The organism is Mitsuokella sp. AF33-22, assembly GCF_003475755.1.
Taxonomy (GTDB): Bacteria; Bacillota; Negativicutes; order Selenomonadales; family Selenomonadaceae; genus Mitsuokella.
On sequence record NZ_QRQA01000005.1, the window covers coordinates 93958 to 149934 of the forward strand.

Genomic DNA, 55977 nt, shown 5'->3' on the forward strand with positions numbered 1-55977 from the left:
CTCGACACCCTTGCGGATTGCTTCCGGAACCTCAGCAGCCTTGCCGAGGCCAACGCCTACTTTACCTTTCTTGTTGCCAACGACAACAAGGGCGCTGAACGAGAAGCGGCGGCCGCCCTTGACGACTTTCGCTACTCGATTGATATATACAACTTTCTCCTCGAACTCAGGAGTCTCGTTGTCCATATTTCTAGCCATTCATTTACCTCCTTCAGACGTTATCTTAGAATTTCAGACCAGCTTCACGAGCTGCTTCTGCGAGAGCTGCAACACGGCCATGATAAACATAGCCGCCACGGTCGAATACGACTTCCGTGATGCCCTTCTCAAGAGCACGCTTGGCGACTTCAGCACCAACAGCCTTAGCTGCTTCGATGTTGCCGCCGTAGTTCTCAAAACCCTTGTCCTGGGAGCTTGCGGAGACGAGCGTTACGCCCTTCTCATCATCGATAACCTGCGCATAGATGTTTGCGAGGCTGCGATATACGTTGAGGCGCGGACGAGCCGCCGTGCCTGCGATATGGTTGCGGACACGCAGATGACGTTTCTGACGTGCCTTGTTCTTATCTGCTTTAAGAAGCACAGAGATTCACTCCTTTCCCGAATGCGTTCCTTATTTCTTACCCTTAGCGCCGGCTTTACCTTCCTTGCGGCGGATATGCTCACCAGCGTATTTGATGCCCTTGCCTTTGTACGGCTCCGGCTCACGGAAGCCGCGGATCTCAGCTGCGATCTGACCGACAACTTCCTTATCGATGCCCTTTACCGTGATGGCATTGGCGGACGGTACGTCGAACTCAATGCCCTGCGGCGGCTCGACAACAACCGGATGGGAGAAACCAAGGGACAGGTTGAGGTTCTTGCCCTGCTTCTGGGCACGGTAACCGACACCATTGATTTCGAGATTCTTGGAGAAACCTTCCGTTACGCCGACAACCATGTTGTGGATCAGCGTACGGGACAGACCGTGGAGGGATCTGTGCGTTTTATCGTCGGACGGACGCGTTACCGTGATAACGTTGCCTTCGACGGTTACTTTCATTTCCGGATGAATGTGGCGGGAAAGTTCACCTTTCGGGCCCTTTACTTTCACCAGATTGTCCTCGCCGAGCGTAACCGTTACGCCAGCCGGGATTTCAATCGGTGCTCTACCAATTCTTGACATCTGTACACCTCCTGACTACTATCAATTACCAAACGTAAGCGATGACTTCGCCGCCGAGACCAGCCTTGCGGGCCTGCTTGTCGCTCATGATGCCCTTGGACGTGGAAATGATGGCGATGCCGAGGCCGCCGAGAACACGCGGAAGCTCATCGTGCTTTGCGTACTGGCGAAGGCCCGGCTTCGAAATGCGTTTGATACCGGAGATGACCTTCTCGCGCTGAGGGCCATACTTGAGGGCGATCGTGATGACACCCTGCTTGTTGTCCTCCGTGAACGTGTAGTCTTTGATGAAACCCTCTTCCTTCAGGACCTCTGCAATAGCGGTCTTGATCTTGGAACCCGGGATTTCCACCTTCTCGTGGAATACAGAGTTTGCATTGCGCAAACGAGTCAGCATATCTGCAATAGGATCAGTCATTACCATTGAATCGATATCCTCCTTTCAAATGTCAATAATTACCAGCTGGCTTTGGTTACGCCAGGAATAGCGCCTTTGTAGCTCTGCTCGCGGAAGCAGATACGGCACATGTCGAACTTGCGCATGTAGCCATGCGGACGGCCGCAGATCTTGCAGCGGTTGTACTTGCGCGTGGAGAACTTCGGTTCTTTGCTCCACTTCTCAACCATAGACTTCTTAGCCAAGTTTCCTTACCTCCTTATGCTTTGAACGGCATACCCATGAGTTTCAGGAGCTCTCTGGCTTCTTCATCCGTCTGTGCCGTCGTAACAATTACAATGTTCATGCCACGGATCTTATCGATTTTATCATACTCGATTTCCGGGAAGATGAGCTGCTCTTTGAGGCCGACTGCGTAGTTGCCGCGGCCGTCGAAAGCCTTATCCGATACACCACGGAAGTCACGGACGCGCGGGAGAGCAACGTTCATGAACTTATCGAGGAACTGGTACATACGCGTGCCGCGCAGCGTTACTTTGCAGCCGATTGGCATGCCCTCACGCAACTTCCAGGCTGCGAGGGACTTCTTTGCACGAGTCAGAAGCGGCTTCTGGCCAGCGATGATCGTCAGATCGCTCACTGCTGCATCGAGGGCCTTCGGGTTGCCGACAGCCTCGCCAACACCCATGTTGATGATGACCTTCTCGATTTTCGGGAGCTGCATCACGTTCTTGTAGCCAAACTTCTCCGTCATGGCTTTGCAGACTTCGTTCTGGTATTTTTCCTGTAATCTATCCACTTATGTTCCTCCTTTCTCGCTTATTTCGTCTGGTCGATGACTTCGCCGCACTTCTTGCAGGCACGGACCATCTTGCCATTGACTTCCTTGTGGGCAACGCGCGTTGCCTTCTTGCAAGCCGGGCAGACGACCATGACTTTGCAGGCATGCATCGGAGCTTCCTTCACGAGGATGCCGCCCTGCGGAGCCTTCTGGTTCGGCTTCGTGTGACGCTTTACTTTGTTGACGCCCTCGACGATAACCTTGCCCTTCTTCGGCATAGCCGTGATGACTTTGCCCTGTTTGCCTTTATCCTTACCGGACAGCACGACGACCGTGTCGCCCTTCTTAACGTTCAGTTTTACGAGTGACAAAATAGCACCTCCCCACAATTAAAGTACTTCAGGAGCCAGGGAAACGATCTTCATGAAGTCTTTATCGCGAAGCTCTCTGGCTACTGGTCCAAAAATACGCGTGCCCTTCGGCGTCTTGTCGTCCTTGATGATGACAGCGGCATTCTCGTCGAAGCGGATGTACGAGCCATCTGCACGACGCAGGCCCTTGACGCTGCGGACTACGACTGCCTTCACGACATCGCCCTTCTTGACCGTGCCGCCAGGAGCAGCAGACTTAACTGCAGCTACGATAATATCACCAATGTTAGCGTACTTGCGATAGGAACCGCCGAGCACGCGGATGCACATGATCTCTTTTGCACCCGTGTTGTCACCAACATTCAGGATGGTTTGCTGTTGGATCATTGTTTGACCTCCTTCTTCGATAATTTTGGATTATTTTGCACGCTCGATGACTTCAACAACTCTCCAGCGCTTCGTCTTGGAAAGCGGGCGGGTTTCCATGAGGGATACCTTGTCGCCTACATGTGCGTCGTTCTTCTCATCATGTGCATGGAACTTTACCGTTCTCTTGACCGGCTTTTTGTAAAGCTTGTGCTGCTCGAGTTCCTCGACTGCAACCACAACGGTCTTGTCCATCTTATCGGAGATGACTTTACCAATTTTCGTCTTACGTACGTTTCTTTCGCTCATCAGGGAGCCTCCTTCCTTTTGCATATCAGTTTCCGTGATTAAGCCTTGAGCTCGTTCTCACGCTGGATCGTCTTGATGCGGGCGATCGTCTTCTTTACTTCTTTGATACGCATCGGGTTCTCAAGCTGGCCGGTGGCAAGCTGGAAACGGAGGTTGAACAGCTCCTCTTTGAGCGAAGCAAGTTTCTGGTTGAGTTCCTCAGCATTCATCTCGCGAATCTCATTAACCTTCATTTACTTCACCGCCCTCTGCTTTATTGTCTTCCTTCATAACGAACTTCGTCTTGATTGGGAGCTTGTGACCAGCGAGACGCATAGCTTCCATTGCGATCTCCTTGGAAACGCCGTCCATCTCGAAGAGGACGCGGCCCGGCTTAACAACAGCTACCCAGTACTCCGGCGAACCTTTACCGGAACCCATGCGGGTCTCGGCCGGTTTAGCCGTTACCGGCTTATCCGGGAAAATCTTGATCCAGACCTGGCCGCCACGCTTGATGTAACGCGTCATGGCGATACGAGCTGCCTCGATCTGACGGTTCGTGATCCAAGCCGGCTCGAGGGCTACGAGGCCATACTGGCCATGGCTGACCGTATTGCCGCGATGAGCCTTGCCCTTCATACGGCCACGGAACTGCTTGCGATATTTGACTCTCTTTGGTAATAACATTAAGCTTCGCTCCCTTCAGCTGCAGCCTTCTGCTGCTTTCTTTCCGGAAGAACTTCGCCCTTGAAGATCCAGACCTTTACGCCGATGCGGCCATAAGTCGTGTGAGCTTCTGCCGTACCATAATCGATATCAGCACGGAGCGTATGAAGTGGGATACTTCCTTCACGATACGATTCCTTACGTGCGATCTCTGCACCGCCGAGGCGACCGCTGCAAGCGATCTTGATGCCCTTGGCGCCGAGGCGCATCGTGCGGCCAACTGCCTGCTTCATCGCGCGGCGGAAAGCGATGCGGCGTTCGAGCTGCTGAGCGATGTTCTCAGCAACGAGCGTTGCGTCCATATCCGGCTGTTTGATTTCTGCAATGTTGATGTCCACGCGCTTCGTCGTGTAATTCTTCAGACCCTCTTTGATCTGCTCGATGCCCGAACCGCCACGGCCGATGACCATGCCCGGCTTAGCCGTGTGGATCGTGATCTTCAGGCGGTTCTTGCTGCGCTCCATCTCAATTCTGGAAACACCAGCTGCCTGAAGGCTCTGCTTCAGATAATCACGGATCTTGATATCTTCATGCAGGTTTGCTGCAAAATCTTTATCTGCATACCACTTAGCATCCCAATCCTTGACAATGCCAAGACGAATACCATGCGGATTTACTTTCTGACCCAAACCGTTTCCCTCCTTACTCAGTTCTTCTCGTCAACGACGATGGTTACATGGGACGTACGCTTCAAAATCTTGAAGGCCTGTCCACGGGAACGCGGATGGATGCGCTTGAGCGTCGGGCCCTGGTCGACGAATGCCGTCTTGACGAAGAGCTTCTCGACGTCCATATCAAAGTTGTTCTCAGCGTTTGCAACAGCAGAACGCAGAACCTTCTCAACTACTTCAGCGCCAGCCTTCGGCGTGAATTTCAGAATCGCGAACGCTTCAGCGACGTTCTTGCCACGGATGAGATCCATGACCACACGAACTTTGCGCGGAGCGATGCGAACATATTTAGCTACTGCTTTCGATTCCACAAGGATTCTCCTTTCGCAAAATTATTTCAGAGCGGTCTTTCTCTCTTCGCCGGCATGGCCCTTGAAAGTACGCGTCGGAGCGAACTCACCGAGCTTGTGGCCAACCATGTCTTCCGTGATGTAAACGGGGACATGCTTGCGGCCGTCATGAACAGCAATCGTATGACCAACGAACTCCGGGAAAATCGTGGAGCTTCTCGACCAGGTCTTAACAACTTTCTTATCGTTAGCCTCGTTCAGGGCCGTGATCTTCTTCATCAGGCTCTCTGCAACGTAAGGTCCTTTTTTAATAGATCTTGACAAAGTGTCTCCTCCTTTCGTCAGGCGGCACTAGGCTGCCTGTCGATTTCTATTATTTCGTGCGTCCTTTGACGATGAGCTTGTCGGAAGCCTTCTTGCGACGGGTCTTGGCACCCATTGCGCATTTGCCCCACTTCGTAACAGGGTGCTTGCGGCCAACAGGAGAACGGCCCTCGCCGCCGCCATGCGGATGATCGTTCGGGTTCATGGCAACGCCGCGGTTCTCCGGGCGAATGCCGAGCCAGCGGGAACGGCCAGCCTTGCCGAGCGTGATGTTCTCGTGCTCGAGGTTGCCGACTTCGCCGATCGTTGCACGGCAGTTGATGTGGACTTTGCGGAGCTCGCCGGACGGCATGCGGAGGAGTGCATAATCGCCTTCCTTAGCCATGAGCTGAGCGGACGTACCAGCACTGCGAACGAGCTGTGCGCCCTTGCCGATCTTCAGCTCAACGTTGTGTACCGTAGTACCAACCGGAATGTTCTTGAGCGGAAGTGCGTTGCCGACCTTGATATCAGCGTCCGGGCCAGAAACGACCTGATCGCCGACCTTGAGGCCGTTCGGTGCGAGGATGTAGCGCTTCTCGCCGTCTACGTAGTTGAGCAGAGCGATGCGAGCGCTGCGGTTCGGATCGTACTCAATCGTAGCGACGCGAGCCGGGATACCGTCTTTCGTGCGCTTGAAGTCAATGACACGATAGAGACGCTTGTGGCCGCCGCCCTGATGACGGACGGTCAGACAGCCCTGCTGATTACGGCCGCCCGTTTTCTTGAGGCGTTCCGTCAGGGACTTCTCAGGCTTGCTTGCCGTGATCTCATCAAACGATGCGACCGTCATGAAGCGTCTGCCTGCAGAATATGGTTTAAAACTCTTTACTGCCACTTAAGTGTACCTCCTTTTCTCGATTATGCTTCGAAGAACTCGATGCTTTCGCCAGCAGCGAGCTTCACGATAGCTTTTTTATAGTCAGGGCGCTTGCCAGACGTGCGGCCCATGCGTTTCGTTTTGCCAAGTACGTTGACCGTATTGACCTTTTCAACCTTGACGTTGAAGATTTCAGCGACTGCTTTGGCAATCTCAATCTTGTTGGCTGCTTTCGCAACAACGAAGACGTACTTGCCTTCAGCCATGAGCTGAGTCGTTCTCTCAGTGATCAGCGGACGGATCAGGATATCACGTGCTTCCATTATGCGAATACCTCCTCGATGCGGGTGATGGCATCCTTCGTGATGAACAGCTTGCCATGATTCAGGATATCATAGACATTCAGTCCCAGCGCCTGGATAGCTTTTGCACCCGGAATGTTGCGTGCGGATTTCTCAACGTTCTCTGCCTCGTCAGCCGTGACGAAGAGAGCCTTGGAATCTACGCCGAAGTCGCCGAGCATCTTGACAACCTGCTTCGTCTTCGGAGCATCGAAATCGAGGCTCTCGAGAACGATCAGATCGCCGCTCTTGACTTTATCGGAAAGTGCGCATTTGAGAGCGAGACGACGCTGCTTGCGCGGCATGGAGAAAGCATACTTGCGCGGATGCGGTCCGAAAACCGTACCACCGCCGACCCACAGCGGGCTGCGCGTCGAACCAGCGCGGGCACGGCCCGTGCCTTTCTGCTTCCAAGGCTTGCGGCCACCGCCACGGACAAAGCCGCGCGTTTTCGTGGCATGCGTGCCAAGGCGCTGAGCTGCGAGCTGCATAACAACGGCCTGATGCAGGAGGCCTGCATTCATCTCTACGCCGAAGATGCTGTCATTCAATTCGATATCGCCAACCTGATTGTTGGTGATGTCATAAACTGCTACTGTAGCCATAATTGTTGGTGTCCTCCTTCCAATCAGTTTTTGCCCGGCTTAACGGTGCTCTTGATCACAACGAAGCTCTTCTTCGGGCCCGGAATTGCGCCCTTGATGAGGATGAGGTTGCGGTCTGCATCGACACGGACGACCGTGAGACGCTGAACCGTAACGCGCTCGCCACCCATGCGGCCCGGGAGCTTCTTGCCCTTGAGGACACGTCCACCAGGACCGGAAATCATGGCACCAGTGGAACCCGGCTCACGATGGGATTTGGAACCATGTCCCATGGGACCACGAGCGAAGTTGTGACGTTTGATACCGCCGGCAAAACCCTTACCTTTGGAAGTACCCGTAACATCAACCAGTTCTCCAGCACTAAATATGTCAACGCCGATGGAATCACCGACTTTATATTCAGAAGCATCTGCAAGACGCATCTCGCGAATGAACTTTACAGGGCTTACGCCAGCCTTCTCGAAATGGCCTTTCAGGGGTTTGTTTACTTTATTTTCTTTAACTTCACCGAAGCCGAGCTGTACTGCGTTATAGCCGTCAGACTCAACCGTCTTGTTCTGGATCACAATGTTGTTGCCAGACTCTACGACCGTAACCGGGACAACTTTGCCTTCTTCCGTGAAGATCTGAGTCATACCAAGTTTTCTACCTAAGATAGCTTTAGACATTCATTCCACCTCCTCGGATTACAGTTTGATTTCGATGTCTACGCCTGCCGGCAGGTCAAGACGCATCAGAGCATCGACCGTTTTGTTGGTCGGCTGCAGAATGTCGATCAGACGCTTATGCGTGCGCATTTCAAACTGCTCACGGCTGTCCTTGTTGACATGCGGGGAACGCAGGATCGTATAGATGTTCTTTTCCGTCGGGAGAGGAATCGGACCGGATACCATCGCACCAGTCTTCTTTGCCGTATCGACAATCTTTACGGCACTCTGATCGAGGGCTTTATGATCATAAGCCTTCAAACGGATTCTGATTTTCTGCTGTTTCGACAATTTGTTTTCCTCCTTATCGTCCAGGCTCTTGGCCCAAACATTTCTCCGTAACAGTTCCCTCGGGAGCACCCGAGCCATCTGCCACGTCATCGCATTGGGGGGTACCATATTGATTTTAACCTTTAAATAAGAGCGACGCGAGCGCCGCTCTTTATTCAAAGATTCTTTTACGTAAGGATTAGCCTTCGATTTCCGTTACGCGGCCAGCACCAACCGTGTGACCACCTTCGCGGATAGCGAAGCGCAGGCCCTTCTCGATAGCGATCGGGGTGATGAGCTCAACTTCCATCTCGACGTTATCGCCAGGCATAACCATTTCCGTGCCTTCCGGCAGTTTGACTACGCCAGTTACGTCCGTCGTGCGGAAGTAGAACTGCGGGCGATAGTTCGTGAAGAACGGCGTATGACGGCCACCTTCTTCTTTCGTCAGGACATAGACCTGAGCCTTGAACTTCGTGTGCGGATGAATCGTGCCCGGCTTTGCGAGAACCTGGCCACGCTCGATCTCTTTGCGGTCGATACCACGGAGCAGAGCACCGATGTTATCGCCAGCCTCAGCGAAATCAAGCATCTTGCGGAACATCTCGATGCCCGTGACAACCGTCTGACGCGGCTCGTCCTGCAGACCAACGATCTCAACCGTATCGTTCATCTTGAGCTCACCACGCTCAACACGGCCCGTAGCAACCGTGCCGCGGCCAGTGATCGTGAAGACATCCTCGACCGGCATCAGGAACGGCTTAGCGTTGTCGCGCTCCGGCGTCGGAATATAATCATCAACAGCTTCCATGAGCTTGAGGATGTTCTTCTTCTGCTCTTCGTCGCCTTCGAGGGCCTTCAGAGCGGAACCAGCGATAACAGGGATGTCATCGCCCGGGAAGTCATAGCTGGAGAGCAGCTCGCGAACTTCCATCTCAACGAGCTCGAGGAGCTCAGGATCGTCAACCTGGTCAACCTTGTTGAGGAAGACAACGATTGCCGGAACACCGACCTGACGAGCGAGCAGGATGTGCTCACGAGTCTGCGGCATCGGGCCATCAGCTGCGGAAACAACCAGGATAGCACCATCCATCTGAGCAGCGCCGGTGATCATGTTCTTGACATAGTCAGCATGGCCCGGGCAGTCAACGTGTGCATAGTGACGTTTCGGCGTCTCATACTCAACGTGAGCCGTGTTGATCGTGATACCGCGCTCACGCTCTTCCGGAGCCTTATCGATATCTGCATAGTCTTCGAAGGAAGCCTTGCAGCCTTCCGTCTCGGAAAGGACTTTCGTGATTGCAGCCGTCAGCGTCGTCTTGCCATGGTCAACGTGACCAATCGTACCGATGTTGACATGCGGTTTAGTTCTTTCAAACTTTTCTTTAGCCATTGTGATGTTTTCCTCCCTTATTCACCTTTGTTTTTTGCGACAATCTTGTCAGCAATATTTTTAGGAACTTCATCATAGTAAGCAACTTCCATGCTGTAGTTCCCGCGGCCCTGGGTCTTGGAACGCAAATCCGTCGAGTAACCGAACATCTCGGAGAGCGGAACGAAGCCGTTGATGACCTGGGAACCATTGCGTGCTTCCATGCCATCGATGCGGCCGCGGCGGGAGTTCAGGTCGCCGATAACGTCGCCCATGTACTCTTCCGGAACCGTGACTTCAACTTTAACATACGGCTCGAGGAGAACCGGATTTGCCTTTTCTGCGCCGTTGCGGAACGCCATGGAACCAGCAACCTTGAACGCTGCCTCCGAGGAGTCGACTTCGTGGAAGGAACCGTCAAAGACCGTTACCTTGACATCGACAACCGGATAGCCGGCAACAACGCCTGCTTCCATAGCCTGCTTGACGCCATCTTCGATCGGCTTGATGAATTCCTTCGGAATTGCACCGCCGACGACTTTGTTTTCGAATACAAAGCCTTCGCCCGGCTCCTGCGGCTCGAGCTTGAGCCAGCAGTGACCGTACTGGCCATGACCACCGGACTGGCGGACGAACTTGCCTTCTGCCTCGACAGACTTGCGGATCGTCTCGCGGTAAGCAACCTGCGGCTCGCCGACTTTGCAGTCGACCTTGAACTCGCGGAGCATACGGTCAACGATGATCTGCAGGTGAAGCTCACCCATGCCGGAGATGATCGTCTGGCCCGTTTCCTGGTCCGTGCGGACGCGGAAGGTCGGATCTTCTTCAGCGAGCTTCTGAAGGGCAACGCCCATCTTCTCCTGGTCGTTCTTCGTGGACGGCTCAACTGCAACGGAGATAACCGGATCTGGGAAGACCATGGACTCGAGAATGATCGGATGCTCTTCATCGCAGAGCGTGTCGCCCGTCGTCGTATCCTTGAGGCCGACGGCAGCAGCGATATCACCGCTGTAAACGCGGTCGATTTCCTTACGGTTGTTGGCGTGCATCTGCAGGATACGGCCGATACGCTCTTTCTTGCCCTTCGTGGAGTTGTACACGTAGGAGCCGCCATCGAGGATACCGGAGTAAACGCGGAAGAATGCGAGCTTACCAACGTAAGGATCCGTCATGATCTTGAATGCGAGTGCGGAGAACGGAGCCTCGTCGCTTGCCGGACGATGGTCTTCCTCACCCGTCTCAGGATTTACACCAGCAATCGGCGGGATATCCGTCGGAGCCGGCATGTAATCAACAATCGCATCGAGGAGCGGCTGAACGCCCTTGTTGCGATAGGAAGTACCGCAGGTAACCGGGCAGAGCTTGCACTCGACCGTACCCTTGCGGATGACCTTCTTGATCTCTTCCTCGGTGATCTCTTCGCCGCCGAGGTATTTCTCCATGAAGTCATCATCGAGTTCGGAAAGAGACTCGAGGAGGAGCTCACGGTATTCTTCAGCCTGATCCTTCATGTCATCCGGGATTGCAACCTCATCCTCGACTTTGCCGAGATCGTCTTCATAGACGATGGCTTCCATCTTGACGAGATCGATGATACCCTTGAAGGAATCCTCAGCACCGATCGGCAGCTGGATGGCAACTGCATTTGCATTGAGGCGTTCCTTCATCATCTTGATGACGTTGAAGAAGTCCGCGCCGGTGATGTCCATCTTGTTGACATAAGCCATACGCGGAACGTTGTAGTTCTCAGCCTGACGCCAAACGGTTTCAGTCTGAGGCTCGACACCGCCGCGAGCAGTCAGGACTGCTACAGCGCCATCGAGTACGCGCAGGGAACGCTCAACCTCTACCGTGAAGTCCACGTGACCCGGCGTATCGATGATGTTGATGCGATGATTCTTCCAATGGCAGGTCGTTGCAGCGGACGTGATCGTGATACCACGCTCCTGCTCCTGAACCATCCAGTCCATCGTTGCGGCACCATCATGTACCTCGCCGATCTTGTGGTTTACACCCGTGTAGAAGAGGATACGTTCCGTGGTCGTCGTCTTACCGGCATCGATGTGAGCCATGATACCGATGTTACGAGTTTTTTCAAGGGAATACTCTCTTGCCACTTTTAATATCGCTCCTTAATGATATAGAAGGGATTACCAGCGATAATGTGCGAATGCCTTGTTGGCCTCGGCCATCTTATGCGTATCTTCCTTCTTCTTGATTGCTGCACCCGTGTTGTTGGCAGCATCCATGAGCTCACCGGAAAGGCGCTCATCCATCGTCTTCTCACCGCGCAGGCGAGCGTAGTTGACGATCCAGCGAATGCCGAGCGTCATGCGACGATCCGGACGAACTTCAACCGGAACCTGGTAGTTTGCACCACCGACGCGGCGTGCGCGTACCTCGAGGACCGGCATAACGTTCTTGAGAGCAGTCTCAAAAACCTCGAGAGGATCCTTGCCCGTCTTGGCGCGGATCGTCTCAAACGCATCATAAACGACGCGCTCTGCAACGCTCTTCTTACCGGAGAGCATTACCTTGTTGATGAATTTCGTAACCGTCTTGCTGTGGTACACCGGATCCGGCAGTACGTCGCGCTTCGGTACGGAACCTTTTCTTGGCATTGTTTTACCTCCTTCTTCATTAGCATATATCTCCCGCCCTCAGGCAGGAATCCGTTTCTTATTTCTTCTTCGCTTTGGCTTTCTTCGCACCGTACTTGGAACGGCCCTGGCCGCGATCCTGCACACCGGCAGTATCGAGCGAACCACGGATGATGTGGTAACGAACACCTGGCAGGTCCTTGACACGACCGCCGCGAATCAGAACAACGCTATGCTCCTGAAGATTATGACCAATGCCTGGGATGTATGCGGTAACCTCGATGCTGTTCGTCAAACGAACACGGGCAACCTTACGCAGAGCCGAGTTCGGCTTCTTCGGCGTAGACGTGTAAACACGCGTGCAAACACCACGTTTCTGCGGGCAATTCTTGAGTGCTGGTGCTTTGGACTTCTCCTGCATGCTCTTTCTGCTCTTACGAACTAACTGATTGATAGTAGGCATACATGCACCTCCTTCCTTCATATTGAGAATTTATTATTTATTAAAACCCCGAAGCAGTGCTCCTGAGTTTTTAACAAATAGGCTGCTTGAGGACCGCCGCTGCCGCTGCGCCGACTTCGATGCCGCACGCTTTGCCGAGCTCCTGCATTGTCTCTGCATGCTCAACCGTGACGCCATGCTCTTCACAGAGAAGAACGAGCGGCGCCGTCACGCGCTCATCTGCATCATCGGCGATGAAAACGCTCATCACGCTTTCCCGCTTCACAGCTTTGGAAACCTGCTTGATACCAATCACCCGACTGGCACTTTTCAGTGTATCCAGTGTCATTGCTTTCACTCTCCTGTATCACTAAATCGTGCGCTCAAATCAGGCACTCCTATAATATAACACCCTCCAAAACCCTTGTCAACACTTATTTTATAAAGATTTTCTTGTCCACGCACCCTAGCGTATCATTTTCTATAGCAAGTGCGATAAAAAGGACATTTGTGTTATATAAGCCTACATTTTGAGTATAAAAGATTACAAAAATGAGGGGCCCGCCAAGGCAAGCCCCTCATGTATACAAAACGATACGTTATTTTTATTTGTTGGCAGCGATGACCTTCATGGCTGCTTCAACCACATGCTGCTTCGTGAAGCCGAACTTCTCGAAAAGCAGGTTGGCAGGCGCCGAAGCACCGAAGCCCTCCATGCAGACCGTAGCGCCGTCAAGGCCGACATAGCGGCCCCAGCCGAAGCTCGAGAGTGCTTCAACAGCAACACGTGCGCGAACATCCTTTGGCAGGACGCTTTCCTTGTACTCAGCGCTCTGCTGCTCGAAGAGATCCATGCACGGCATGGAGACAACGCGGACGTCGATGCCGCTCTTGGCGAGCTCTTCCTGTGCTTCAATGGCCAGCGAAACCTCAGAGCCCGTACCGATGAGGATACCATCCATGTTCGCAGCATCCTTGGCTTCCGAAACGACATAAGCACCCTTCAGCGCATCCTTGCTGGAGCCCGGCAGCTGCGGCAGGTTCTGGCGCGTGAGCACGAGAGCCGTCGGCGTATGCTCGGACGTGACAGCCAGATACCAGCCAGCAGCCGTCTCCGTGGCATCGGCCGGACGGAAGACGTTGAAATTCGGCAGCGAACGCAGCATGGCAAGCTGTTCGATTGGCTCATGCGTCGGGCCATCTTCGCCGACACCGATACTGTCATGCGTCAGGACGTACGTCGTCGGCAGGTGCATGAGAGCCGCTAGGCGCATCATCGGCTTCATGTAGTCGCTGAAGACGAAGAAGGTAGCGACATAAGCACGCAGACCGCCGTGAAGCATCAGGCCGTTCTCGATGGCAGCCATGGCCAGCTCGCGGACACCGAAATGCAGGTTGCGGCCCGCATAATTCGTCTTGCTGAAATCGCTCTCGCCTTCCATATGCGTCTTGTTGGACGGTGCGAGGTCAGCACTGCCGCCGATGAGGTTCGGCATGATGTCCTTGAGGAAGTTGATCTTCTTGCCGGAGAGAGCACGCGTTGCCACAGCCTTCTCTTCCTTGGCCCAGAATGCATCGTTGTTGTAGAGAGCCTCAGCGTTGACAGCCGTGTGATATTTCTCCCAGCGTGCCTTGTCTTCCGGGAACTTCTCGCAGTACTCAGCGAACATCTTGTTCCAGGCAGCTTCTGCCTCTTCGCCCTTCTTGGCCTTCTCTGCATAATGTGCATAGACATCCTCCGGGATGTTGAAAGTCTTCTCAGGCTCCGGCCAGCCAAGGTTCTCCTTCAGAGCCTTGACGTTCTCCTCGCCGAGCGGCTCGCCATGAGCGCTGGCCTTGCCCTGCTTGGCCGGGCAGCCGTAGCCGATCTGCGTGCGCACCGTGATGAAGGACGGATGCTCTTTATCTGCCTTGGCCTCTTCGATGGCCTTGCCAATGGCTTCAAGATCATTGCCGTCCTCGACCGTAATCGTCTGGAAGCCAAAGGCACGCATGCGGGCCTGGACATCTTCCGTGAAGGCGATATCCGTGTTGCCCTCGATGGAGATCTTGTTGGAATCGTAAAGGACGATGAGCTTCGACAGGCCGAGCGTGCCAGCCAGCGAGAAGGCCTCGGAGGAAATGCCCTCCATCATGCAGCCGTCGCCGCCGAGCGCGAACGTGTAGTGGTCAACGACCGGATAGCCCGGGCGGTTGAACATCGATGCGAGATGTGCCTCTGCCATTGCCATGCCGACAGCCATGCCCATGCCAGCACCGAGCGGGCCCGTCGTGGCTTCTACACCAACCGTGTGGCCGTATTCTGGATGGCCCGGCGTCAGGGAACCGAGCTGACGGAACTGCTTCATATCGTCCATGGTCAGGCCATAACCGAAGAAGTGCAGCAGCGAGTACAGCATGGCCGAACCATGGCCGCCCGAGAGGATGAAGCGGTCACGGTTTGCCCACTTCGTATCCTTTGGATTGTGATTCATATGGTTTGCCCACAGCTCATAGGCCATGGCTGCACTGCCGAGCGGCAGGCCAGGATGACCCGATTTTGCTTTCTGGATGGCGTCTGCGGACAGGACGCGGATCGCATTGACGCATTTCGTATCGATGTTACTCAAAACGTATCTCCCCTTACCATTTGATTCTGAAATGTTTTATTTTACTTATTCATTGTACAAGATTTTTCTGTAAAAGTACAGAGCCTGGCAATCCGTAAAATACAGATAACGGCCAAGAATGAGCACTCACAACATGATTCAACATAATTCAACTATATGCACATAAAAAAATAACATAAAAATCTTTTCTTATGTGTATATATTAAATCATTGGTTCGTTTCTTTTTCTTTTGTAAAAATAAACGGCAGATGCATCTGACACAAGCCATGCATCTGCCGTTTTTTAGTTCATAAATCAGCTGGCAATATCCGGACGGAGGCGTGCGGCTTCACCAAGATAGACATGCCGGATCTCCGCCTGTCTGAGGTCCGTATCGGCCAGGACAAGCACGCGAATGCAGAGCGGCAGGCTTCCCTCGATGGCACACTGACGCGCATCAAAGAGCGGCACGAGTTCAAAACCTGGAATACGGCGCACGCCGGCAGTTGGAAAAGACGCTGTGAGATCCTCCGTCATCGAAAAGATGACCGCGCCGATATCCTCCGGCTGCAGCGCATTGCGCTGCAGGATTTCCTGCATCATGTCCTGTGCTGCCTGCCAAATCTCTTCCTTCTCATTATGTGCAACCGTGATTGCCCCGCGAATCCCTCTCATGCCGTTTCCTCCTCGGACAAATCGTTTTCCTGATCCTGCGCTGCCGGCAGCTTCACCGGCAGCAGGAATATAAGGGAATTTTACCATGTTTCCCGCCAGAATGCCACACTCAAATCCCCTTGTGGATATCCCAGATGATGCGGATGCTCAAGATAAAGGCAATCGCATAGCCCAGGAATCCCAGAAGGGGAATCTCCATGATCTTCGGCGTCATATTCGTCGTGCATATCGTGCTGGAAGCCAGCAGCAGAGCCGCACAGAGCACGGCCAATATGACCTTGTTGATCATGCGGTCGAGGTGCCGGAGCGGCTCTTCCGCCCCCGTCAGATCGAGGTTGACCTTCGTCTGGCCGCTCATCGTCATCTTGAGGATATCCGAGATCTGCTCGGGCAGCTGCGCAGACTTGCGCAGGAGCACGAGTCCCTCGCGCTTGGCCTTGTCGAGTTCATCGCGCCAGTTGAAGTTCTTCTTGAAATCGACCGACAGGCTCTTGGCAAAGATCTCGACAAAGCTGACCTTCGGACAGCAGAGGCGCATGACGCCCTCTATCGTCAGGACGCCGCGCGCGAACATCGAGAGCCCCTGCGGACAGCCGATATGATGCACGCGCAGGATATTCATGATCTGGCGCGTCAGCACGCCCATCTGCAGCGAGCGGAAATCCAGCGAACTGTACTGAGCCATCAGCGCATCGATGTCCTGATAGAGCGCCGTGTGATTGATGCGCCCGTGGACGACGCCGAGCGACAGGACAGCTGCCTTCATCTCGAAGGTATCGTGATTCGCAAGCGCATAGACGGCCTTGCGGATGGCCATGCGGTCGCGGCTTGAAAGCCTGCCCATCATACCGAGGTCCAGCCAGACGATGCGGCCGTTGCGGATCCAGATATTGCCGGGATGCGGGTCGGCATGGAAATAACCGTCCTCGATGATCTGCTTGACGTAGTTTTCGCCGAGGCGCCGGCCCAAAAGCGTGATGTCATAGCCATTGGCGCGCAGGGCATCAAAATCATCGATGCGCACGCCGTCGATAAATTCCATAACGAGGATGTGCTGGGTCGAAAGCTGGCGATAGACCTTCGGGCAGGAAACGTAATCGACATCGCGGTTGAGATGCTCAAATTCCTCGATGTGATCCGCCTCCATCAGGAAATCCATCTCCTGCTTGGCAATCATCCACATCTCGTCGAGCACCATATTGAAATCGAGGACATCCTGCGAGCGGCTGATGATCTTGAGCAGGGTCGCCGCCCGCTTCAGCAGCAGGATATCCTTGCTCATGATCTCATAGATGCCCGGGCGCTGCACCTTGACGACGACTTTCTCCCCCGTCGTGAGCACGGCGCGGTGCACCTGTGCGATACTCGCTGAGCCCAGGGCCTCCTCGTCAATGCTCTGGAACACTTGATTCCAGCGCCGGCTGTATTCCTGCTCGATGACCTCGAGGATCACGCGGAACGGCAGCGGCTTGGCCCCCGTCTGCAGCTTCATGAGCTCATCGCAGTACTCAGGCGGCAGGAAATCCGGGCGCATGCTCATGACCTGACCGAGCTTGACAAAAGTCGGACCGAGATCCTCGAGCACCTGCCGGAGTTTTTCCGGCGTCATGCCGCGCACGACTTCGCGCTTGCGCAGCACGGCGATCATCTCGCGCAACCGCGCCGTGGCACTGGCATCTTCTATGGCATTATGCAAGAATTTATCGAACATCGGTTTATCGCCTTATTTCTTATATTTCTCCGCCAGCTGCTGACGCACCGTCTCATTGGCCAGGAAGTCGTCGTACGTCGAAAGGCGGTCGACGACGCCATCCGGCGTGATATCGATGATGCGGTTGGCAATCGTCTGAACAAATTCATGGTCGTGCGACACGAAAAGGGCCGTTCCCTTGAAGGCAATGAGGCCGTTGTTGAGCGCCGTGATGGACTCCAGATCGAGATGGTTCGTCGGTTCATCGAGCAGCAGGACGTTAGCACCGGAGAGCATCATGCGCGACAGCATGCAGCGCACGCGCTCGCCGCCGGAAAGAACGGATGCCTTCTTCTGGCTCTCCTCGCCCGAGAACAGCATGCGTCCGAGGAAACCGCGCACGAACGTCTCATCCGGGTCCTTTGAATACTGGCGCAGCCAGTCGACGAGATTGAGATCAACGCCGTCAAAATAAGCGGAGTTGTCGGACGGCAGGTACGCCTGCGTCGTCGTCACGCCCCATTTGAACGTGCCTTCATCTGCCTGTTCCTCACCCATGAGGATCTTGAAGAGCATCGTCTTGCCGATGCTGTTCGGACCGACAAAAGCGACCTTATCGCCGCGCTTCAGCGTGAAGCTGACATTCTTGAGCACCTGCTCGCCGTCGACCATCTTCGAGATACCGTCGACCTGCAGCAGCTGGTCACCAGCCTCGCGGTCCGGCGTGAAGGCAATGTACGGATAACGGCGCGAAGAAGGCTTGATATCCTCGACCTTGATCTTGTCGAGCAGCTTCTTACGGCTCGTCGCCTGCTTGGATTTGGCGGCATTGGCGGCAAAGCGCGCGATGAAGTTCTGGAGTTCCTTGATCTTCTCCTCCGCCTTCTTGTTCTGCTCCTTCTGCAGCTGCAATGCCAGCTGGCTCGACTGATACCAGAAGTCGTAGTTACCGGCATAGAGCTTGATCTCGCCAAAATCGACGTCGCAGATATACGTGCAGACCTGGTTGAGGAAGTGACGGTCATGCGAAACGACGATGACCGTATTCGGGAAATCCGCGAGGAAATTCTCGAGCCAGTTAATGGACTCGACGTCGAGATGGTTCGTCGGCTCATCGAGCAGCAGGATATCCGGGTTGCCGAACAGCGCCTGTGCCAGGAGAACGCGAACTTTTTCCTTGGCCGTGAGATCTGCCATCTTCATGCTGTGCTCATTCTCAGGAATGCCGAGGCCATTGAGCAGACGTGCCGCCTCCGATTCCGCATCCCAGCCGTTGAGCTCGGCAAACTCTGCCTCGAGCTCCGACGCGCGCATGCCGTCTTCCTCCGAGAAATCCGGCTTGGCATAGAGCGCATCCTTCTCGTCCATGATCTCCACGAGGCGCTTGTGTCCCATGATGACCGTACGCAGGACTTCGTAATCATCGTAGGCGTAATGGTCCTGCTGCAGCACAGCCAGGCGCTCACCCGGCGTGATCTCGATCACGCCGCTCGTCGGCTCGATATCGCCGGCCAAAAGTTTCAGGAACGTGGATTTGCCAGCACCGTTCGCACCGATGATGCCGTAGCAGTTGCCCGGCGTGAACTTGAGGTTGACATCCTTATAGAGGACACGTTTGCCAAACTGGAGGCTGACGTTGTTCGTAGTAATCATTAGTAGATCTTCATCCCTTTCAAATACAAATCGCTTTCTTCATTATAGAGAATGTAACAGGAAATTCTATGGAATCATCCGGACAATGCGGTTCTCATTCGGTCAGCATGGCGCGGAACATCGAGAGGATGCTCTGTCCATACGTATGGCCCGGTACGGCCCAGCGGCCGTTGAGGTCCTCCCAGCGTCCAAGCGTGCGGTCACCATAGGAGTCACGTACGAGCTGATAGCGCGGATCGATGACGGGTGCGCTCGGCTCACGCGTCGAAGCATAGGCCAGGAGGTGCTGGATATGTGCGCGGACGCCGAGCTGTGCCGTCGGGAAGAACGCCCCCTTGACGCCGCCGCCCGTCGTGCCGAGCCCGCAGAAGTTGTTCTGCTGCGGGATGACGTCGCCGCCGTAGCGGAAGAAGCCCGTTTCCTTCAGCGCCTGTGCAAAAGCCACATCGGGGCGGATGCCCTCGCGCTCGCCCTCTTCATAGTAGTATGAGACGAGTTCCTGCGGCGTAACTGTGATGTCCGGATGCGGATTGACGCTCAGGAGATACCGCACGCACTGTTCCTGGCTTGCAAGTGGTGTGCCGATGATCGAATCATCGTAGGCTGACATCGTCTGCGGCACCGAAAGAGGCGTCATGGACGGGCTCTGCTGTCCGCCCGGATAGAGGATTGCATGGATGCGCGACTGGAAGTCACTGCCTCCCGACAGCTCCTTTTCCGACGTGGCATGCAATTGGTCTTCCCGGCGCAGATCGGGGTGCATCTCCACACGCGAATCCACCTTGGCAGAAGCATGCTGCTCCACTTTGGTCTGCGGCTGTGGCTGCGTTTTATGACGCTTTGCCTCTGTGACATGCGGTGCATAAAACAGGAAGGATCCGAGGACGACCCCCGTCAAAAGATATTTTCCATAAGAATTCCAATGCATTGACACGAATAAGAACACTCCTTATCTTTATTCCATTCACGATATCATCAAATCATTGACCAAAACCCGAAGAAAAAATACAGGGCAAAACAAACGGCGAGCACCCGCATCGGGCGTGGCACCTCGTCATCGCAGCCGGCCAGCAGCTTGAGGCAGACATAGGCAATGACGGAAGCCCCTAGTCCCGCTGCGATATCCTGTGTCAGCGGCAGCAGCAGGAACAGCACTCCCGCCGCTGCCTGCTCGGCAAAATCGCCCTGAAATACCGGTCCCATGCGCCGAAGCATCACGATGCCCGCTCCGACGAGCACCGGCACCATGACGGCTGCAAAGCTCGCCAGCGACGCCATCACGGGCTCTGCCACGAGCAGCAGCGCGAGAACGACGGCCGTCCAGTACGCCATGCGCTGCGGGCGGCTGCTGCCGACAGCCTGCCCAACGGCCGACTCCGGCGCCGCCATGACCGGCATGGTGCCGAGCAGGCAGCCGATAAAGCTCACCAGTGACAGCAGGCAAAGCGGTTTCCGCTTCGCCGCCTCCGGCGCCAGTGCGGTGAGACTGCCGGCACCGGAAACCAGCAGGAAGAGCAGCAGGAAAACGGAGAGGTCGAAATAACAGGCCGGTGATATGGTCTGCCAGCCCGTCATAAAGATGAGCTGCAGCCCCGTCCGGTCAAGCCCTTCCGGCTGCAGGAACGGCGCATCCGGCAAGACCCAGAAGCCGCCGATGAAGGCCAGCACTGCTGTCACGAGGAACGCCGCGCCCGGTGCCCAGCGCTTCTTCATGGCCATGAGTCCGAAGAGCACGAGGATGCCCGTAAAGCTCAAATAGGCCATGGGATCTGAAAAGCCGCCGAGCTGCAGGAGCCCTGTCGGCGCGCCCATGAGCAGCCGCCCCTCGAAGAGCCCGAGTGCAATGAGCATGAGGCCGACCGCCCCACGCAAGGCCCGGCGCAGGCAAGGCGGCATCAGCTTTTCGGGAAGCTGCTGCAGCCGCGGGAAGCGCGGCGCGCCGGCCAGGAGCAGGAACGATACGAGCGACGCCGCTGCTCCCATGAAGAGCACCATCTGCCAGCTCACGCCCCGCGCGAGAATCACGATATAGACCAGCCAGGATGTCAGGGCCAGTCCCGGCGCTGCCGCGACGGCTAGACGGCACCGCCCCATCAGGATGGTACCAAGGATGGCCGTGACAAACGATGCCGTATAGACACCCGTAAAGGGCATCCCCGTCATCACGAGCAGATTGGTCACGACGAGCAGCGAAGCTGCCAGCGGCAGAGCCGTCATGACTCCTGCCAGCAGGCCGTCATGCCAGCGCTGCGTTTTCAACTTGTCCATGGGTTTGCTACCCGCTCCTTTCCATGCCCGGTTTCAGACATATCGTTTTTATTTTACCATAGAATTCATGTAATCTCCATGAGAGAAATGGTATAATAGGCATGTAAGTTTGTTTTAGGAGGATACACATCTTGCACCTGCATAAATCCATGGGCATGGTCAAAGTCGCGGCAGCCTTGGCCATCGTCCTGCTCTTTCTCATCATCCATCTGCTGAATCCGGCTTTCCTGCCGCATCTTGCAGGGCTTCTTTCCCGCGGCGACATCAAGGAAACAGCCGAATACATTGCATCCTTCGGCCCCTGGGCCATCGTCTTCAGCTTTCTTCTTACCCTGTTTGTCAATGCGCTGGGCTTCCCGCCCGCCATCATCTTCTCGACGGCCAACACGCTGATCTTCGGCATCTTCTGGGGCATCTTCCTCAGTGTCGTTGCCGAAACCGTCGGCGTGACGCTGAGCTTCGGCCTCATGCGCTTCTTCTTCCGCGATGCGGCCGAAAAGATTATCAGCAAGCACAAGACGCTGGCAAACCTCGACAAATACAGCGGGCGCCAGGGCTTTGTCGTCATGCTGATTGCCCGCATGGTTCCCTACTTCCCGTCCATTCTCCTCAACGCGCTCGGTGCGCTCTCGGCCATGAGCTGGCGTGACTACGTGATCTCGTCATTCGTCGGCAAGTTCCCCTCGACGGGCATCGAGGCCATCATCGGCCATGATACGATCACGCATCAGGAGGACCCGACGCGGCTCATCGTCGTCTGCGTCTTCGCCGTCGTGCTGATTGCCGGTGCCTGGTACTATGAGAAACGCGCGGCCCGGCATGCACCGGAATCGTGAACGCTTCAGATGTTGCCGAGATGCACGTAGCGAAGGAATTTCTGAGCCACCTGCTGCAAGGTATAGAGGGTTGAAGCCGGCGTCATCGGGATATCGAGCTGATACCGCGGGAAATACCGCGAGAGATGCAGCGGCAGTTCCCAGTAAAGCTGCGACAGCCACCGTGCTTCTGCCGCCATGTCCGCTGCGCTGTCATTTTTCCCCGGTATCACGAGCGTCGTCACTTCAACATGAACACCCTGCTCAGCCGCCATGCAAATGGCGGCTTTTGTCGTCTCAAGGCTGCCGCCGATCCAATCGTAAAATGCCTGCGTGAAGCCCTTGAGATCGATGTTGACGGCATCGACGTACGGCAACAGCTGCAGCCAGGCCGACTCTGCAATCTGCCCGTTTGTCACAAGCACAACGGCAAGGCCTGCCTCCTTGAGGAGCCTTGCCGTGTCGTAGACGAACTCATAGCTGACGAGCGGCTCATTGTACGTAAAGGCCACGCCGATGTTGCCGGACGTCTCCTCAAGCCGCTGGGCCGCTGCCACGATTCCCTTCGGCGTAACCTGCTCCAGCGGCAGCTTCGTCCCCGCAAAGCCCTCGATGCCTGCCTGCGAGATCGTGTAATTCTGGCAGAACGGACAGCGCAGATTGCAGCCAAAGCTGCCAAGCGACAGGATATGGCTGCCCGGATGGAAATGGTAGAGCGGCTTTTTCTCGATGGGGTCAAGCGCCGCCGAAGTCAGGAGACCGTAATTGAGCGGCCGAATGACGCCATCCTGGTTCTGCCGGGCGCGGCAGAATCCCGTCTGCCCGGCCGCCAGATGACAGCGGTGTGGGCAAAGCGAACAGACAACCTTTGCCTCAGACATGGCGCGTCACCTCGAAACGCCAGAGCTGTACGGGCTCTCTCGCGCCGATATTGCCCTTGCGGCGGGCAATCGCAATCTGCTCATCCACACGGTCCACACCGGCAAGATCCGGCAGCAGGAGGCCGCGCCGCTCACCATTCTGGACGATGACACCATAGCGCTTGACATCGAGCTGTTTCGGCGAATCGATGGGCTCAGGCTCCGAAAGCACATCGACGTCGTAGACGAGCCTTGGAAGTTCTTCCGGCGTGACCTGCGGGAAACGCGGGTCGTGCATGCCGGCCGAAACCGCATTGTAGAGGATTTCCTCAGCGAGATTGCGTCGTCCCGGCGCCAGCGTGCCGATACAGCCGCGCAGGCGGCCATCCTTCTTGATGGAGACAAAGCAGCCCGCACGCCTGTCCTGAAGTTCCGCGGGCAGGTCCTTCGGCAGCGGCAGGAACACATGACTCCTGACAAACGTCTCAAGGCTCAGACGCGCGAGATGGACATACGCATCCTCGCGCTCACGGACAGCGGCAATATCGCGCATCTCCTTATCATGCAGCTGACGGCCGATGTTGCGCGCATCGTCTTCCCCTTCTGGCGTAAAGTACGCAACACCGTAGCCGACGCCGAAGGTCCCCTCATGCGAGAGCAGTTCCGCTTTGACAGCCTGCCGATCAAGCGCTCCCGCCATAATCCAGAAGGAACGCAGGCCGCATTCTGCCGCCCCCTCGGCCAAATCAGCCGGAATTGTCAACAAAGACAGAAAATCCGCCTGACCGAGATCTTTCGTCACCTCCTCATCAAAGACCGGGCCTTCCTTGGCAAAGCCATAAGGCCCTTCCGCCTTGAGCTTGTGCGAGAGGTCTCCGCTCGCGATGAACACGGCGCGGCGCCCGAGCTTGCCTGCCGTTTCCCTGATCAGCTGTCCCAAACGGTAATGCATGTCTGCTGACAGGCCGGAAAGACCGATGCGGACGACCTTGACAGGCTTTTTGAGTTCCGGCTGCAGGAAGTACAGAGGAATCATCGTACCGTGGTCGAGCGCCGGCTCCCGTTCCCCAAGAAAACCGGCCGGCAGATCCTCGGCCGCACAGGCATTGGCCAAGGCTTTCGAGAACGCTTCATCGTACTCCGCCTCGATTCTGACCTCCGGGCAGCGAAACGCACCGAAATCTCCCTCCGCCTTCTCGCCCGGTGAGATATGGAAATAATCGCTGTACATCGTCGCATGCGGACTCGTGATGACGACGGTATCCGGCTCCAGTGACGCCGCACGCTTCATGACTTCGCGGTACGCCGCTGTCGTCTTTGCAATCTTTTCTTCTTCTCCCCTGCCGATTTCCGGCAGGATGATGGGCGGATGCGGCACCGCCATCGCAGCCACGATTGCCATAAAAATCCCTCCATTCCATAAATTGAACGTCCTTATACAAATTCATTACTATGTTACTATTACGAGAAAATTCCTAAAAATCCTGCCACAGTCAGGTAAAACCTGTTTTCCAAGATGTTTCACAGAACGCCGCGTTATGCTCTTATGCTATAATGCTATAATAGAAACAAAACAAGGAAGGATTGCGTTGAACAAAATGACCAGAAGAACATTCATCCAAATCTGTGCCACCGCGCTGATGGCACTGGGATTGGGACGTTGTATACCAGCGGGAGCAGCCGGCCGCATCATCAGATACCCGCGCCAGATCATCACCGGGGATTCTGCCACGAGCCGCACCATCATGTGGCAGGCAGACGGCGGCCGCCAAGGCGCAGCTTTCGTGCTGACCGCTCCGGACGGCCGGCAGCAGTCTTTTTCCCCTGAAGCAAATACACTGCTGCAGGATGACACGACCACGACCTTCTACACCGTGCGTCTCAGCGATCTGACGCCGGACACGCATTACAAGGGCAGTATCCGGATGGCAGACGAGACGCTGGCGCTGCCGGTCGTGACGGCTGCCAGCGGGCTCTCTTCCTTCGAAGCCCTGCTCATCGACGACTCACAGTGCGGCGAAACGTATGAACCCTTTGCTCAGCTACTGGCAAAGATACTCGTACGCCACCCCCAGGCCGCTTTTCTCGCCGATATCGGCGACCTCACGGACAACGGTCAGTCCGCCTGGCACTGGGACAGCTTCCTGTCCGTACTCACGGCCGGCCATGCCAAAGATATCCCGTTCGCCCCCGTAATGGGCAATCATGAGTGCTACGGGCTTGACTGGCAGTTTGCCCTGCCGCGCCGCTATCTCGCTGCCTTTGCCGTGCCTGACAACGGCAGCAGGGATTTTTCCGGCTACTATTATTCGTTTGACTACGGCCCCGCCCATTTCATCGTGCTCAATACACAGTTTGAAGAGCTCGACGGCCTGAAGCCCGGCCTCTTGCAGGATGAGCTGCTCTGGCTCAAGCACGATGCCACGGCCACGAAACAGCCCTGGAAAATCGTTCTGATGCACAAGGATGTCATCGCCTACGACGAATACCAGCCGGGCACGGGCCACACAGGCGGCATCAGTGATGTCGGCCACGACTTCATGAAGGCGTTCGACGTGCTCGGCATCGACCTCGTGCTCACGGGCCACATGCACACGTACCGCAACCGCGGACACATCTACGACAAAACGCCTTCTGACCATGGCCCCACCTACCTGATGTTCGGCCCCGCGGGCAACGAGCGCTACAAGGTGCCACCCGACACGGTCTTTGACAAGGTCAGCCTCGATCAGTCCGACCCGGGCCGCTACCGCAACTACATGACGCTCGCCGTCACCCCGACCAAGTGCATCGCCACCTGCCACCTCGAGGACGGCTCCACCGTCGACCGCGTCGTGCTCACAAAAGATGCGTGAGGATGCCCCCATACGACAAAAATCCGCAAGACAGATCATGACAATCGTCTTGCGGATTTTTTTCTTATCGGAGCGCTCAGACCTCAAACGGCAGATGCATCGAGGCATACTTCTCTTCCTGAGCGGCGTCGGCCGTGTAATAGCGCTTCTTACCATCGAGCATGGCAATCTCGGCCATCTCATCCAGCGTCAGAGCGAAGTCGAACAGGTCGATGTTCGCGCGCAGGTGGTCGGGATTCTTCGTGCCCGGGATCGTGATGAACCCCTTCTGCACGGCCCAGCGCAGGATAATCTGCGCTGCACTCTTGTGGTACTTCGCGGCCAATTCATTGAAGACCGGCTCCTGCAGCAGGCCCTTGTCGCCGTGACCGAGCGGATACCAGCCCATGAGCTTCGTGCCGTACGCTTTGAGGCGGTCCAGCGTCTCGTGCTGGATGCAGTACGGATGCGTCTCGAGCTGGATGACATGCGGCTTGACTTCTGCAGCGGCGAGCAGTCGCTCAAGCTTCTCGCCGTGGATATTCGAGATACCGAGCGAGCGGGCCTTGCCCGCCTGATAGGCGCGCTCGATGTTCTTGTAGCCCGCGAGGAAATTGCCGGCCGGCTGATGGATGAAGAGCAGGTCGACGTACGTGACGCCGAGGCGCTCGAGCGTCTTCTCCACCGCACCCTCTCTCTCGTAATGCGTCGGCCAGATCTTTGTCGAGAGGAAGATTGCCTCGCGCTTCACGAGGCCTTCCTCTAGCGCGCGCCAGATTCCCCTGCCGACAGCCTCCTCATTCAGGTAGGCATTCGCCGTATCGATGAGGCGGTAGCCCGCCTTGATGCCCTCGTAGACCGAGCGCTCGGTATCCTCCGGGCTGATCATGAACGTGCCAAGGCCTAAAAGAGGGACCTTGATGCCATTGCTCAGATTCGTATACTCCATTTTCACAATGCTCCTTTTCTATCGTATCTCTATCTTATTTTCTCGTATCATGCGACCCACTCGTCGGGTAGCTCAGCGAAACGGCTTGACCTTGCTCACGGCATCGGCGAGCGTGATGGGCTTCTCGCCATGGTCGCAGTCGAGCAGGACGTAGCGGTCACGGCCCATGCCGAGCTCTTTCATGTAGCTGAGCTGGCGCAGGCCGTGGCGCGTCTCCATGCGCTCGACGAGGTCGTGGCGGTAGTGCTCCGGCAGCGCGTAGATGAGGTCGACGGAGGCCTGGTCGATGGCGAGGATGTCCGTCGAGGCCAGCATGCCGATGTTCGGCACCGTTGGCTTCGCGGCCGTCGTGCCCGCACAGTCGCAGTCCACCGACATGTTGCGCAGCACATTGAGATAGGCGATGTGATCGCCGAAATGGTCTACCGTCGCCTTCGACGACTCCGTGATGCGCTCCATGAGCATTTCCTTGCCCATGGCCCACTGCTCGGACTCCGAACCCGCATGGATCATCTTCTTGCCGATGCGGCCGTCCGCGCAGCCGATGCCGATGTTCTTATTGGAGCCGCCGAAGCCGCCCATCGTATGCCCCTTGAAGTGCGTAAGCACGAGCAGCGAGTCGTAATCCAGGAGATGCGCGCCGACGGACATCTCCATGAACCACTTGCCGCCCTTGACGGGCAGCATGGCTGTGCCGGATTCATCCATGATGTCGACGGGCGCGAAGTCCCAGCCGTTGATGGCTAGGGTTTTCCTATGCTGCTCCGTCGTGTAGCGGTCACCCTGATAATAGGTATTCGTCTCGACGATTTTCGCCTCAGGCAGATTCTTCGCGATGAGCTCCTTGACCCACAGCCGCGGGATGATGTTCGGCCCGTGCGGCTCACCCGTGTGCAGCTTGATGCCGACGCGCCCCGTGATGTTCGGCGCAATCTTCTCATACAGTTTGAGCAGTCCGGCGGCCGATAGGTCGCGCGTGAAGTAGACAACCGATTCGCCGCCCTGACGGTCCTGCGGTGCTTCGTAATGGTCACCACCAGTCCCCGGCTCCGCCTTCGTCAATTCTTCTTCTTTGCCCTCCGCCTTCTTGATCTCGTCCGACGAGAAGCCCGGCATGACCGCTGCTGCGGCCACCAACCCCGCCATCTTCACAAAACTGCGTCTTGAAAGCTTGTCCATGACAAACACCCACTTTCTGCAACCAGCATCTTTATTTCCTCATCTTGCTGCATAGCCGCCAAATACTTCAAAATCCATTCCATCGAGTTCCGTGTCGATGCGCGCCACTTCGTCCGCCGTCAGCTCGACGTCGGCTGCCGCGAGGTTCTCCTTCAGGCGGCTGAGCTTGCGCGAGCCCGGGATGGGGATGATGTACGGCTTCTTAGCGAGCATCCAGGCGAGCGAGAGCTGGCCGAGCGTCGCTTTCTTCTCTTCTGCGAGCCCCGTCAGGAAGTCGAGGAGCTTCTTGCCCTTCTCGTAGCCTTCCTCGGAATACTGCGGCATCTGCTTGCGGTAGTCCTGACTGCCCTCGAACTTCGTCTTCGGCGAGTACTTGCCCGTCAGGAAGCCGTTGGCCATCGGCGAGAACGCGACGAACGTGATGCCGAGTTCCTCGCAGACGGGGAACAGCGACTCATGCCAGCGCGCCATCATCGAATAGCGGTTCTCGATGGCCGTGACCTGGCAGACAGCGTTCGCACGGCGCAGGTATTCCTCAGTCGTCTCCGAGATGCCCCAGGCGCGGATCTTCCCTTCCTTGATGAGCTCTTTCATCGTGGCGGCCACGACCTCCGGCTCCACCTTCGGGTCGATGCGGTGCTGGTAGTAGAGGTCGACGTAGTCCGTGCCCAGGCGGCGTAGGCTGCCTTCGATGCTCTTGCGGATGGCCGTCGGACTGCTGTCGAGCGAGAGTGTGCGGTCTTCATTATGGTAAACGCCCATCTTCGTCGCGATGACGACTTTGTCGCGGATACCCTGGAGCGCCTTGCCCACGAGCTCCTCATTGTACGAGGTCGAGCCGTCCGGCAATACGCCCGTATAGCACTCCGCCGTATCGAAGAAATCATAGCCGGCCTCTGCTGCCTCGCGCAGCGTGCGGACAGCCTGCTCCTTTGCGACCGGCTCACCCATCGCATGGCTGAAGCCCATGCAGCCGAGGCCGACCGGATTGACGAATACATTGCTTCGTCCCAAACGTCTCTTTTCCATCTATAATATTCTCCTGTTCGTTTATCGATTTATTGATTCAGCAGTCGAGCTTGACCGGATGCCCGTCAGCCAGCCCGGGCCGCCGCCCGCCGAATGCGTGACGAGCACGTCGTCGGAAACAGCGCCTTGCGTACCTGCCGCAACTTGGCGGCCGGCCTGTTGCGGCAACGCAGAGTTTTCCTCGATTCTTATCATAAAGAAAACGAGACCGCATCAGAAGTCTCATTTCGTTAAGCAGTATGAACTTGTGGTTATCGTGACAGGATTTTCTGGACAGCGGTCAGGAAGCGGCTCACAGCAGCAGACGGCTCCGTCGCGTGCAGGATGCCGAACGAAATCTCGTAGTCCCAGTCCACAGGGATGACGCGCATCAGCGGGTGGATGTCCTTCCACTCCGGCACGCCGATCATGAGCGTCCCCTCGTTGACACAGCGGTTGAATATGTCGATGTTGTAGAACGGGAACTCACGCAGCGTGATGTCCGGGTGATTCACCAGGAGATCCTGCCGCAGATCATCCATGACGGAAGACCAACCGGGCTGGATGATGTCGACCGTCTCCCCTGCTAAATCAGAGAGCTTCAGGCGCTCCTTGCCCGCGAGTCGGTGCGTGAGCGGCACGACCATGGAAAACAGCTCACGACGGAGTTCCATGCCCTCGCACTTGCCCTTGAGATGGAACATGCTCACATCGAAGACGCCCGCGACCACATCGATGTTCGCGCCGAGATGCGTGAGGATTTCGCGCGCGTTCTCTGGCGTGTTCTCGAACGACACGAGCTGGAACTGCAGGTCGGGACTGACCTCCTGCAGCTTTGGCCATAGGCTCAGCAGAAAATTTGTCGGCGTCATGACCGAGATGCCGATACGGATGACCTGCTGTGTCTCCTGTATGGCCTTGCGCGCCCGCTCCACGGCCGCCTTGCTGTACTGGATCATGTACGCTGCATCCTTGTAGAGCGATTCGCCCGCTTTCGTCAGACGCAGGCCGCGATGCGTGCGCTCAAACAAGCGCAGGTTGAGCCGTGCCTCCATCAGGTTGATCTGCTTGATGACGGCCGGCGCCGAGATGAAGAGCGCTTCCGCCGCCTTGCTGAAGCTCCCCTCCTCTGCCGCTTTCATGAAGGTTATCAATTGTGGATTGTACAAAGCCCTGCTCCCCTCTCATTCTGCTCACACGTTCTCTCTGCTGCTGTACTGCCACACTCATCCCAGCACGTGCAGGAGGATGTCCTCAATCTCTTCATCCGTGAGCTTCTTGGCGCAGCCCGGTGTGCGGATGCTCGTCGCAGCGACTGCGTGCAGCACGGCCTTGTCCTCGATGCCCATCGCCTTGAGCGTCGTCGGCAGGCCGATTTCCTCGATGAAATCCGCGAACTTCTCCACTCCGGCCAATGCCGTCGCGAGTTCCGACTCCTGCTCTGCGACGCCAAAGACCTCGCGCGCAAGGCGGGCAAACTGCGCAGGAGCCTCCGGTGCCAGATGGCGGTAGAGCTCCGGCTGGATGACGGCCAGGCCGCAGCCATGGTTGCAGTCCGTATAGGCGCCGAGCTGATGCTCGATCATGTGGCACTGGAAGTCCGTGACCTTGCCGAGTTTCAGCACGCCGTTCTCCGCCATGGCCGAAGCCCACATGAGTTCCGAGCGCGCCTGCATGTCCTCGGGATCCGCCTTTACCTTGCGGATGTTCTCGATGACCGAGCGCATGACCGACTCATTCATCACATCCGAGAGGTTCGGTTCGCGCGGCGTGCCGAGGTACGTCTCGAGGCAGTGGCTCAGCGTGTCGAAGGCACCCGAGATGACCTGTCGCATCGGCACAGTCTTCGTGTAGTACGGGTCGAGCACAGCAAACGAAGCCGCCGTGCCCCAGAGCGGGCCCTTCCAATTCTTCTCCTCGTAGGTGATGACAGCGCCGGCATTCTGCTCGCTGCCCGTACCCGAAGCCGTGACGATGACGCCCATCGGCACGCCGGCCGTCGGCACCTTGTGCTTCGCGTACTCGTAGTCGTAGAGGTCTTCCCCGAGCGCGGCCTGTGCCGACACGGCCTTGCAGCAGTCCGAGACGCTGCCGCCGCCGACTGCCAGGATGAGATCAATTTTATGTTCCCGTACAAGACGAACACCCTCCTGCACCTTGCGGTACGTCGGATTGCTCATGATGCCCGCAAACTCCGTGACTTCCCTGCCCTGCTCCTTGAGGATGGCCATGAGCTCGTCGTAGATGCCATTGCGCTTGACGCTGCCGCCGCCATAAGCCAGCAGGACATGCTTGCCGTACTTCGGCAGTTCCTCGGCGAGCGCCTTGCGCGCCGCGCCTTGGCCAAAGTAATTCTTCGTCGGATACGAAAACGTAAAAGCTTCCATTTTTCTCTCTCCTATTCTTCTATTCTTGACGGCTGCCCGGTAACCAATCGATACTTCCATTCCCTCTCGGGAAGCTCTATACTGAGTGTATCAGCCGGTTGTTACTACCGGTCAAGTATATTTCAAAAAATGTATCGGAGTTGATCCATCATGCCACTCTACACCATGAAGCAGGTCTGCAAAGCCGCGGACATGAAGTACGAGACACTGAAGTTCTACTGCAACCAGGGACTCATCCCCTATGTCAAGCGCGACAAGAACAACCACCGCGTCTTCGACGAACACGACCTCGGCTGGGTCAAGAGCCTCAACTGCCTCAAGAACTGCGACTTCACGATTGCCGAGATGAAGGAATACCTCGCGCTCTGCCTCGAGGGCGTGCCCTCCATCCCCACGCGCCAGCAGCTGCTCGCCCACAAGGACGAGGCCCTACACGAGAAGATTGCCGCCATCCAGGAAGCCATCGACTACATCGCCTGGAAGCAGGGCTTCTACCGCGACGTCCTGTCCGGCAAGATTCCCTACAAAAGCAACCTGCTGCCAAGTGATGACAGCGATGGCACGGACGAGAAATGATCGCACCTATTGCCCAGCAAAAAACCACTTGCCTGCGAGCGCAGCCCGCACAAGTGGTTTTTTCTGTCTCTGTTTATCCTGCTTATTTTGCTGTGCTCAGCGAGCGGACCCACTCCGCGACCTTGGCGTCGTCAAGGCTGCCCGTGAAGCACGTGCCGTCCTGCCAGTTGCCCTTGCCGCCGGCCATCTCGGCGAGCAGCTTGCTGCTGTTACCGAGTGGTGAGCTGTAGGCCGTCGCGAACGTCACGACGTTCTTGCCCGTGAAGTCGTTGGCCTTGACGAAGGCATCGACCGGCCAGGCCGCGATGGCCCACCAGATCGGATAGCCGAGGAAGATCGTGTCATACGACGCCCAGTTGTCCGGCACCGCCTTCTGCAGCTGGATCTTCTCGCGCAGCGAGGCGTCGTCGTGCTCGCGACTCACGCGGCTGCTCTTGTCGTTGTAGTCGAGGTCCGCCTCCGTGTAGTCCGGATTCGGCACGAGCTTCATAATGTCGGCCTGGCGTTCCTTGGCGATGACCTTGGCCACGCGCTCCGTGCGCCCCGTCGCCGAATAATAGACGACGAGCGTCTTGCCGCCTGCCGCCACCGTGCCCGAGGACGAAGACGAAGCCACCGTGCCACTGGCTGCACCAGCTGCACTGCTCGACGAACTTCCCGTCAGCGAAGACAGGCCGCATCCCCCCAGCACCAGAGTCATCATGCTCATGCCACCCATTTTCAAAAATTCTCTGCGATTCATTTCAAGCGCGCCCCTTTCCAAAGCGATAAAAGCCAACCGATTTCTGCGAATACGATGATGATGCCGACCTGCGTCAGCGCGTAGCCAGCGCCGCTGTACGAGAGTGCCGGCGCCATGAAGATATGCGCGCCCTGCAGGCGCTCGATGAGCAGGTCCTGCTGCGCCGCGTAGATGCCGCCCGCCCCGAGTAGCCCCCCGAGGCCCAGCAGGAGCATCCTAGCTGGCAACGGCCGCGCATTGATGCCCGCCGCATGCAGCCACCGCTGCCACCAGCTCGGCAGATGCCAGCCAAGATGCAGTCCTGCCAGCACGAGGAAGTACCGTGCTGCCGTACTGTGCAGCTGGTACAAGGAAGGATTGCTGCGCAGCGAGAACGGCACGATGCCGGCAAACAACTGGCTCGAAGTCAGGCAGCCGCTGACGATTGTCACAAGGCAGAAAACCGCGAGCAGGGCATTCAATATGAGCCGTATCCTGCGCGGCCCATTCCAGTGCCCGCACCCCAGCGAAGAAACATAGCGCCGGTTGAGTCCCAGATGATAAAGGATGGGGAGGAGCATGATGACACCTACAATCTCATGCAGCACGGGCGGCAGGTAGAAGAATGTCATCTCAAAGATGAGCATCATCAAGAGCAACACATCCAATAGATACCTCATGGCTTCACCTCTCTCGTCTCCCGTACTGAGCGTTCCCAGCCCGCCGGCACTGCGTCGTCCGGCAGACTCTGCTGCACGATCTCCTGCGTCATGCGCACGTAGTCATCCTCAGGGATATGCCCCTGCCGCAGCACACACGTGAAGCAGAGCCAAGCGTAGATGAGCCCTGCAAGAATCAGTGCACCGGCCAGCCATCCATGCCATTCCTGCCTTCCTTTACGCAACACCATCGATTCTCCTTCCCGGAACAAGATCGCTCCTGCTCCCATACTCCAACGATATCATCCGGTAGTGGCTACCGGTCAAGTCTTTTCTGCTCCAGTTCGTAAATCATGTAGTCGACGCACGAAAGTTTCTCCTGTGCCACATGCAGGTCATCCATGAGCCTGCGTCGGTGACGCCTGAGGAAGCAGATGCGCGCATCATCGTCCGGCAACGCAGCGAGCTCGCGCTGACAGACATCTGGATTGAATCGTTCTTGTTCCTGTCGCTCTGCCAAACATGTTCTTGCCATCCAAAATCCTCCTGTACATTCGCTTCTTGATATCCTCATTTTAAGCGCTCTGCTCCACAATGTGAAATGCTTATATCTTAACTTGTGCCATACATTTTTTCTATCAAACGCTTGCGAAAAAAGCATCTGCTCCCTACAATAGAAGCAGATGCTTTGAACGTATAAAAGGGGGAAATTTTGAGATGGAACTCCGCACGTTATCGTATTTCCTGGCTGTGGCCAGGGAGCAGAACATGACCGAGGCAGCCAATGTGCTGCACGTGACGCAGCCGACGCTCTCGCGCCAGATTGCGGATCTCGAGAATGAGCTCGGCAAGAAGCTCTTCACGCGCACGAGCCGCAGCACCATCCTGACCGAAGACGGCATGCACCTGCGCCAGCGGGCTGAGGAAATCCTCGCGCTCGTCAACCAGACGGAGGACGAGCTCAAGAACGATACGATTGACCTTTCGGGCTGCATCCGCATCGGCGCAGGCGAGACACATGCCATGCACATCCTCGCCGACCTGTTCGCCGACCTGCACGGCCGCTACCCGCGCCTGACGGTCGAGCTCTTCACGGGCAATGCCGACGCCGTCGAGGAAAAACTCGCGCACGGGCTCATCGACTTCGCACTGATGATCGAGCCATTCAACACCGAGCACTACCACTTCATCCGACTGCCCGAAACGATGCGCGTCGGCATCGTGACGCGCGACGACAGCGAGTGGGCTGCAAAAGACGGCATCACGGCAGAGGATCTCAGCGAGATGCCCCTGCTCATCTCCTCGCGCCAGTCCGCCAACCGCTTCGATTTCCGGCAGTGGTCCGACGGCAAACTCTCCGCTGAGACCATGAACATCGTCGGACACTTTGACCTCATCAGCAACGCCTCGCACTTCATCCGCACGGGCATCGCAAATGCGATTGGCATCGATGAACTGCTGCAGCTCGACACCGGCCACTTGAAGTTCATCCCTCTAAAGCCAGCCTTGACCTTCAGCGCCGTCATCGTCTGGAAGAAATACCGCCTGCTCTCCAAGTCCAGCAGTGTCTTTCTCGAAGAACTGCGGAAGCGCATGACGCAGTAAGCCATCCGCGCCAATCACGAGAGAATTGTTATGACATCTTCGGCAATCTGTTCTTTCGTCAGGCGGTTCGCACGGCGAAGCTCTGCCACATCGTAGCGATCGTAGAAGCGCTTCGCAAAGCCGTAGCTCTTGACGCGCATCGAACTCGTCCCGTAGAAGCTGGCAATCTTCTCGCCAAAACCACCGGCCAGGCAGCCGTCCTCGATTGTGATGACGAGCGCATGATCTTTCTCGAGGTCACAGAGCATCGTTTCGTCGATGCCCGAGATAAAGAGCGGATTGATGAGCGTCGCATCGATGCCCTTTTGCGCGAGCTCTGCTGCCGTTTCCTGTGCGAGGCCAAAGAAATTGCCGAGGCCCAGGATGGCCACGCGGTTGCCGCGATGCACGAGAGCAAAGCGGTCGAGTTCATCGTAGGAGGTGCGGACTGGCAGCGTCTCCTCTGGAGCAAAGACTGGTACGCGGATGGCCACAGGGTGCTTTGTCTGGCGGATGGCCCACGTGAGCATGGCCTGATACTCTGCCACCGAAGTCGGCGCAAGGCAGACGAAATTCGGGATATTGCTCATCATCGGGATATCGTAGAGTCCGAGATGCGTCACATCGTTGAGCGCATGAGCCGAAGCACCAAATACGAGGAATATGGCCGGGTTCTCATTGACGCAGACATCCTGTGCAAGCTGATCATACGTGCGCTGAAAGAAGGTCGCCAGCGTGCCGAACACCGGGCGCGCGCCGCCCTTTGCGAGGCCCGAAGCCATGGCTACCGCCTGCTCCTCGGCAATGCCGACGTCGACGAACTGCTTTCCGGCCGCCTCGCGGCGCTCTTTCGTGAAGCCCATGACAGACGGCACGCCAGCCGTGATGGCCACCAGTGCCGGATTCTCCTGCATCTCCTTCAAGAGATACGTCGCCGTCAGCTCGGCATACGGATCCACATAGGAGACCGTCTCCTTGCCCGTCGCAAGATCGAAGGGCATATGCCAGTGCCACGTCTCGCGGTCCTCTTCAGCCGGTCGATACCCCTTGCCCTTCTGCGTCACGATGTGCACGACCACTGGATGATCGATGTCGCGAACCTCTTCAAAGGCAGCGATCAGCGCTTCAACATCATTGCCGTCTTTGACAAAGCGGTAATCGAAGCCCATGACCTTGAAGAGATTGTTCGGCGACTGGCCCTCTGTCTCGCGCAGCTCGCGGAAGGAGCGGTACATGCCGCCGTGATTCTCGGCAATCGACATATCGTTGTCGTTGAAGACCACGATGAAATTCGTGCCGAGCTCGCCGACCGCATCGAGGCCCTCCAGCGCCTCACCGCCGCTCATCGAGCCATCTCCGATGACCGCGATGATGTTCTCATGGCGACCGGCCAGGTCACGAGCCTTGGCCAGTCCCGATGCCAGCGAGATGGACGTCGACGTATGACCGATATTGAAGAAATCGTGTTCACTTTCCGCCGGGTTCGTGTAGCCGGACACATCATCGTAATGTGCCGGATCCGTGTACGCCTGCTGGCGTCCCGTCAGCATCTTGTGCGGATACGACTGATGCGAGACATCAAAGACAATCTTATCCCGCGGGGAGGTGAAGACTGTGTGCAGCGCTACAGCCGCCTCGACGAAGCCGAGATCCGGCCCGACATGACCGCCATGTACACTGGCCCGGAGGAGAAGCGCAGTGCGCATCTCCTCAATGAGCGTCTGGCGCTCCACTGCATCTAATTCCTTGACCGATTCCGGTCCTTTGATTTTTTCTAAAAACATAGACTCTCCTATCTTTTATTCCATGTGCCATGCGCAGTCATCCTCGCTCTCATCAGCTGATGTGCTGAGAATACAACTTCGCGTATACTTGAATTCAAGGGTCGACAGAACAATTTATCGAGCACCTGTCAATACGCTTATCTTACTCATTTCATGGCATAATGTGAAATGCTTATGTCTTAGCTTTCGCCATACATTTTTTCTATTGAATATGCATCAAAAATCACCTGCTCCATATCCTCGCACTAGTCCGCCAACCGCTTCAATTTCCAACAATGGTCTTCCTTAAAGATTTGCGCCCATCTGCTCCGCCATGTCGCCGAACTTGGAGTGCTCGACGAGAGAGCGAGCGCCGCAGCCGATGCCGAGCACTTTGCCAACATCCTGCCATTCCATGTAACGGACCAGTGTGTCGTAGTGATCGACAAGTGCCGACATCGTCCAGTCATCACGGTTGTAGGCCGTCGCCATCAGGATGGACTTCTTGCCGTGTAGCTTGCCCGTGCGCGAATAAAAACGGTCGACGATGGTCTTGAGCTGTGCCGACATGCCGAAGTAATAGAGCGGCGTCGTCAGCACGAGCAAGTCCGCCTCGAGCATCTTCGGCATCAAGGTGTTCTCGATGTCATCCTTCCAGATGCAAGGACCGTCCATATGGCACTGGTCACAGCCGCGGCACGGATGCGTATCGCTATTGGCCGCATCAAAAGTGAACACCTCATGGCCAGCCTGTGTTGCTCCTTTCGTGAAGCGGTCAGCCAGATAAATGGACGTTGACTCATCATGCGGATGAGGACTGCTCGTGATTACAACGATTTTCATGTTTTTCCCTCCCGAAACACTGCCTGCTGCCTGTGCAGCACCATCAGATGATTCTGCTGAAGAGCCTTTGATTGCCGACAGACCACACCCACTCAGGAAGATGGTCATGGCCCCCATGCCGGTCAACTTCAAGAATTCCCTGCGATTCATATCTGCCACACTCCCTTCTCTTTTCGATACTCCTATCTTACCCGCTTCACGCCACAATATGAAATGCTTATATCTTAGCTTGCGTTATACAATTTTTTTATCAGACGCCTGCCAAAAAGCACCTGCCCCTAAAATAGAAGCAGATGCTTTCGAATCAAATGCTTATCGCAACAATTCTGCTATCCCAATGATATGTATCGCTGACGGTTCAGCAGGACAATGGTATTCACAGGAGCCACAACCAATGCAGGCCGCATCATCGATCACGGGATAACTGCGCCCGTCGCGGTCCTCGACCATCGTGATGGCCTGCGTCAGGCAATGGCGTGCACAATTGCCGCAGACAATGCCATCCCGCGTGATGAGGCATTGCTGCTTGTCATAGCGGGCCAGCCCAATCTTGGTCTGCTGCTTTTCCGCCAACGACAGCGGACGGATTGCACCGGTCGGGCAGACCACAGAACAGAGATTGCAGTTGTAGACACAGTACCCCTGAGAGAAGTCCATATGTGGCTGCAATAGGTGCAAGGCACCATTTTCTGGGCCAGAAGATAACAGGACGCCGCTTGGGCAGCGGCTGACACAGAGGTGGCAGGAGGTACAGTGCGTATAGAAAGAATCCGCAGACTGCGCACCCGGCGGCAGGATAGACGCTTCCCCCTCAAGACCCCAAGCACCGACAGCCGCCGACATGGCAGACCGACTGCGCACGAGGCCCGCCGCCACCGTGCCGATGGCAAGGGCCGTCGTGCCCAAAAGTTCGCGGCGCGTCATGACGGGGCCGGATGGCGGTGTATCCGCAGGTTCAGTCTCTGTCATTCTGACCTTTTGCTGCGCATGATGCGATCGAGAAAAATGCAGCGCATCTTTTGGGCAGATGGTCAGGCAGTCAAAGCAGTCGACACAGCGGCTGCTGTCTATGCCCCCAGTTTTTGCATCGATGCAGGCAGAAGGACAAGTTCTCTCACAGGCACCACAATGGATGCAGCGGTCCGCGTCAATGACAGGGCGGAACACGCTGAACCGGCTGACCGTCCCCAGCAGCGTCCCCACCGGACAGATGGTATGGCAGTAGGCGCGGCCATGACGCCATGATAAGGCGACCAGCACGATCAAGTAAATGCCCGCCAAGACTGCTGCCCATGCAGACGGCTGCTGTACCTCTGCCTTCATCAGCAGTGGCAGCCAGTCATATCGCTCGCTTAGGCCCACAATCGCGTTCCACCCATAGGATACCGGAAGCGCAAACAAATCGTTGAGGATGCGCCCAAAGATGCTGTACGGATCGACTAGTCCGAGAAAGAGCGGATAACCGAATAATATGGACAGCCCTGCCAAGAACAAAACCGCATAGCGCAGGCCGCGCCGTTCGCGGGCAAAAGCAAATGAACGGCGCTTTTTCCTGCGCCTTCCTGACAGCCAGATCACGAGGTCCTGACTGATGCCGAGCGGACAGAGCACACTGCAGTACACGCGGCCAAAGAGGAACGTCACCGCGAGAATCAGTGCCAAGGCGAGGAAATTCCCCGCCAGAAGTGCAGGCAGAAACTGCCAGTGCGGCAGCACCGGCGCGAGCAGGCCGCCGAAGGTCAGCACTATGACGAGCAGCATCCCCAGAGATACGATAATCCGTCCCTTCCGAATCATTCAGAACACCTCCTTCCCCGTTTCCCTGCTCAGGCGCTGGACCAGGTCATCGATGGCCCGTATTTCCTTCGGGATATCGATATGCTGCGGGCAGCGCGGCAGGCATGTGCCGCAGGCCGTACAATGCGACGCCCTCTGCGAGCGTTCCAGATTGTTCTTGTAATGCGCGAGAAACGCTTCTTTTTGGCGAGCAGATGCCCGCTCGGGATACTCAAGGTCTAAGCCAGCTGCTTCGCCATAGCGCTTGTAGATCCGGAAGACCGAGGCGATATCGACGCCGTACGGGCAGGGATCGCAATAGCGGCAATACGTGCAGGGAAGCGCCCCGCTGTCGCTGGCCTTGCCGAGTGTCTGCTGGATAGCGCGTGCCTCTGCCGTCGACAGCGGCTCAAAATCCATCATCGTCTGGACGTTGTCGAGGACCTGTTCCAGATTGCTCATGCCCGAATTGAGCGTGATGACACCGTCGAGAGAGCCCACCCAGCGTAGGGCCCACGAAGCCATGCTCGCGTCTGGCCGCTGCGCTTTCAGGATGGATTCCGCCGACTCCGACAGGCTGGCCAGATTGCCGCCTTTGACCGGCTCCATGACAAAGATGGGCACATCCTTCTCCCGGCACTTGCGATAGAGGTCGCCGGCCTGCCGGCTTCCGGACGGCGCCTCGCCAGGCTCATTCCAGTCCGCGTAATTGAGCTGGATCATGCAGAAATCCCAGGGGTACTGATCCATGAGATGATAGAAGAACGGCACATCGCCGTGGAACGAGAAGCCCAGGCTGCGGATGCGGCCCTGCGCTTTCTCCTCGCGCAGGTAGTCGAGGATTCCCTGATTGATGTAGAGCCGGTCAAACTCCTCCTGGCTGCTCAACGAGTGAAGCATGTAGGTATCAAAATACTCGACCTGACAGCGTTCAAGCTGCGTCTGGAAAATCTCTTTGGCCTGCGACAGGTCCGTGAGCATCGGTGTCGGCATCTTATCCGCCAAAAAGAAACTCTCGCGAGGATATTTCTTCAGCACCCCGCCCACAAAAGACTCCGACTTCCCATCGTGATAAAACCAGGCCGTATCGAAGTAATTGATGCCATGACGATAGGCAAAGTCGATCATCTTCTCGCTGAGCTCCGCATCGATCTCCCGTCCAGAAGTCGAGAACTTCGTAGGGAACCGCATGCAGCCAAAGCCGAGCATCGGCAGTTCTTGTCCAAGCGGCGCAAAATAGCGGCGCGTGACCTGCCCCATGATCTCACCTGCTTCTTCTGCCGCCTTGTCACGGTCGAGGAATGACAAGATCTCTTCGCGATTGAGGAACGCACCAGCGGCTGCCACGCCAGCCAAGCCACCAAGCGCCTTCAAGAAACTCCGCCGATTGATTCCATTTTGCATAAGAACATCTTCCTTTCATCCAGATGATAGGATGAGCATGCACCGTGAACAACGACAAAACAGCCCAGTGCATCTACATGCACGGGACTGTCTCTCATCGATGCCTGGCGGCATTCACTTCACATTCATTTTCCATTCACGGATGCGACCCAGTCGGCCAAGCCTTTATCGGATAAGCCGTTCAGTACCCGACCGTTCAGAAAGCGGGCGGTGGGGCAGATGCGCTTGAGCTCCTCTATCGTCCGCCCCATGCTGCTGCCGCCGGAAGTGGCAAACGGCACGATCGTCTTGCCTGAGAAATCGCTGCTCTCCAAGAACGTCGCGATGATGCGCGGCGCAACATACCACCAGATTGGGAAACCGATATAGACAACATTATACGCAGACGCATCTGCCAGTTTCACGGCCAGAGCCGGTCGGATGGATTCATCCGACCGCTCTTTGCTCGTGCGGCTCGCCTTATTGGTCCAGTCCAAGTCAGCACTGCTGTACGGTACGGCCGGCTTGATCTCGAAAAGGTCAGCCTGCGCAGCGCGCGCCAGACGCTCTGCCACACGTCTAGTCGTTCCCGTCGCTGAAAAATAAGCAACCAATGTCTTACTCATCTTCTTTTTCTCCTTTCAATGGCAAGACGAATGACGAATATAGACCATTCAGTCCGTGCTCTTGCTTACTTAGCTGCCGGTTCCTGATAGACTTCCTTGGCATAGCGGAATGCCGCCCAGGCCTTCGGCCAGCCGCCGTAGAAGCCGACCTGTGTGATGATCTCTGCCATCTCCGCTTTCGTCACGCCGTTCTTCTTCGCCGACTCGATGTGATATTTGAGCGAGCTGTCGGTGATGCCCTGTGCAATGAGTGCTGAGACCGTCACGATGCTGCGGTCATGCAGCGAGAGCACATCGTTCTTGCTCCAGACTTCACCGAACAGGATATCATCATTGTAGCGGGCGAAATCCGGCGCAAAATCGCCGAGCTGCTGGCGTCCTGCTGTCTGTACGATCTTGACGGCCTTCTTGGCCGGTGCGGGCGTCGATGCCTGTATTGCTGCCGCATTTCCATTGTCCGGCTGAGCCGATGCTGCTTCACTTTGAACCATGCCTGTCCCCCAAAAAAGAATACTGAATAAGACAATCGCTGCGCTCCTTATCATCTTGAAAACTCCTTTCCCAAATTTCTCTCAGCTACTCTTATGCTATGCCATTCCCGTGCAGCCACGCCTTGACGCGCGGACGGTAACCGCGGCGGATTTCCTCCTGCGACTTGCGGACGACCGTGTCATAGTCTTCATGGTAGTCATCCGGCGCTGCGATCTTCAGGATATCCGCCCGCAGTGCCTGCTGCAGTACCTTTGCGATGCGCTCTGTATTGCCATTCGTCCAAGTGAAATAGACGACAAGTGCTTTCATTTCTGGCGGGGATTCATGCGTGCACAGTCGCCGACTTTCTCACCTGTGACGAAGTACTCATAAGTTGGGAACTCGAACAGGACAGGCTTGAACTTGTGGTAGTCAATCTTGCCGGCGTCATTGAGGATGGTTTCATTTGCATAGGTCGCTTCAATGCGGCAGATGAAGTTGTCGAAACCATCCAATTCGAGGGTGTTGACCAAGGTGCATTCAATGGAAACCTTGGCCTCATCGATGAGCGGTGCACCGTTTTCACCGATGGTGTAAGCAAAAGCGGCGGACTTATCCACCTTGTTGCCGGAAATCACGCCCATGTAGTCAGCTTCCTTGAGCCAGCTCTCATCGACGACATTGATGGAAACCTTCTTCGTCTCCTTGATGCCTTTGTTCGTGTGATGGTTCTGCACCATCGACAGCATCAGATGACTGTGCGCTACCGTGCCGGCATGCGCGACAAGCGTCCAGTTCGGCTTGCCATCGACCATGCTGCCGACAACAATGAGAGGCACGGGGTATAATGCCAAAGCTTTGCCAATATTCTTCTTCATGATTGTTCACCTTTCTGTTCTATGTGTTTTCTTCTGCCGCCCTATCATCTCTCCTGAATAGTATAGCCAGGCTTAGAAGAAATCGTCGTTCTCGTAGGTGCTCCATCTATATGATGATTGACCTTGAGCATAGTTTTCGCTTTGTTCGCAAATGCTTCATAAGCTTCCGATGAATAATACGCTTTTTCTGCAGATTTATCCCGGAATAAGAGGTAACTGTGAATACGGCCCGGATTCCCCAGTTCGTTATTGGCAACCATGACCAGTACTCCATCATCATAATTTACAGCACGGGTGTATTCTTCTTTCACCATTTGACGATAAGCATCCACTTGATCTTCTTCAGGTTCTACATAGGTCAGACGCACCGCCGTGCCAACAAGACCAGGATCTTTTGACATCATGACAATCGGCTCGGTATAAACAAAATGGAGATCTCGTAAGATAGGACGGCGCGCAGCTTCATACTGTGCAAATTCCTTGCTGCCCACATGAAGTTCATAATCGGCTTCACTGCGGTATACCTCCAACAGGATATTCACATCGGGATTATCTGTCGGGGTACAACCGTAAAGCATGTACGTTCCTTCTTCACGCATCGATTTAGGTCCAACCAGCTGCGCTGCATAGGCCCCCATTTTTTTCATTTGTCCTGGCGTCGAGGTCAGGACGGCCCAATGAACTACCATAGGGGAGTTATCTGGGTTCTTAATCTCATGTCCAACCGCAACGGGCGAAGCTCCAGCTACAGAGCCGGACATTACACCTGCCCCCATCGTCAACGCCGACAATCCTAATGCTATCAACAATCTAACCTTTCTAACCTTTTTGCATTTAAACATAGTATCTCCTCTTTTCTTCCATATGTAAGATTGCTAGATTGGAAAGTGAACGTACTCCTGCCTATATGAGCAGGAGTACGTTCACCGAAGGCATCCCCCAGCACATTCATACGGTGTTCTGATTTATTATGCATGGATGATATCTCCTAACATAAAATCATATATTTCAGCCTATAGACAGCATTGCAACATATGACGTCTATCTGATTTCCCCTGAATAGCATAGCTCGGTTTAAGCGAAATCGTTGTCCTAGCAGATGCTCTGTCTGAATGATTAACCTTATGATAGCAAAATAAGCATTTCATGTGAAATGCTTATCAAAAATCGTCTGTTATAGAACAAATGCATGACAGAGAGCGAAAACGATGCTTATTCCATCATAGTGCTATGGCGCATTTTACCGGTCTGTTCCGTCCGGCAGTAGCAGATGCTCATCACCGATACGCGCCTCGGCCTGGCAGTGCACGAACTTTGTGAGCAGCAAGGCCGCTGTTGCCATCACCAGTCCGCCACAGACGACGTAGGGCAGGCCGAGGCTGCGGATGAAGAAGCCGCTGAGCATGGTTCCCGCCATGCAGCCGAGATTGGCCGCTGTCAGGAACAGGCCATTGCTGAAATCCGGTGCATCCGATGCCACGCAGGCCAGCAAGTACTGATTGATGTTCGCATTGATGCCGCCGAGGATGCCCCAGGCCACGATTAGTGCCGCGAGGAGCGGCAGCAGCTGGCCACCGCTCACAAATAGCAGGCAGTAGAGCACAGTGGGAAAAGGCGTACAGTGACGCGAGGACGCTTGGCGAGAAGATTGCCGCCCAGATAGCTTCCGTAGATGTTCAAGAGGCCGTAGACGAGAAGCAGAGTTGCGATGAACTGTCCCGGCAGGGCCGCAATCTGCTGCAGGTAGTCAGCGAGGTAGTTGTAGACGCCGAAGATCGAGCCGTTGAGGCAGATGACCGCCACGATGGCCAGCCAGACCGGCGGGCGCTTCAGGACAGAAAGCTGCGCACCGTACTGCATCGGCTGCGCCACAGGCAAGTCCGGCACGAAGGCCATCGTCAAGAGGAACATGAGCCCCGTCACACCTGCAAAGAAGGCCATCGCCACCGAGAAGTCAAACGTCGCAGCCAAGACATTGCTGATGGGCACGCCGATAACCATGCCAGCGGCGACGCCCATGTTGATGCGCGCCACGGCTCGCGGTGCATCCTCTGGAGCCACCCAAGCCGCGGCCACGCTGAAGGCGAGCGCGCAGTAGACCGGATGGAAGAAAGCCGGCACGACGCGCAGCACCAGCAGGACCTCGAAGTCACTCGCAAAGACGGCCAGTGCATTGCAGAGCGTGAACACGCCCAGCACAAGCAGCATCACGCGCTTGCGGTTGAAGCGCGAGAACAAGAGCGGCATCGTCGGCCCCGCTATGGCCACACCGAGTGCAAACAGGCTGACGAGCAGCCCCGCCTGCACGATATCCACCTGGTACATCTCCGCCGCCATCGGCAGGATGCCGATGATGCCCATCTCCGTATTGAGGATGCTGAACACACCAAATGCCAAGATCAAGAGCAGCAACTGCTGCTGTTGTTTCATCTCATCTCATCCTTTCTTCTTCCTGACCGAGCTCTATCTCATGGATTCAAAGTCAGGAATACATCACCCGCTCCTTAGGCGAACGTCCCCATCATCACGGTGGCCATCAGCCAAGCATCTCTCTTCTCATTCTTGAAATTTCTCATGGAAAACCCCCTTCCTTATTGCATCTCATCATTGCCTATCCTGTTGTTTTGCTTGATGAGTTTATTATAAGGGAAGGGGTTTATGATTACAAATGCCTTGTTTTAACTATTAATAATGCTTATTAGGCATGATTAGAAAAACCTCGTCCAGAGCCGCCACGACGAGACGGCCGGCGCGGGAGAAGACCTGATCTCTGCGCCAGACCACATAATTCGCCGAGCGCAGCTCTGGCTCCAGCGGCCGGAAAACCAGCCCGCGTGACGTTCCCACAGCATCCGCCATGCCCTTGAAGCAAAGCGCACTGCCTATGCCCGCCTTGATGAAGAAGATCGTATTGTAGAGCAGGTTGTAGGTGCCAGTCACCTCAATCTTCTCCGCTGCACTGCCGAAGTAATGATCCAGCTCATGACGCTTCATCGCCTGCTCCGACAAAATCAGAGGCTCCTCTACGATGTCGGCGCGCGTCAGGACCTCCTTGCACTGCTCATTTCAGTTTCGCATACTCTGCTTCGCTCACAGGCTCCAGCCACTCTGTTGATGCGCCTTCCTTCATAATGGAGAGGTGCTGGAACCAGCTCGTGTGCTGTGCCCCATGCCAATGTTTCACATTCTCCGGGATGGTGACGCTTTCGCCCGGCAACAGTTCCTTCGGCTCCTCGCCCCAAATCTGGTAGTAACCCTTGCCCGATACCCCGGCCAAGACTTGACAGCTTCCATGATGCTTATGCCAAAAATTGATGCACCCCGGCTCAAATGTCACATTGGCTACATTCACGCCCTTGCCCTGCATGGGGAACAGGAAACTCCTGCCCGTGAAATACTTGGCATAACCCGTGTTCGGCTGCCCGATGGGATAGACCGCACCGCCTTCCTGCATGAGTGCTTGCGTGATTTCCGTTTCCGTTTGAGCATTTTTCACATTAAGGTCAGCGGCAAGGCATGTCGGCATAGACAGCGCCGTACTCGCCAAAAGAGCGGAAGCTACCAGCCCTTTTGCCACTTTCGGAATCACATTGCGGATATTCATATAAAATCCCCCTCGTAATGATGATGGTAAATACTATGTCATTGGAGTGAGTATACTTCAAGAATGCGCCCCAAAAATGGTCTTCATGAGCAGGGCAGCAAAAATTTCTGTCACGGCTTTTACCGACAATGCTGTATTACCCCACAAACTCGCTTCCTCCTTGCCCATGCCTCAAGCCTTGGGCGCATTTTTCATCCATACTTGCGAAGCTCTCTTGGCAGTTTTCGTGTTCTGCGCCATAACTCCGACAAGGGGATGGGGAACATACAATTCCTCCAGATAGGCGATGTCCTCTGCCGAGAGTTTCAAGTCAACCGCCTTGACCGCCCCCTCTACATGATGTAGTTTCGTTGCCCCGGCCACGGGAGCAGTTACCTTGGTTAAGAGCCAAGCCAAAGAAATTTCCGTCATGCTCACCGCATATTTATCGGCCAGCTCCGCGACACGCATGATGATTTTCTCGTCCTCTGTCGCCATACCGTCGTATTTCAGTTTGGCATAACTATCCTCTGTCAGTCTTTTAGTGGTTTCTCCCGGTTTTCTCGAAAGGCGACCGCTGGCCAAGGCACTGTATGGCGTCATGGCGATGTTATCCTCCTCGCACAAGCCGGCCATTTCTCGCTCTTCCTCACGGAACAGGAGATTGTAATGGTTCTGCACGGAGACGAATTGGGCGAATCCTTCTTTTTCCGCCAAGGCGTTGGCTTTGGCCAGTTGCCATGCGTAGCAGTTGGCGATACCGATATAGCGCACCTTTCCGGCTTTGACGGCTTTTGTCAGTCCGTCCAACACGTCATATATCGGGGTTTGGTAATCCCACATATGATAAATGTAGAGATCGACATAATCCATGCCCAGATGCTTTAGGCTCAGGTCAAGGGATTTTTCGATATGTTGTTGCCCCGTCACGCCGTCCGCTATCTCTTGCGGCGTGCGCGGCAGGAACTTCGTCGCCACGACCACATCTTCCCGTTTGGCAAAATCCTTTAAGGCTCGCCCCACATATTCCTCGCTGGTGCCATTCTGATAAACGATGGCGGTATCGAAGAAATTGATGCCCAAATCCAAAGCCCGCTTGATGATACTGCGGCTCGTTTCCTCGTCCACCGTCCAACTGTGCTGTCCCGTTTTGGCATCGCCGAAACCCATGCAGCCAAGACAAATGCGGGACACATTCAAATCAGAATTTCCCAGTTTCCTGTATTCCATGTCAAATCTTCCTTTCCTGATTTTATTGCAGATATTTCTTCACACTATCTATCCAAGCATCTATTTCCGCTTGGTCGGTAAGCATATCGGCTCCGCCTTGGGAGTCAAACTGTATTTCCATGTCGGGAGCAAACTTTGCCCCGGCGCAGATTGTCTTGATGTCCGCTATCACATGACCCGGCCAGCCGCCGTGGGTCATAAAGGGAATAACGGTCTTCCCCGTCCAATCCTGCGAGTGCAGAAATGTGAGCATGGGCGGTGCCATCCGAAACCACCAAGTGGGAGTTCCCACTGCAATCACATCGTAATCTGCCACATTGACCGTCAGCGGCTTAATCTCCGGTTGATAGCCGGCTTCTACTTCCCGTTGCCCTTGGCGGGTCACTTCGCTATCCCAACCGCCATACGGAGGGTATGGGGTAACGGGTTCTATCTCTGCGTAATCGGCATTTAAGGCCACTTGCAGTTGTTTGGCAATCTTTCGGGTATTGCCGCGGGAAAACGAGTAACAGACCACCAGTATTTTTTTCTCTTTGTTCACGACAGATTCCTCCTTGTTTGCCGCTGCGGACAGACTTTTTGGTGTGGGGCCTGCCGTGAAGGTAATGCCAAAGACGACAAGCAGCCCCACCACAACAAATGCAGCGACAAATTTGGCTCTACGCAAATTCATCGACAGCTCCTTCTCTTCAATACAGTCGGATGTTTTGCCAAAAATCAAAGTGATGGCGTTCTCTATAGTCTTTCATGTCCATCATCTGCGGCTTGCCTTGACCAAGTTTCAGATACTGGGCGCGGTCGCTGTCAAAACGCTCCCAAATGCCCCGCCTGTCCACCTCGGACATACCCGTCCACAACTTGACCATTTCCCTGGCAGCCTTCTGCTGCTTTTTATTGAGGTCGGTGCTGAGGTCGGAAGAGCCGTGGAAACCGGGAAACAGATAGGGCAGTTCGTAGGTGTGCGCCGTACCCTGCGCAAAGTCCGTTGTCACATACTTGGGGCAAGTCGGGTCGCTGAACTCGTAGTAATAGACTTTGATTTGGTTATCAAGGGAGTCGGCAATCCGATAAATCGGCGCGGCGAACCAACTGTCCGTGATGACCTGGGCATAAGCCTCGGCCGGACTGCCGTAATCGGAAGCGGGGTATTCCTGCATCACCTTGTCTGCAAATCCCGGCAGAGCATACTGTTTCTCCAAGGCTTCCAAATTGTCGCGATAAGCGACCTCGTCCATCGGTTTTCCGGCAGCACTCTCCGTCAAGGCGGCAAAGAAAGAGCCTTCATTTTGCACATTGCCAATCCCCAGCCGCTCACCGTTGACACGTCCCGCTTGGAAGGCTTCGGCGATACTGGTAGGGACATACTCGCCATCTCTGGTGATGATGCCGTCCAGCAAATAGTTATTCTCCAAGGCTAAAATCTCTTCCGTGGACAACGCACGAAGCTGTTCGGCAGTGGCATTGTTCAGCCCTGCTGCCTTGGCCAAACCTATACCGCGTTCCTCGGCCTGTTCCGGCGAAACGGAATGGCCGTTGGCGTACATGACCGGGGCGGACATGGCGATGATATTTTTGAACAAGCCTTTGGCCTTCGGGCTGGCCATCAGGATTTGCGAACTCTGCCCGCCGGAGGATTCTCCCGAAATGGTTACATTGTCCGGGTCGCCGCCAAAGTTTTCAATATTTCTCTGCACCCATTCCAACGCCGCAATCTGATCCATCACGCCGTAATTGATTTTGGCATGGTCTTCCGCGTCAATGGCCGGATGGGCAAAGTAGCCGAATACGCCGAGGCGATAGTTTATCGTCACCACTACGGCGCGTCCCTCTTTTGCCAAAAGCGTCGGGTCGTAATCACTGCCCGCGCCTACCACCAATGCGCCGCCGTGAATCCAGACAAACACCGGCAGTTTCTCCGGGTCGCCCGGTTTTTTATTCGGCACGGCTACATTGAGATACAAGCAATCCTCCGAGCCGCCTGCCGTGGCAAAAACACCCAAATAATCGGTCTGTGCGGCTTCGCTCTTGTATTGGGTTGCGTCCAACACACCCTGCCAGTTATCGGCCTTGACCGGCGGTCGCCAACGCAGTTCTCCCACCGGCGGTTTGGCATAGGGAATGCCGCGATAGTAACTGATGCCGTTTGCCATAAAGCCGCGAACCTGTCCGTTTTCCGTATTCGCCAATACGCTTTGGCTAACCGCCGTTTGAGTTTCGGCGGCATACACCACATGATTTTGTTCGGTCATCACTGCCGGGGAGAAAAGCCAAGTCGCCGCCACTGCGACCACTAAAGTTTTCTTTAGGTGGGTCAAAAATTTCTTATTCATTTCGTATCTCCACTTTCCTCGACATACGCCTTTTTCATGGAGTTGAAGGCCGCCCACACATTCGGCCAACCGGCATAAAATGCCTGATGCGTGAGGATTTCTGCCATTTCTTCTGCCGTAATGCCGTTTTTCTTGGCTTCCTTCATCTGGTACTGGCAAGCAAAGGTATCGCCCATCCCCTTGGCCACCAACGCGGCTACCGTAACCATCGAACGGTCACGCAGGGACAGCTTATCATTTCGCGACCAAACTTCGCCAAACAAAACGTCGTCATTGAGCCGAGCAAACTCCGGCGCAATATCTCCCAACATATCGCGTCCCGCCGTCTGCACGACCTTCACCGCTTCCCGCTTTTTGTTATTGTTCTGTCCCATTTCTGTAACCTCCATAAAAATTTTTATCTTACTTTCAACTGGTTCAGCTTTTTGATAAGTTCCACATCCGTCAAATCGGCAATGTGGTCATTTCTGTCCAGTTGGTCAATCGCCGTAATTTCCTCTGTCGTCAAATGAAAATCAAATACATCAAAATTTTCCTCAATGCGCTCCTTGCGGACTGATTTGGGAATTGTGGCTATACCTCGCTCTATATCCCAGCGCAAAATGATTTGCGCCGGAGTCTTTCCGTATCGTTTGCCAATGGAAACCAACACGTCATTTTCGAGGATTCCCTTGCCGCCGTGTCCCAACGGACTCCATGCCTCCATCTGCACATCGTATTCCCGCATGATTTCCTCTGCTTTCTTCTGTTGAAAGTAGGGATGAAATTCCACTTGGTTGATGGCGGGAGGGAGTTCATTGTTCATGACGAAGTCCACAAGGCGGTCGCTGTTGAAATTGCATACGCCAATCGCTCGTATACGCCCTTCCTGATACAGTTCCGTCATGGCGCGCCAAGAGCCGTAACAATCCCCGCATGGCTGATGGATAAGGTATAAGTCAAGATAATCCAAGCCAAGTTTTTGGAGCGATGTCTCAAATCCGGCCTTGGCGTTCTCGTATCCTGCGTCCTGAATCCACAGCTTGGTAGTGACAAACAACTCCTCGCGCGGGATGCCGCTTTTTTTGATGGCTCTCCCCACAGCCTCTTCGTTAAAATAGGCCGAGGATGTGTCCAACAGTCGATAGCCCGTTTCAATGGCATGGAGAACACTTTTTTCGCATTCCTCAAGGTCGGTCATCATGTAGACACCAAAACCCAAAAGCGGCATCTTGACGCCATTGTTCAGCATGGTATATTCCATTTTCTTGCCCCCTATTGTCGATGGCTGTCAAAAGCATACCGTGGCATCCTCGAATGCTCTTTGTTGCCATGTCTTTTCCGATTTTGCCGCAACTTCCTGCTTGCAAGGCCATTTTAAGACAAAATCTCTTGCAACGGAAGTCGCAATTTGCTAACATGGTATTAACCAAAAGGTTCATGCAGGAGGTAGCAATGTATAACAAGCATCTGGACGCATTCCTGATGGCAGCAGACTGCGGCAGCTTCACCAAGGCGGCGGAAAAGCTGTTCATCTCACCCAATGCCCTCATCAAGCAGATTAACTTGTTGGAGGCAAAACTGGAACTGGCACTCTTTTCGCGCACCAATCACGGCATTGCGCTGACCGAAGCGGGCAAGAGCATCTACCGAGATGCCCGCCGCATCATACAGATTTCCGAACAGGCTGTGGCAACCGCCCACACCCTTGAGGCAGGAAAACAGCACGCGATACGGCTCGGCAGCTCGCTCATGTGTCCTGCCCGCCCCATCGTCAATCTATGGCTGGCCGTCAGCGCGGCGCATCCGCTCATCAGGCTGCAAATTGTGCCAATGGACGACAGCAAAAATAACCGACCTGAATTGCTTGGCAACAAAGACAACGATGTTGACATCATCGCAGGGATATTCCCTTCCACACTTTGGAAAAATCGTTGCAATGCCTTGACTTTGCGGCAGATACCATTGGCGGTCACCGTACCGATCAACCATCCCTTGGCCGGTCGTAAGCATATAACGCTTACGGATTTATATGGCGAAACCATCCTCATGGTGGAGCGCGGCGATACATCCTATATCGACAACTTGCGCGATGAGATTGAGGAAAATCATCCGCAAATCCATATCCATGATGTCCCACCATATGATTTCAATGTGTTTAACTATGCGGAAAACACCGGGCGACCAATGATTTCCGTTGACCTTTGGGACGGAATCCATCCGGCCTTGGTCACGCTCACTTGCGATTGGGGCAAGGAATATGCCGTCCCCTATGGAATCCTGTACGCCAAAGATCCGACGGAGCACGTTATGGAATTTATCCACGTCATGGAGCGAGTGATGGGTAGGTAAAAACAGTATACGGTTGAATGCCGTAACGAAGGCCGTCTTGACTTCTTCCTGTACTCAGTCGAAGACCTGCGGGCTGATGATGGCTTCATGATTATTTTCCACATAGTACTGCGGCACTTCCCCTTCATTCGCCTTCGTTTCTTTGGTCAGGAAGTTGACGGTGAACCGCTTCTGCAGCAGGGCATCGCCCTTGTATTTCTCATTTGTCAGGATGCTCTCTACCGTTCCCGGATACCAGCGTTTCTTTTTTGCCGGAGTTTCCAGCCCTCTGGAAGTCAGCTCCTTGGCAAAGGAGTGGAAGGTATACCCGTCCAGGAACAAGCGGTAAATCAGTTTCACCGTCTTGGCCTGTTCCCGGTTGACGACCAGATTCCCGTCCGGCCCCCGGTCATAGCCGAAGAAATGGCCGAACGGTACACACACCTTTCCGTCAGCGAATCGCTTCCAATGGCCCCAGGTGACGTTTTCCGAGATGCTCCGGCTTTCTTCCTGCGCCAGGAAACTCATGATGGTGATGTGGAGTTCCCCTTTACCAGTAATTATGATACAAAATAACGATGAACCCCCTTGCACCCCCCTGGCTATCGTTAAGCGAGTATCGCTTGGAAGCCTTGCGGGACAAGGCTTCGACAAAAAGAGAAGGGGGTGCATTTGCACCCCCTAAGGCTCGGAGGTTGCACCCCCTTGACATCTTACTTTCTGTTGTAGTCCACCTTCTTGCTGCCCGTCAGCTGGGACATATCCGTTTGTAGAAACTGCTCTATGGCTGCCCAAGTCACATCGAAATTATCAAGGAATGCTGTATGCCATGCCTTAGGAACGATGCAGAGGCTGGCTTGTGGGATATATTGTTTTGCCTCCACCATAGTCACTAATGGGGCATGGTCGTCTTCATCTCCCGCAATCAAGAGTACCGGGCATTGGATGGTTTGAAGAAAATCCTCGCCGACTTCCATTTTGCTCCAGAAATTCATATAGCTATCGCAAAATTCTTGATAGCGCTCCGGCTCCGGCATGATGCGTTTCTGTTGCTCAATAAAAGCAGCATCAATCTTGGCCAAGTCCTCTACCTTCATTTCACCGCTGAAAAAACCTGCTTTGAGCGTACCCGCACCGATAGCGATAACACGTTCCACACGATTGGGGTACATAGATGCTACCTTGTATGCCGTGTATGCGCCGTCGCTGAAGCCTAAGAGAATCGCTGGCTCATTGGTGACTTCCTTCATCACCGCCAGCATATCATTGGCTTTTTGTTCATAGGTCAGCTTCGAGTGGCCGATTTCTGATCGTCCATGTCCACGCGTGGAAACGACAATCACTTGATAGTCCTTCCGCAGATTGTCTATCATCTGTCCCATCTCATAGGGCGTACCCACTCCACCACCATGAAAGACGAACAGCGGCTTGCCTTTGCCGTAAACCTCATAGTAGATTTTGGCATCGTCCGCTTGCACATAATGCCCTGCCGCTTTGTTGTTCCCGTAGGGAGTGCTGCTGCCCTTAGCCTCCGGGTTTTGCATGAAATAGCGTATGGCGTTACCAGCTTTTGTAGCCTCGCCGATTTCTATGCTACTCGTCAGCAGGATAGCCGCACTCAACATGAGTGCGCCAGTCCCCTGAATCATTTTTTTCCAATTCATATCCTGTCCCTCCAAATTCTCGATATCCATTTCCGTAAATTCTTCAGGGCATCATACCGAGTGACTCCAGCAAACCGATCATGCCCTGCGCCGCAACATCACACGTTCGGTGTCCATTTCTCACATCTCCCATCATCCCAAACCCTTGAAATGTTCCAGCATAGAAATTCCATAAAATAGATGTCGAGCCTGTATAAGAAGGGTCATGATGAGCACCTGCAAAGGCGCAAACGAACTTGTCAGCATGGTTACAGCGACAAATTCCAAGGATCCGCCAAAAATAAAGAAACTCATCAGCATTGGATACCAAAAGCTAAACCCTGCGACATTCATATACATACCGTATGCCATGCCAAGAAACCAAAAGCCAGCAAAAATGGGCAAAGTGTAGGGAAAAGCTGCTTTAAGCGATAGGTAGCAAACATTATTCTTTCGGCTCATCGGCCAATCTCCAAATTCCAGACATCAATTCCCGTAGCCGCATCATATTTCAGTCCGATATTTCCTCCCTGCACAGGGTCAAGGAGCAGTTCTGCCGTGTATAGCACCGTCGCTCTCTTCAAGTGACCACCAAGGTAATCTATGTGCTCCGTCGTTTCGTCAAATGCGGAGAAAAGCGCATGAGCGTGGTGTACCAATTCCCCATTCTTGTCCGTCACGATATTTCCCATGAGGGAAATCATCTCCAATATACCATTCCGCACATGAGGTAAAAACTCCTGCTTGTCTGGAATATAAGTTGCTACTTCTACCTCGCCGCAAGCTCCGATGCCTTGAAATGTTCCCGCAGATATGTGAAGTTCCCGGCAAACATTCTTCACCTCTGACAGAATTTCCTCGCCTTTGTCTATACGGACATAAACTCGTCCGCCCATTTTCCTGTAATCCATCGACATTCCCTCTTCCTTTCAATCATCCAGCGTAACCTGATGATTGATGTATTGCCCATTGCGAAGACCGCCGTCATAGTCAATCGCTGCCGCTGGGCAACGGTGGAAACAGCCGAGACATAAGGTACATTTTTCCTTTACCCACTTCGGCTTTCCGTTCTTCATGGCAATAGCATCGAGCGGACACTGCCGAGCGCACAGCCCGCAACCGATACATTTTTCGCTGTCCAGCCGAAAGTTTTTCGTTTTACGTATGCGATTGTAATTCGCCTTAGCTGCTGCTGCCACAATTTTTGACATCTGATCCGGCAGTCGATGTCCCTTTTCGCGGCGCAGAATTTGCCCGATGATAATGCGTGTTTCTGCCTCTCCATTTTCCTCGGCGCGGCGGTTGCGTTCAGCATTTTTCAGGTAAAACATGGGACTCCAATTATCGACAAAACGTGCCGCATACAAGCTGTCAAATTGAATCCCGACCTTGCCAAATTCCTTTTGTGCCGTAGATAAAACATTGCCGTAGTCGCAGCCGTAAGTGGCCACAAAATAGCAGTAATGGTCGGCTCCTTCCAAAAGTATCTCGGCTTTTTGCAGATAGTCCAACAAAATCGCGGGCAATCCTTCCCAATAGGTCGGCATGACAACGCCAAAATTTTCCCCTTCCGGCACGGTGATGGAATATTTCTCCTGCCGTACCAGTTCTTTTAGCGGCACAATCTTTTCGTCGGTTGCCTTGGCGATTTGTTCTGCCACATATTTATTGGTGCCTGTGGCACTGAAGTAAAGAATCACTTTGACACCTTCTTACAGACTGTACACACTGCTCCGATACATTTGTAGCCTTTCCTCTCCATTTGTATCCATGGTTTCCTGCAAGCGATTTATCATAGCATCCTTGTCCTCCGGTACCCGGCCGTTAATGCGCACGGGCATGGTGACATGCTCGGCGCGGAAGATGGTGGGTACGGTCAGGCAGCGAATGAACTCCTGCATTTCCTCCATACGTTCCAACTCTGTTGCCTCGGCAAATTTCCCTTCTGCCACATCACGGGAAAGAGGGGTATCGGGAAAAAGTGTCAGTTCCGAGGCATAGATCATGGCGGGTTTCAACTGATTATAGAGCTTCGCCGTTTCCCTTGCATGGGACAGCCCCCAGCCGTGCCCGCCCAAACCGTGTTAGCGCCGGGCGAAAAACGCCACTGAGTGTCGGG

68 protein-coding genes and 2 pseudogenes (1 of these 70 only partly in view) are annotated in these 55977 nt (G+C 55.1%); 5 read left to right on the forward strand and 65 right to left on the reverse strand.

The window, feature by feature from the left end; translation table 11 throughout:
- From rpsE to DWZ54_RS04570, 30 genes are all read right to left on the reverse strand, one after another.
- Positions 1-198, reverse strand: the beginning of a protein-coding gene (gene rpsE / locus DWZ54_RS04425; RefSeq protein ID WP_118014794.1) for a 30S ribosomal protein S5. The gene continues 309 nt to the left of window position 1, outside the view; 198 of the gene's 507 nt are visible here — the first part of the coding sequence; it begins with the start codon at positions 196-198; the stop codon falls past the left edge of the window.
- Between the two features lie 25 nt (positions 199-223).
- The gene (gene rplR / locus DWZ54_RS04430) at positions 224-583 is read right to left on the reverse strand and encodes a 50S ribosomal protein L18 (protein WP_036377745.1); all 360 of its coding nucleotides are present in this window, start codon (positions 581-583) and stop codon (positions 224-226) included.
- A gap of 30 nt (positions 584-613) precedes the next feature.
- Positions 614-1165: a 50S ribosomal protein L6 gene (gene rplF, locus DWZ54_RS04435; RefSeq protein ID WP_118014796.1), complete on the reverse strand. Its 552-nt coding sequence runs from the start codon at positions 1163-1165 to the stop codon at positions 614-616.
- 25 nt (positions 1166-1190) lie between these two features.
- Positions 1191-1589 carry a 30S ribosomal protein S8 gene (rpsH, locus tag DWZ54_RS04440; RefSeq protein ID WP_118014798.1) on the reverse strand — a complete coding sequence of 133 codons (399 nt, stop codon included), beginning with the start codon at positions 1587-1589 and terminating at the stop codon, positions 1191-1193.
- A gap of 32 nt (positions 1590-1621) precedes the next feature.
- Positions 1622-1807 (reverse strand): type Z 30S ribosomal protein S14, encoded by a 186-nt coding sequence (locus DWZ54_RS04445; protein ID WP_147369891.1) that lies wholly within the window; start codon positions 1805-1807, stop codon positions 1622-1624.
- A 14-nt stretch (positions 1808-1821) separates the two neighbouring features.
- Positions 1822-2361 (reverse strand): 50S ribosomal protein L5, encoded by a 540-nt coding sequence (gene rplE / locus DWZ54_RS04450; protein WP_118014802.1) that lies wholly within the window; start codon positions 2359-2361, stop codon positions 1822-1824.
- A gap of 20 nt (positions 2362-2381) precedes the next feature.
- Positions 2382-2714, reverse strand: a complete 333-nt coding sequence (rplX, locus tag DWZ54_RS04455) for a 50S ribosomal protein L24 (protein WP_118014804.1) — start codon at positions 2712-2714, stop codon at positions 2382-2384.
- 18 nt (positions 2715-2732) lie between these two features.
- Positions 2733-3101 carry a 50S ribosomal protein L14 gene (gene rplN / locus DWZ54_RS04460; RefSeq protein ID WP_005842114.1) on the reverse strand — a complete coding sequence of 123 codons (369 nt, stop codon included), beginning with the start codon at positions 3099-3101 and terminating at the stop codon, positions 2733-2735.
- Positions 3102-3131: 30 nt separating this feature from the next.
- Positions 3132-3389 carry a 30S ribosomal protein S17 gene (gene rpsQ, locus DWZ54_RS04465; RefSeq protein WP_118014806.1) on the reverse strand — a complete coding sequence of 86 codons (258 nt, stop codon included), beginning with the start codon at positions 3387-3389 and terminating at the stop codon, positions 3132-3134.
- Positions 3390-3427: 38 nt separating this feature from the next.
- The gene (rpmC, locus tag DWZ54_RS04470) at positions 3428-3622 is read right to left on the reverse strand and encodes a 50S ribosomal protein L29 (protein ID WP_005842110.1); all 195 of its coding nucleotides are present in this window, start codon (positions 3620-3622) and stop codon (positions 3428-3430) included.
- Positions 3612-4055, reverse strand: a complete 444-nt coding sequence (rplP, locus tag DWZ54_RS04475) for a 50S ribosomal protein L16 (RefSeq protein WP_118014808.1) — start codon at positions 4053-4055, stop codon at positions 3612-3614. The genes rpmC and rplP overlap by 11 nt, the downstream gene beginning before the upstream one ends.
- Positions 4055-4723 carry a 30S ribosomal protein S3 gene (gene rpsC / locus DWZ54_RS04480; RefSeq protein WP_118474663.1) on the reverse strand — a complete coding sequence of 223 codons (669 nt, stop codon included), beginning with the start codon at positions 4721-4723 and terminating at the stop codon, positions 4055-4057. Before rpsC ends, rplP begins: the two co-directional genes overlap by 1 nt.
- Before the next feature lie 17 nt (positions 4724-4740).
- Positions 4741-5076, reverse strand: a complete 336-nt coding sequence (rplV, locus tag DWZ54_RS04485; protein ID WP_199497502.1) for a 50S ribosomal protein L22 — start codon at positions 5074-5076, stop codon at positions 4741-4743.
- A 21-nt stretch (positions 5077-5097) separates the two neighbouring features.
- Positions 5098-5379: a 30S ribosomal protein S19 gene (rpsS, locus tag DWZ54_RS04490; protein ID WP_118014814.1), complete on the reverse strand. Its 282-nt coding sequence runs from the start codon at positions 5377-5379 to the stop codon at positions 5098-5100.
- A 49-nt stretch (positions 5380-5428) separates the two neighbouring features.
- The gene (gene rplB, locus DWZ54_RS04495) at positions 5429-6256 is read right to left on the reverse strand and encodes a 50S ribosomal protein L2 (RefSeq protein ID WP_118474664.1); all 828 of its coding nucleotides are present in this window, start codon (positions 6254-6256) and stop codon (positions 5429-5431) included.
- 23 nt (positions 6257-6279) lie between these two features.
- Positions 6280-6561, reverse strand: coding sequence for a 50S ribosomal protein L23 (gene rplW / locus DWZ54_RS04500; protein WP_118014818.1), 282 nt, complete (start codon positions 6559-6561; stop codon positions 6280-6282).
- Complete coding sequence (gene rplD / locus DWZ54_RS04505) at positions 6561-7184, reverse strand: 50S ribosomal protein L4 (RefSeq protein ID WP_118014820.1); 624 nt, start codon at positions 7182-7184, stop codon at positions 6561-6563. Before rplD ends, rplW begins: the two co-directional genes overlap by 1 nt.
- Positions 7185-7207: 23 nt before the next feature.
- Positions 7208-7852, reverse strand: coding sequence for a 50S ribosomal protein L3 (rplC, locus tag DWZ54_RS04510; RefSeq protein ID WP_118014822.1), 645 nt, complete (start codon positions 7850-7852; stop codon positions 7208-7210).
- A gap of 18 nt (positions 7853-7870) precedes the next feature.
- Entirely contained in the window at positions 7871-8182 is a 312-nt protein-coding gene (gene rpsJ / locus DWZ54_RS04515; protein ID WP_029540488.1) for a 30S ribosomal protein S10, read from the reverse strand.
- 178 nt (positions 8183-8360) lie between these two features.
- Positions 8361-9554, reverse strand: coding sequence for an elongation factor Tu (gene tuf / locus DWZ54_RS04520; RefSeq protein ID WP_118014824.1), 1194 nt, complete (start codon positions 9552-9554; stop codon positions 8361-8363).
- Positions 9555-9571: 17 nt separating this feature from the next.
- Positions 9572-11650, reverse strand: a complete 2079-nt coding sequence (fusA, locus tag DWZ54_RS04525; protein WP_118474665.1) for an elongation factor G — start codon at positions 11648-11650, stop codon at positions 9572-9574.
- A gap of 33 nt (positions 11651-11683) precedes the next feature.
- Entirely contained in the window at positions 11684-12154 is a 471-nt protein-coding gene (gene rpsG / locus DWZ54_RS04530; protein ID WP_005842089.1) for a 30S ribosomal protein S7, read from the reverse strand.
- A gap of 58 nt (positions 12155-12212) precedes the next feature.
- Complete coding sequence (rpsL, locus tag DWZ54_RS04535) at positions 12213-12596, reverse strand: 30S ribosomal protein S12 (RefSeq protein ID WP_005842087.1); 384 nt, start codon at positions 12594-12596, stop codon at positions 12213-12215.
- A 70-nt stretch (positions 12597-12666) separates the two neighbouring features.
- Positions 12667-12924, reverse strand: a complete 258-nt coding sequence (locus DWZ54_RS04540; protein WP_118014828.1) for a ribosomal L7Ae/L30e/S12e/Gadd45 family protein — start codon at positions 12922-12924, stop codon at positions 12667-12669.
- Positions 12925-13180: 256 nt separating this feature from the next.
- The gene (gene tkt / locus DWZ54_RS04545) at positions 13181-15184 is read right to left on the reverse strand and encodes a transketolase (RefSeq protein WP_118474666.1); all 2004 of its coding nucleotides are present in this window, start codon (positions 15182-15184) and stop codon (positions 13181-13183) included.
- 295 nt (positions 15185-15479) lie between these two features.
- A complete protein-coding gene (gene aroH, locus DWZ54_RS04550) occupies positions 15480-15839 on the reverse strand; it encodes a chorismate mutase (protein ID WP_118474667.1) in 360 nt (119 codons plus the stop codon).
- Positions 15840-15948: 109 nt separating this feature from the next.
- Positions 15949-17550, reverse strand: coding sequence for an AarF/ABC1/UbiB kinase family protein (locus DWZ54_RS04555; protein WP_118474668.1), 1602 nt, complete (start codon positions 17548-17550; stop codon positions 15949-15951).
- 12 nt (positions 17551-17562) lie between these two features.
- Positions 17563-19182 (reverse strand): ABC-F family ATP-binding cassette domain-containing protein, encoded by a 1620-nt coding sequence (locus DWZ54_RS04560; RefSeq protein WP_118014835.1) that lies wholly within the window; start codon positions 19180-19182, stop codon positions 17563-17565.
- A gap of 94 nt (positions 19183-19276) precedes the next feature.
- Positions 19277-20110 carry a glucosaminidase domain-containing protein gene (locus tag DWZ54_RS04565; protein WP_233541621.1) on the reverse strand — a complete coding sequence of 278 codons (834 nt, stop codon included), beginning with the start codon at positions 20108-20110 and terminating at the stop codon, positions 19277-19279.
- Between the two features lie 47 nt (positions 20111-20157).
- Complete coding sequence (locus tag DWZ54_RS04570; protein WP_118474669.1) at positions 20158-21450, reverse strand: hypothetical protein; 1293 nt, start codon at positions 21448-21450, stop codon at positions 20158-20160.
- 155 nt (positions 21451-21605) lie between these two features.
- On the opposite strand from DWZ54_RS04570, the gene DWZ54_RS04575 reads away from it, so the two are divergent.
- Positions 21606-22286, forward strand: coding sequence for a TVP38/TMEM64 family protein (locus DWZ54_RS04575; RefSeq protein WP_118474708.1), 681 nt, complete (start codon positions 21606-21608; stop codon positions 22284-22286).
- Positions 22287-22291: 5 nt separating this feature from the next.
- Here DWZ54_RS04575 and amrS read toward each other — a convergent pair whose 3' ends face one another.
- On the reverse strand, positions 22292-23146 hold the full coding sequence (amrS, locus tag DWZ54_RS04580) for an AmmeMemoRadiSam system radical SAM enzyme (protein WP_118474670.1): 855 nt from the start codon (positions 23144-23146) through the stop codon (positions 22292-22294).
- On the reverse strand, positions 23139-24527 hold the full coding sequence (gene amrA / locus DWZ54_RS04585) for an AmmeMemoRadiSam system protein A (RefSeq protein WP_118474671.1): 1389 nt from the start codon (positions 24525-24527) through the stop codon (positions 23139-23141). Before amrA ends, amrS begins: the two co-directional genes overlap by 8 nt.
- A gap of 196 nt (positions 24528-24723) precedes the next feature.
- On the opposite strand from amrA, the gene DWZ54_RS04590 reads away from it, so the two are divergent.
- Positions 24724-25980, forward strand: coding sequence for a metallophosphoesterase (locus DWZ54_RS04590; protein ID WP_233541622.1), 1257 nt, complete (start codon positions 24724-24726; stop codon positions 25978-25980).
- Between the two features lie 76 nt (positions 25981-26056).
- Here DWZ54_RS04590 and DWZ54_RS04595 read toward each other — a convergent pair whose 3' ends face one another.
- The 5 genes from DWZ54_RS04595 to DWZ54_RS04615 all read right to left on the reverse strand — a co-directional run bounded on the left by DWZ54_RS04595 (position 26057) and on the right by DWZ54_RS04615 (position 31482).
- Entirely contained in the window at positions 26057-26908 is an 852-nt protein-coding gene (locus DWZ54_RS04595; RefSeq protein ID WP_118474673.1) for an aldo/keto reductase, read from the reverse strand.
- A gap of 72 nt (positions 26909-26980) precedes the next feature.
- Entirely contained in the window at positions 26981-28087 is a 1107-nt protein-coding gene (locus tag DWZ54_RS04600; RefSeq protein ID WP_118474674.1) for a DUF362 domain-containing protein, read from the reverse strand.
- Positions 28088-28126: 39 nt separating this feature from the next.
- Positions 28127-29116, reverse strand: coding sequence for an aldo/keto reductase (locus DWZ54_RS04605; RefSeq protein ID WP_118474675.1), 990 nt, complete (start codon positions 29114-29116; stop codon positions 28127-28129).
- Between the two features lie 251 nt (positions 29117-29367).
- Positions 29368-30264, reverse strand: a complete 897-nt coding sequence (locus DWZ54_RS04610; RefSeq protein WP_233541616.1) for a LysR family transcriptional regulator — start codon at positions 30262-30264, stop codon at positions 29368-29370.
- Between the two features lie 57 nt (positions 30265-30321).
- Entirely contained in the window at positions 30322-31482 is a 1161-nt protein-coding gene (locus tag DWZ54_RS04615) for an iron-containing alcohol dehydrogenase (RefSeq protein ID WP_118474677.1), read from the reverse strand.
- Positions 31483-31632: 150 nt separating this feature from the next.
- Between DWZ54_RS04615 and DWZ54_RS04620 the strand changes: the two genes are divergently transcribed.
- Positions 31633-32058, forward strand: a complete 426-nt coding sequence (locus DWZ54_RS04620; RefSeq protein WP_118474678.1) for a MerR family transcriptional regulator — start codon at positions 31633-31635, stop codon at positions 32056-32058.
- Positions 32059-32140: 82 nt separating this feature from the next.
- Here the strand turns inward: DWZ54_RS04620 and DWZ54_RS04625 are convergent, their stop codons facing one another.
- From DWZ54_RS04625 to DWZ54_RS04640, 4 genes are all read right to left on the reverse strand, one after another.
- Positions 32141-32761, reverse strand: a complete 621-nt coding sequence (locus DWZ54_RS04625; protein WP_233541617.1) for a flavodoxin — start codon at positions 32759-32761, stop codon at positions 32141-32143.
- Between the two features lie 35 nt (positions 32762-32796).
- Positions 32797-33459, reverse strand: coding sequence for a hypothetical protein (locus DWZ54_RS04630; RefSeq protein WP_118474680.1), 663 nt, complete (start codon positions 33457-33459; stop codon positions 32797-32799).
- Positions 33456-33689, reverse strand: coding sequence for a hypothetical protein (locus tag DWZ54_RS04635; RefSeq protein WP_118474681.1), 234 nt, complete (start codon positions 33687-33689; stop codon positions 33456-33458). Before DWZ54_RS04635 ends, DWZ54_RS04630 begins: the two co-directional genes overlap by 4 nt.
- Before the next feature lie 65 nt (positions 33690-33754).
- Positions 33755-33973 carry a hypothetical protein gene (locus DWZ54_RS04640; protein WP_118474682.1) on the reverse strand — a complete coding sequence of 73 codons (219 nt, stop codon included), beginning with the start codon at positions 33971-33973 and terminating at the stop codon, positions 33755-33757.
- A 182-nt stretch (positions 33974-34155) separates the two neighbouring features.
- On the opposite strand from DWZ54_RS04640, the gene DWZ54_RS04645 reads away from it, so the two are divergent.
- Positions 34156-35043, forward strand: coding sequence for a LysR family transcriptional regulator (locus tag DWZ54_RS04645; protein WP_118474683.1), 888 nt, complete (start codon positions 34156-34158; stop codon positions 35041-35043).
- 14 nt (positions 35044-35057) lie between these two features.
- Here DWZ54_RS04645 and DWZ54_RS04650 read toward each other — a convergent pair whose 3' ends face one another.
- The 18 genes from DWZ54_RS04650 to DWZ54_RS04730 form a co-directional block, all read right to left on the reverse strand.
- Positions 35058-36806 (reverse strand): 1-deoxy-D-xylulose-5-phosphate synthase, encoded by a 1749-nt coding sequence (locus tag DWZ54_RS04650; RefSeq protein ID WP_118474684.1) that lies wholly within the window; start codon positions 36804-36806, stop codon positions 35058-35060.
- Between the two features lie 285 nt (positions 36807-37091).
- Entirely contained in the window at positions 37092-37628 is a 537-nt protein-coding gene (locus DWZ54_RS04655; RefSeq protein WP_233541618.1) for a flavodoxin family protein, read from the reverse strand.
- Positions 37629-37940: 312 nt separating this feature from the next.
- Positions 37941-39425 (reverse strand): 4Fe-4S binding protein, encoded by a 1485-nt coding sequence (locus DWZ54_RS04660; RefSeq protein WP_118474686.1) that lies wholly within the window; start codon positions 39423-39425, stop codon positions 37941-37943.
- Complete coding sequence (locus tag DWZ54_RS04665; protein ID WP_118474687.1) at positions 39426-40808, reverse strand: aldo/keto reductase; 1383 nt, start codon at positions 40806-40808, stop codon at positions 39426-39428.
- A gap of 125 nt (positions 40809-40933) precedes the next feature.
- Complete coding sequence (locus tag DWZ54_RS04670; protein WP_118474688.1) at positions 40934-41413, reverse strand: flavodoxin; 480 nt, start codon at positions 41411-41413, stop codon at positions 40934-40936.
- A 65-nt stretch (positions 41414-41478) separates the two neighbouring features.
- Positions 41479-41904, reverse strand: a complete 426-nt coding sequence (locus DWZ54_RS04675) for a carboxymuconolactone decarboxylase family protein (protein WP_233519449.1) — start codon at positions 41902-41904, stop codon at positions 41479-41481.
- Between the two features lie 91 nt (positions 41905-41995).
- Positions 41996-42214, reverse strand: coding sequence for a hypothetical protein (locus DWZ54_RS04680; RefSeq protein WP_118474690.1), 219 nt, complete (start codon positions 42212-42214; stop codon positions 41996-41998).
- Complete coding sequence (locus tag DWZ54_RS04685; RefSeq protein WP_118474691.1) at positions 42211-42762, reverse strand: flavin reductase family protein; 552 nt, start codon at positions 42760-42762, stop codon at positions 42211-42213. Before DWZ54_RS04685 ends, DWZ54_RS04680 begins: the two co-directional genes overlap by 4 nt.
- A 44-nt stretch (positions 42763-42806) precedes the next feature.
- Positions 42807-43604: a putative quinol monooxygenase gene (locus DWZ54_RS04690; protein WP_118474692.1), complete on the reverse strand. Its 798-nt coding sequence runs from the start codon at positions 43602-43604 to the stop codon at positions 42807-42809.
- 398 nt (positions 43605-44002) lie between these two features.
- Complete coding sequence (locus DWZ54_RS11885; RefSeq protein WP_199663222.1) at positions 44003-44344, reverse strand: hypothetical protein; 342 nt, start codon at positions 44342-44344, stop codon at positions 44003-44005.
- Positions 44341-45192, reverse strand: coding sequence for an MFS transporter (locus DWZ54_RS04695; RefSeq protein ID WP_199663224.1), 852 nt, complete (start codon positions 45190-45192; stop codon positions 44341-44343). The genes DWZ54_RS11885 and DWZ54_RS04695 overlap by 4 nt, the downstream gene beginning before the upstream one ends.
- A gap of 255 nt (positions 45193-45447) precedes the next feature.
- Positions 45448-45807, reverse strand: a complete 360-nt coding sequence (locus tag DWZ54_RS04700) for a LysR substrate-binding domain-containing protein (RefSeq protein WP_118474693.1) — start codon at positions 45805-45807, stop codon at positions 45448-45450.
- Between the two features lie 16 nt (positions 45808-45823).
- Complete coding sequence (locus tag DWZ54_RS04705) at positions 45824-46366, reverse strand: cupin domain-containing protein (RefSeq protein ID WP_118474694.1); 543 nt, start codon at positions 46364-46366, stop codon at positions 45824-45826.
- Positions 46367-46537: 171 nt separating this feature from the next.
- The gene (locus DWZ54_RS04710) at positions 46538-47575 is read right to left on the reverse strand and encodes an aldo/keto reductase (RefSeq protein ID WP_118474695.1); all 1038 of its coding nucleotides are present in this window, start codon (positions 47573-47575) and stop codon (positions 46538-46540) included.
- A gap of 22 nt (positions 47576-47597) precedes the next feature.
- Positions 47598-48296: a flavodoxin gene (locus DWZ54_RS04715; RefSeq protein ID WP_233541620.1), complete on the reverse strand. Its 699-nt coding sequence runs from the start codon at positions 48294-48296 to the stop codon at positions 47598-47600.
- On the reverse strand, positions 48265-49905 hold the full coding sequence (locus DWZ54_RS04720; protein ID WP_118474697.1) for a carboxylesterase/lipase family protein: 1641 nt from the start codon (positions 49903-49905) through the stop codon (positions 48265-48267). Before DWZ54_RS04720 ends, DWZ54_RS04715 begins: the two co-directional genes overlap by 32 nt.
- Positions 49902-50279: a carboxymuconolactone decarboxylase family protein gene (locus DWZ54_RS04725; RefSeq protein WP_118474698.1), complete on the reverse strand. Its 378-nt coding sequence runs from the start codon at positions 50277-50279 to the stop codon at positions 49902-49904. The genes DWZ54_RS04720 and DWZ54_RS04725 overlap by 4 nt, the downstream gene beginning before the upstream one ends.
- 23 nt (positions 50280-50302) lie before the next feature.
- Positions 50303-51148, reverse strand: a complete 846-nt coding sequence (locus DWZ54_RS04730) for an aldo/keto reductase (RefSeq protein ID WP_118023016.1) — start codon at positions 51146-51148, stop codon at positions 50303-50305.
- Positions 51149-51339: 191 nt separating this feature from the next.
- Here DWZ54_RS04730 and DWZ54_RS04735 point away from each other — a divergent pair, with 191 nt between their 5' ends.
- Positions 51340-52236: a LysR family transcriptional regulator gene (locus DWZ54_RS04735; RefSeq protein ID WP_158573611.1), complete on the forward strand. Its 897-nt coding sequence runs from the start codon at positions 51340-51342 to the stop codon at positions 52234-52236.
- 57 nt (positions 52237-52293) lie between these two features.
- Here DWZ54_RS04735 and DWZ54_RS04740 read toward each other — a convergent pair.
- The 6 genes and pseudogenes from DWZ54_RS04740 to DWZ54_RS04765 all read right to left on the reverse strand — a co-directional run.
- Positions 52294-52776 (reverse strand): annotated as a pseudogene (locus tag DWZ54_RS04740) (recombinase family protein); the annotation flags it as partial.
- Between the two features lie 152 nt (positions 52777-52928).
- Complete coding sequence (locus DWZ54_RS04745; RefSeq protein WP_118474709.1) at positions 52929-53879, reverse strand: alpha/beta fold hydrolase; 951 nt, start codon at positions 53877-53879, stop codon at positions 52929-52931.
- Positions 53880-54014: 135 nt separating this feature from the next.
- A pseudogene (locus DWZ54_RS04750) lies at positions 54015-54320 on the reverse strand (AzlC family ABC transporter permease); the annotation flags it as partial.
- On the reverse strand, positions 54317-54769 hold the full coding sequence (locus tag DWZ54_RS04755; protein ID WP_158573612.1) for a PPC domain-containing DNA-binding protein: 453 nt from the start codon (positions 54767-54769) through the stop codon (positions 54317-54319). The pseudogene DWZ54_RS04750 and the gene DWZ54_RS04755, both read right to left, overlap by 4 nt.
- Positions 54770-54787: 18 nt before the next feature.
- Positions 54788-55558, reverse strand: a complete 771-nt coding sequence (locus DWZ54_RS04760; RefSeq protein ID WP_118474702.1) for an EFR1 family ferrodoxin — start codon at positions 55556-55558, stop codon at positions 54788-54790.
- Positions 55559-55570: 12 nt separating this feature from the next.
- Positions 55571-55936: a hypothetical protein gene (locus DWZ54_RS04765; RefSeq protein WP_199663226.1), complete on the reverse strand. Its 366-nt coding sequence runs from the start codon at positions 55934-55936 to the stop codon at positions 55571-55573.
- Positions 55937-55977 lie beyond the last annotated feature (41 nt).

Coding starts and splice junctions, on each gene's coding strand:
- DWZ54_RS04710 (WP_118474695.1), bottom strand. CDS start 47,575: ATGGAATACAGGAAACTGGGAAATTCTGATTTGAATGTGTCCCGCATT.
- DWZ54_RS04560 (WP_118014835.1), bottom strand. CDS start 19,182: ATGATTACTACGAACAACGTCAGCCTCCAGTTTGGCAAACGTGTCCTC.
- tuf (WP_118014824.1), bottom strand. CDS start 9,554: ATGGCTAAAGAAAAGTTTGAAAGAACTAAACCGCATGTCAACATCGGT.
- DWZ54_RS04575 (WP_118474708.1), top strand. CDS start 21,606: ATGGTCAAAGTCGCGGCAGCCTTGGCCATCGTCCTGCTCTTTCTCATC.
- rpsQ (WP_118014806.1), bottom strand. CDS start 3,389: ATGAGCGAAAGAAACGTACGTAAGACGAAAATTGGTAAAGTCATCTCC.
- rpmC (WP_005842110.1), bottom strand. CDS start 3,622: ATGAAGGTTAATGAGATTCGCGAGATGAATGCTGAGGAACTCAACCAG.
- DWZ54_RS04730 (WP_118023016.1), bottom strand. CDS start 51,148: ATGGAATATACCATGCTGAACAATGGCGTCAAGATGCCGCTTTTGGGT.
- DWZ54_RS04590 (WP_233541622.1), top strand. CDS start 24,724: ATGACCAGAAGAACATTCATCCAAATCTGTGCCACCGCGCTGATGGCA.
- DWZ54_RS04720 (WP_118474697.1), bottom strand. CDS start 49,905: ATGAATAAGAAATTTTTGACCCACCTAAAGAAAACTTTAGTGGTCGCA.
- DWZ54_RS04705 (WP_118474694.1), bottom strand. CDS start 46,366: ATGAATATCCGCAATGTGATTCCGAAAGTGGCAAAAGGGCTGGTAGCT.
- DWZ54_RS04620 (WP_118474678.1), top strand. CDS start 31,633: ATGCCACTCTACACCATGAAGCAGGTCTGCAAAGCCGCGGACATGAAG.
- DWZ54_RS04600 (WP_118474674.1), bottom strand. CDS start 28,087: ATGGACAAGCTTTCAAGACGCAGTTTTGTGAAGATGGCGGGGTTGGTG.
- DWZ54_RS04645 (WP_118474683.1), top strand. CDS start 34,156: ATGGAACTCCGCACGTTATCGTATTTCCTGGCTGTGGCCAGGGAGCAG.
- rplW (WP_118014818.1), bottom strand. CDS start 6,561: ATGGAAGCACGTGATATCCTGATCCGTCCGCTGATCACTGAGAGAACG.
- DWZ54_RS04570 (WP_118474669.1), bottom strand. CDS start 21,450: ATGGACAAGTTGAAAACGCAGCGCTGGCATGACGGCCTGCTGGCAGGA.
- amrS (WP_118474670.1), bottom strand. CDS start 23,146: ATGTCTGAGGCAAAGGTTGTCTGTTCGCTTTGCCCACACCGCTGTCAT.
- DWZ54_RS04595 (WP_118474673.1), bottom strand. CDS start 26,908: ATGGAGTATACGAATCTGAGCAATGGCATCAAGGTCCCTCTTTTAGGC.
- aroH (WP_118474667.1), bottom strand. CDS start 15,839: ATGAGAGGGATTCGCGGGGCAATCACGGTTGCACATAATGAGAAGGAA.
- DWZ54_RS04755 (WP_158573612.1), bottom strand. CDS start 54,769: ATGGATTACAGGAAAATGGGCGGACGAGTTTATGTCCGTATAGACAAA.
- DWZ54_RS04605 (WP_118474675.1), bottom strand. CDS start 29,116: ATGGAAAAGAGACGTTTGGGACGAAGCAATGTATTCGTCAATCCGGTC.
- DWZ54_RS04625 (WP_233541617.1), bottom strand. CDS start 32,761: ATGATGACTCTGGTGCTGGGGGGATGCGGCCTGTCTTCGCTGACGGGA.
- rplF (WP_118014796.1), bottom strand. CDS start 1,165: ATGTCAAGAATTGGTAGAGCACCGATTGAAATCCCGGCTGGCGTAACG.
- DWZ54_RS04725 (WP_118474698.1), bottom strand. CDS start 50,279: ATGGGACAGAACAATAACAAAAAGCGGGAAGCGGTGAAGGTCGTGCAG.
- DWZ54_RS04665 (WP_118474687.1), bottom strand. CDS start 40,808: ATGCAAAATGGAATCAATCGGCGGAGTTTCTTGAAGGCGCTTGGTGGC.
- DWZ54_RS04540 (WP_118014828.1), bottom strand. CDS start 12,924: ATGACACTGGATACACTGAAAAGTGCCAGTCGGGTGATTGGTATCAAG.
- DWZ54_RS04670 (WP_118474688.1), bottom strand. CDS start 41,413: ATGAGTAAGACATTGGTTGCTTATTTTTCAGCGACGGGAACGACTAGA.
- DWZ54_RS04660 (WP_118474686.1), bottom strand. CDS start 39,425: ATGATTCGGAAGGGACGGATTATCGTATCTCTGGGGATGCTGCTCGTC.
- rpsG (WP_005842089.1), bottom strand. CDS start 12,154: ATGCCAAGAAAAGGTTCCGTACCGAAGCGCGACGTACTGCCGGATCCG.
- rpsL (WP_005842087.1), bottom strand. CDS start 12,596: ATGCCTACTATCAATCAGTTAGTTCGTAAGAGCAGAAAGAGCATGCAG.
- rpsH (WP_118014798.1), bottom strand. CDS start 1,589: ATGGTAATGACTGATCCTATTGCAGATATGCTGACTCGTTTGCGCAAT.
- DWZ54_RS04745 (WP_118474709.1), bottom strand. CDS start 53,879: ATGAATTGGAAAAAAATGATTCAGGGGACTGGCGCACTCATGTTGAGT.
- DWZ54_RS04685 (WP_118474691.1), bottom strand. CDS start 42,762: ATGAAGAAGAATATTGGCAAAGCTTTGGCATTATACCCCGTGCCTCTC.
- DWZ54_RS04630 (WP_118474680.1), bottom strand. CDS start 33,459: ATGAGGTATCTATTGGATGTGTTGCTCTTGATGATGCTCATCTTTGAG.
- rplP (WP_118014808.1), bottom strand. CDS start 4,055: ATGTTATTACCAAAGAGAGTCAAATATCGCAAGCAGTTCCGTGGCCGT.
- DWZ54_RS04555 (WP_118474668.1), bottom strand. CDS start 17,550: ATGTTCGATAAATTCTTGCATAATGCCATAGAAGATGCCAGTGCCACG.
- DWZ54_RS04675 (WP_233519449.1), bottom strand. CDS start 41,904: ATGGTTCAAAGTGAAGCAGCATCGGCTCAGCCGGACAATGGAAATGCG.
- DWZ54_RS04650 (WP_118474684.1), bottom strand. CDS start 36,806: ATGTTTTTAGAAAAAATCAAAGGACCGGAATCGGTCAAGGAATTAGAT.
- amrA (WP_118474671.1), bottom strand. CDS start 24,527: ATGGCAATCGTGGCTGCGATGGCGGTGCCGCATCCGCCCATCATCCTG.
- DWZ54_RS04635 (WP_118474681.1), bottom strand. CDS start 33,689: ATGGTGTTGCGTAAAGGAAGGCAGGAATGGCATGGATGGCTGGCCGGT.
- rplD (WP_118014820.1), bottom strand. CDS start 7,184: ATGGCTACAGTAGCAGTTTATGACATCACCAACAATCAGGTTGGCGAT.
- DWZ54_RS04735 (WP_158573611.1), top strand. CDS start 51,340: ATGTATAACAAGCATCTGGACGCATTCCTGATGGCAGCAGACTGCGGC.
- DWZ54_RS04640 (WP_118474682.1), bottom strand. CDS start 33,973: ATGGCAAGAACATGTTTGGCAGAGCGACAGGAACAAGAACGATTCAAT.
- rplN (WP_005842114.1), bottom strand. CDS start 3,101: ATGATCCAACAGCAAACCATCCTGAATGTTGGTGACAACACGGGTGCA.
- DWZ54_RS04615 (WP_118474677.1), bottom strand. CDS start 31,482: ATGGAAGCTTTTACGTTTTCGTATCCGACGAAGAATTACTTTGGCCAA.
- DWZ54_RS04690 (WP_118474692.1), bottom strand. CDS start 43,604: ATGTTTAAATGCAAAAAGGTTAGAAAGGTTAGATTGTTGATAGCATTA.
- DWZ54_RS04695 (WP_199663224.1), bottom strand. CDS start 45,192: ATGAAACAACAGCAGCAGTTGCTGCTCTTGATCTTGGCATTTGGTGTG.
- DWZ54_RS04680 (WP_118474690.1), bottom strand. CDS start 42,214: ATGAAAGCACTTGTCGTCTATTTCACTTGGACGAATGGCAATACAGAG.
- DWZ54_RS04565 (WP_233541621.1), bottom strand. CDS start 20,110: ATGCATTGGAATTCTTATGGAAAATATCTTTTGACGGGGGTCGTCCTC.
- rplC (WP_118014822.1), bottom strand. CDS start 7,852: ATGTCTAAAGCTATCTTAGGTAGAAAACTTGGTATGACTCAGATCTTC.
- DWZ54_RS04655 (WP_233541618.1), bottom strand. CDS start 37,628: ATGAAAATCGTTGTAATCACGAGCAGTCCTCATCCGCATGATGAGTCA.